The following is a 50073-nucleotide window of genomic DNA, read 5'->3' on the forward strand; positions in this document are numbered from 1 at the left end:
AGCTTTGCCGTCGCCCAATTCGACACGCTGCGTTTGCGCCTCATCAAGATCGCTGCGCGGGTGGTCGAGATGAAGACGCAAATCCGCCTGCACCTGCCGACATCCTGCCCCGACCAACGCATCCTGCGCATCGTCCTCGATCGCATTCCGCGGCTCGCGACATAACGATGGGGCGCAGACGCCCCGAAACGAACCCGCCGACCGCAACCTGCAAACCCCACCTGCCATCACGACGGATCACCGCCGGCGCCTGGACGCGGCGCGCGGAAAAGCGCCCAACAGCGGCCACATCGCCGCTTCAGGCCGCCAAAACCTCATCGCCGTGCATCAAGGCGGCTAGGTGACCGCCATCAGATCATGGTCGGATCTGTCAAATATTCATTCGCCGGCAAAACCCTGGTGCCAGACGCTTAGGGCCGTGCGAGAGCGTGAGGCCAAGGCCGCGCTTCGTGCCTGAAAACCGTGAGGACGATGTCACTCCGATGCTGTCGGGCAGACAAAACCGTCCGACCAAATGGAAGACCGGTGCGAGGTGCCGGTCTTGCCTATCGTGGCCAGCAGACGAGGTACTGACCTTCGGTCTCGGATTACCTGAAGCAATCAGGCGGCCTTGCGTTCCTTCAAAGCCTTCTCAAAGGCATCCTTGATCGGTTTGGACGCGTCCTCGGCAGCTCTCATCATCACGGCCTGCAAGGCCTTGGCCTGCTCGGCGGACTTTTCGATCTGTTTGTGCAGGAAAGCTGTCTGCAGTTCGAAGAACTCGGACGGCGACTTCACGGTAGCCAGCGCTTCGAGGTGCGTGAAGCCGGCTTCGGCGTTGGCTCGCAGAGCAGCAATCATCTTCAGGGATACCTCGTTGCTGGTCGTCTTGGCCATTTCAAAGGTCGACTCAAAGGCCTTTTGAGTCGTTTCGGCGTCCGAACTCAATTTGGAAAAAGCTTCCTTCGCCTGCTCAACGCCCTGTTCGGCGGCAGCGCGGACTTGCTCGGTGGCCTTGGACGGGTCGAAGGTAGGGAGTTCGACGTTTTCGATCGTTTCGGTCTTGCCGGGGATCTTGGACATTTTTCCATCCTTTTCCAGGGGGCGGCCTCAAAACAACGCCGTCTCCTTCATGTACGAAACCGTCGCAACGGATTTATGAAGCTGACATGAATTTGCGCGAGCGGGCTGCGCGAATAGAGGTCAGCGAGGGCATGGCGGCGCTTCAGACGCTCACGACGACATACAGGAAAAGCGCCCGCGACGGTGGTGACCCACTTGCGACGCGACGCGAGGTTCGAAGGGTTGTGCCGGGGCACCGAGTGACCGCCAACCGTGACACTGCAACTGCCGGTCGTACAGCACGCTGCAGCTTCACAAGTCGCACCCCACGGTCGGTTGTCGGCGTGTGCCGGATGGGTTAGGACTGCAACAAAACCGACACAAATCTGTCATGGGCGAAATCGAGCTGAAATTCATCCTCGACGAAGCGTCGCCGAGCGAGTTCTTGGCGCGCGTGAAGGCGTCGAAACTGGCCAAAGGCAGCCCAACGACGAAGACACTGAGAAGCATCTATCTGGACACCCCCGAACACGGGCTGAAGAAGGCAGGGATAGCGTTGAGGCTGAGGCGCGACGGGCGGCGCTGGGTCCAGACCGTCAAGACCGGGGCCGAACTGCACGGTGGCCTTTCGCAGGTCGGCGAGGTGGAAAACCCGGCGCCGGGCGGTCGGGCATGCCTCGAAGCGATTCCCGATGCCTCGGTCCGGGAAGAGGTCCTTCACCGCATCAACGGCGATCCGCTTCTGCCCGTCTGCGAGACGGTGATCAAGCGTTCCGCCAGCGAACTGTCCCTCGAGGACGGCACCCGCGCGGAGCTGGCCGTCGATGTCGGCCAAATTCACGCCGGGGAGCGCTCGGCCGACCTGCGCGAAGTGGAGATCGAACTCCTTGAAGGCAGTCCGGCCGGATTGTTCGAGATCGCGCATGTGCTGTTTCCCGACGGAGGCCTGAGGTTCTCGCGGCTTTCCAAGGCGGCGCGCGGCTATCTGCTTGCGGAAGAGGGGCGGATCGACCTACCGCTGGCGCCCCGAAATGCCGAGGACGTTGCGCTCGATGCGGCTGAGATCGCCGAGCACGCGGCGCGGAATATCCTGCGCGAGTGCCTGGATCAGATCGCCACGAATGTCGTGGTGGTCCGAAAGCTGGATGATTCCGAGGGGCCGCACCAGTTGCGGATCGGCCTGCGCCGCTTGCGCAGCGTGTTCTCCGTCTACGCTCCGGTGCTGGAGAGCCCGGAAATGGCACGGCTTAACGACGAAGCGCGCTGGCTTGGCCAGGAGGTCGGTAGCCTCAGGGATCTCGATGTGGTGGCGAACGACATCGTGCAGCGGGAGGCCGGAACCCATCCGGATGAACCCGGTCTCGCCGCGCTTTCCAGCACGCTCTCACGGCAGGCAGTGGAAGTGCGCCAGCGCCTTCGTAAACTGCTTGCCGGGGCGCGTGTGCAGGCGTTCCTCATCGATCTGGCGCGGTTCGTGGAGACACGCGGCTGGCTCGTTCCGCAGGATTTCGGCCAGACGGCGCGGCTTGCAACGCCGGTCACCGAGTTGGCCGGCCAGGCGCTTGGCAAGCGTTGGAAGAAGGTCGGCAAACGCGCACGCAAGCTCAACACTTTGACGGTAGAGCAGCGCCACAAACTGCGCAAGGAACTGAAGAAGCTGCGCTATGCGGTCGAGTTTTTCGCCTCTCTGTTCGCTTCAAAACGTGTCGATCCGTTCCTGAAGCGCTTGAAGAAACTTCAGACGGTCTTTGGTGACCTGAACGATGCCGCGACGGTAAAAGCCATGCTGACGGGAGCGGAAGCACCCGGCGCCGGCGATCCGGCCGCGCAACGTGCTACCGGGTGGGTGATCGGGGCCAGTCAGACACGCGCCGAACATGGCTGGGCCGGAGCAAAAGCGCTGTGGCGAGACCTTGAAGAGACCCGCCCGTTCTGGAAGTGAAGCAGGCCAAGCGGATCGACACCAGTCTTACGAGTGCGGCGCGAAGGTCGCCAATAGGATAGGAGGCGACCTTGCGGGTGCCGCCAGTTAAGGTCTCGAAATGGCGCGACTTGCTCGTCGTCCGTGAACATTGAGGCTTTTCAGCCTGGGATGGGTTTGGGCTGGCTTTGGAGGGCGGCGATGAGAAGCCACAAAAGCTGGCTGAACCAGTTGAGCAGGAGGGAGAAGTTGTAGCCTGCAGCGGCCAGGATGGCGTTGACGGCGTCGCCTTGGTGGCCGGCGAGGTAATTGCGGCCCATCCGGTGCTCGGCCTTGATGTGGCCGATCACGGGCTCGATCGCGGAGCGGCGGCGCATCTGGCGCTTGGTGGCTGGGGTGAGGCGGCGTTTTTGACCGCTGGTGAAGACCCTGAACTTGTGGCTCTGCGGTGCGTTGTGGCCGCGATAGCCGGCGTCGGCGAGGATGCGGCTGATCTCGTTGCCGATGGCTCTTTCCATGTCTGGGATGACGGCTGCGAGCGTGTGGCCATCATATGGATTGCCGGGCAGCGCTTTTGCATGCAGGGCGAACTGGCCGCCCTTCGAGCGGATCATAGGGGGCGTCATTCGATAGCCACCGCCGGGCGACAGAGTTCTTGGCGTGCCCGCCCGTGGCACCCAGCAGCAATCCAGTATAACAAAGGAAAGGCGCGCGAACGCGTGTAACAAGCGCGTATAGCAAAGCGCCGAAGCACGTTATCAGGCGCAATGGGATTTTGGAATCGGCAGTGTCGCAAGGTTCACGATGATCGAAATCCGATAGCGCGACAGGCCGGACGCGGCGGTTTCTTTGGCGGCCGCGCCCTTTGATCGATAGGCGCTGTACTGGACAAGCCTTGCATGAACATTGTGATGTTTACCAACACATTCAGCCCGCATGTCGGCGGCGTTGCACACAGCGTCGCGTGGTTGTCGGAGACGCTGCGTGAGTTGGGACATGCAGTCTTGATCGTTGCGCCGGACTATGCGGAAGCAGGTCGGTCAGAAAGCGACATTCTTCGCGTCCCTGCGATCCAGAATTTTAACGGGAGCGATTTTTCAGTGCCGATCCCGTTCACCCGCTCCCTCGAGAAGACGCTGAACGCCTTCGAGCCGGATATTATCCATTCGCACCACCCGTTTCTACTCGGCGACACCGCCCTTCGCACCGCCGCGTCGCGAGCGTTGCCGGCCATATTCACCTATCACACCCGCTACGAACTCTACGGCCACTACGTTGCCCAGGACGCTCCGGTCCTCCAACGGCTCGTGCTCAGCCTCGCGGTCGGCTACTGTGATCTGTGCGACCATATCATCGCTCCAACGCTCAGCATTGCCCACCTCTTGCGCCACCACGATGTCACCAAGCCGATCACCATAATCCCGACAGGGATTGATCTAGCCAGGTTCTCCAACGGAAATCGGCTGAGATTGCGGAGCCGCTTGGGAATAGCGGAAACCGATTTCATCGTCGGGCACGTAGGCCGGTTGGCGCCGGAGAAGAACCTGACTTACCTCACCGAAGCAGTCTGCCTGTTTCTTTCGCAAAATGAACGCACGCATTTTATCGTCGCCGGCGACGGTTCGTCAGCGTCCGAAATGCGCCGGATGCTGGACGAGGCTGGTCTTCAGGACAGATGTCATCTGCTGGGCGTGGTCGAAGGCGCCGATCTGGCCGACGTCTATGCCGCCATGGACGTCTTCGCCTTCTCGTCGCGTTCCGAAACCCAGGGTCTTGTGCTCGTCGAGGCGATGGCAGCCGGCGTTCCCGTGGTTGGGCTTGATGAACCTGGAGTCCGCGAAGTGGTATGCAACGGCAAGAACGGCTATCTCCTGTCGGCAGATGCGTCCCCAGATCAATTCTTCGAAGCTCTCGTCAAAGTCCGTGCGGTCACGCCACGGGGCCGAGCGATGTTGCAAGAAGAAGCCAGACTGACTGCGGCCTCCTATTCACGATCCTCGACCGGGCAGCAGACCATCGATCTCTACACGCGCGCTGTGGCGAGTCATGCCGGTATCCGAACTCTCGGCACTCGCTCCTTTGAGGCGACGCTCGAAGGCCTCAAGCAGGAATGGAGAATCCTCGCCAACATTGCGAATGCCGTCAAGGACGCGGTGGCGACGCGCGGTGACCCCGCAAAATAACGGCTGCTGGACCCTCAGGAGGTTCGCGACAGTCAGCGCCACGCGGTCAACCCCATTCAGAGCCGTTTAGTCGATCCACAATATGGATCACGTTCCAGCCCACAAGTCGCTTGATATTAAGCCAATCGCGTGCGAATAAATCCGTCGTGCAAAATGACAGGTCCATACTGTAGACCTATTATTCGAGGCCCGGAGGAGCGGGAGGAGATCGCTTCGTTTCGGTTTCGGCGTGAACGTTCAGGCCGGGCGCCGGTTCGGGCGGAGGAGCTTGAATCATGACAGCCGCCAGCAACAACACGATGACCGTCGATACGCCGGCCGAGGTGCTGGATGCACGGCCCGGTTCGCGGCTGATGTGGCCGGTCGAGGCGGCGGCTTCGATCCTGCTCGTCCTCGTCGTCGGTCTGCTGCTCGCCGGCGTCATCTCGCGCTACGTGCTGTCGCTGCCGATCGTCTGGATCGACGAGGCCGCCTCCATCTCCTTTCTCTGGCTCGCCATGCTCGGCTCGGCAATCGCCATCGACCGTAACGAGCACCTGCGTCTTACCATCTTCCTCGGCATGATCCCCGAGCGCGCCCGCGACTTCGTGAACGCGCTTGCTTTGCTCGTGGTGGCGACGGTGCTGCTCGCGTTGATTGTGCCGGCAAGCCAGTATGTACAGGATGAGTGGTACGTCACTTCGGCGGCGCTCAACATTCCAATGAGCTTCCGCGCCTCGGCAATTGTCGTCGGGCTGGCGCTGATGTCCGTCATTGCCGTGGGCCACGCGATCCGCGTGGCGACGCTCGCCAACCTGGCCGCCGCTATCGCCGTGATTGCTGCGCTGGCCGCGTTCGGCTGGCTGCTTTCGCCGTTGTTTCTCACGCTCGGCTACGCCAACATCCCCATCTTCCTCGTCGGCGTGGTGGCCGTCTGCCTTCTGCTCGGCGTGCCGATCGCTTTCTGTTTCGGCATCGGCACGATCGCCTTTATCTCCTTCAGCACCCATGTGCCGATGATCGTGCTTGTCGGGCGCATCGACGAGGGGATGTCGAGCCTCATCTTGCTGTCGGTGCCGATCTTCGTTCTGCTCGGCTGTGTGCTCGATGCGACAGGCATGGGCAAGGCGATCGTGGAGTTCATGGCGTCGTTGCTCGGCCATGTGAAGGCCGGCATGTCCTACGTGCTTTTAGGCTCGCTGTTCCTCGTCTCGGGCATTTCCGGTTCGAAGGTCTCCGACATGGCGACCGTCGCGCCGGCACTCTTCCCCGAAATGAAACGGCGCGGCCACAAGCCCAAGGAGATGATCGCGTTGCTCGCAACCGGCGCTGCGATGGCCGATACGGTGCCGCCGTCCATCGTGCTGATTGTGCTGGGCTCGGTCGCCGGCGTTTCGATCGCCGCGCTTTTCACCAGCGGCTTCGTCATCGCCATGGTTCTGTTGCTCGTCCTTGCGGTGCTGGCACGTTGGAAGGCCTCGGGCGAAAGCATGGAAGGCGTGCATCGCGCTCCGTTTTCGGTCGTGTGGAAGACGCTGCTCGTCTCGGCCCCGGCACTGGTGCTCCCCTTCCTTATCCGCGGCGCGGTCGGTGGCGGCGTCGCCACCGCCACCGAGGTTTCCACGATTGCCGTGCTCTACGCTCTGGTCATCGGCGCGTTGTTCTATGGCGGCATCGGCGCCAAGAAGTTCTACGCCATGCTGGTCGAGACGGCGGCGCTGTCTGGCGCCATCCTGCTCATCCTCGGTACCGCCTCGGCGATGGCCTGGGCGCTGACGCAAACCGGCTTCGCCAACCGTCTGGCCGTCTACATGACGGACCTGCCGGGAGGCTGGTTCTCCTTCATGATCGTCACGATCGCCGTCTTCATGGTTCTCGGCTGCGTCCTTGAAGGTCTGCCGGCGATCGTTCTGATGGCGCCGATCATGTTCCCGATCGCCGCTCGGCTGGGCATCAACGATGTGCACTATTCGATGGTCGTCGTGACAGCAATGAACATCGGGCTCATGGCCCCGCCTATCGGCATCGGCTTCTACATCGCCTGCAAGATCGGCGACGTCTCGCCCGACGAAGCCATGAGCGCCATCTGGCCTTATCTCGGCGCGTTGCTTGTCGGCCTGTTGCTGATCGCAGCCATCCCGGCGCTGTCGATAGCCTATCTCTAGGCACCCGGATTCAACCAGGAGGAAACACAATGAATATCACCCGCCGCACCTTGCTGATGGGCACAGCCGCATCCATCCCGCTTGTGAGCACCATCCGCTACGCCGGGGCTCAGGCAGCGGAGTTCAACTACAAATACGCCAACAACCTGCCGCTCACCCACCCGATGAACCTGCGTGCGCAGGAAGCCGTCGACAAGATCCGCGAGGAGACCGGCGGCCGCGTCGCCATCCAGATATTCCCTAGCAACCAGCTCGGCGCCGACACGGACATGCTGAGCCAGGTTCGCTCGGGCGGCGTCGAATTCTTCACGCTGTCGCCGCTGATCCTTTCCACGCTCGTCGCCAATGCCTCGATCAGTGGCATCGGCTTCGCCTTCCCGAATTACGACGCCGTTTGGGCGGCCATGGATGGCGACCTCGGCAAATACGTGCGCGGCGAAATCGAAAAATCGAACCTGGTCGTCATGGAGAAGATCTGGGACAACGGCTTCCGACAGATCACCAGTTCCGTCGGCCCGATCGAGACGCCCGCAAACCTCGAGGGCTTCAAGATACGCGTTCCGGTCAGTCCGCTCTGGACCTCCATGTTCACTGCCTTCAAGTCGGCGCCGGCCAGCATCAACTTCGCCGAGGTGTATTCGGCGCTGCAGACGAAGATCGTCGACGGGCAGGAAAACCCGCTCGCCATCATCTCGACGGCCAAGCTCTACGAAGTGCAACAGTTCTGCTCGGTCACCAACCACATGTGGGACGGCTTCTGGTTCCTCGCCAACAAGCGGGCTTGGGAAGCTATGCCGGAAGATGTGCGAGAGATCGTTGCCAGGAACCTTAACGAGGCTGGCGTAAAAGAGCGCGAGGACGTCGCCAAGCTCAATGCCACGCTTGAGGAGGAGCTCGCCGCCAAAGGCATGAAGATCAACAAGCCGGATGCTGTCCCGTTCCGGCAGACGCTGAAGGACGCCGGCTTCTACGCCGAGTGGAAAGGCAAGTACGGCGACGAAGCCTGGGCGATCCTGGAAAAGGCTGTTGGCGCCAGCCTGACCTGAACGCCGGGCCGCTTCCCACCGAAGGCAGCGCAGTAGAACTTCGCGGCTTTTCGGGCGGGATCGTACAGAAAGCGAAAGTCTGGCGGGCTGGCCACGTGGTTCGCCCGCCAGACAACAGGCGCGGTTCTAAGGAATTCGAAGGTGGCCGACCGACTCACAGGAAAATCCGCAATCGTCTTCGGCGCAGGGTCGTCCGGACCCGGCTGGGGCAACGGCAAGGCAGCGGCGGTTGCCTTCGCGCGCGAAGGGGCGCGTGTCGCCTGCGTCGATCTCGCCGCGGCGGCTGCCGCCGAAACCGCGGCGATCATCCATGATGAAGGCAACCAGGCGATCGCGTTATCGGCCGACGTGACCAATCTAGCCTCCGTCGAGGTGGCAGCAGCGGCTGCAATGGAGGCGTTCGGCGCCATTGACATCCTGCACAACAATGTCGGCGTGACCCATATGGGCGGCCCGGTCGAACTCGACGAGGACGAGTTCCAGGCCTCCCTCGACCTCAACATCGGACCGGTCTACCGCACCGCCAAGGCGGTGTTGCCGCATATGCTGAAGGGCGGCGGCGGTGCGATCGTCAATATCTCGTCGCTCGCCGCGATACGCTACGTCGGCTATCCCTATTTCGCCTATTATGCGACCAAGGCCGCGGTGAACCAGGCCACCGTGGCGCTGGCCATGCAATATGCGCGGCAAGGCATTCGTGCCAACTGCATCATGCCGGGCCTGATCGATACGCCGATGATCTACAAGCAGATTTCCGGTCAGTATGGCTCGGCCGACGAGATGGTGGCCGCCCGCAACGCCATGGTGCCCATGGGAAAGATGGGAACGGCGTGGGACGTCGCCGCGGCAGCCGTGTTTCTCGCCTCCGACGAGGCGCGCTTCATCACCGGCGTTTGCCTTCCCGTCGATGGCGGCCAAAGTTGCGCCGTTTCCGAGCTCCGCTGACCATGAACATCGCGCCGCCCCCAGAACGCGATCAGACCGGCTCGCAGAGCGTCGACCGAGCCCTGAGCCTTCTTTCGATGGTCGGCCGGCACGCCGACCGCGGTGTTTCGCTCTCCGACATCGTCGAAGAGAGCAGGCTGAACAAGCCCACGACGCGCCGCCTGCTCCTGGCGCTGATGCGCGCGGGAATGGTCGAGCAGGATGAGACGACACGGCGCTACTATCTCGGCGAGGAGGCCTACGTGCTGGGCAGCCTCGCCTCGCGCCGTTTCGGCCTGCTACAGGTCTCGATGGAAAGCCTGCTGCGCCTTTCGAAGAAGACCGAGGATTCGAGCTTCCTCTCGGTTCGCCGCGACACATTCTCAGTCTGCCTCTATCGCGAGGAAGGGACATACCCGGTCAGGACCCACGCGCTACAGGCCGGCTTCGAGCATCCTCTGGGCGTCGGCGCCGGCTCGCTAGCCATGCTCGCGGCGCTCCCCGACGAGGAAGTGGAAGGGGTGCTGGCCGCCAACGACGCGGTGCTGAAATCGGACTACCCAATGCTCCCGGCCGAACAGATCCGGCGCGACGTTGAAGCGACGCGCACCAACGGCTATTCGCTCAATCCTGGCCGGATCGTCGCCAATTCTTGGGGGGTAGGGGTTGTGCTTCGCAGCGCGGACGGCCGGCCGGTGGGCGCATTGTCGATCGCCGCGATCGACAGCCGAATGCAGCCGGCAAGACAGTTCGAACTCGCTGGATATCTCACGCAAGAGGCAAAGCGCGTCGAGGAGCGGCTCGCCCAGATGTTCACCTCGCGTGCACTCATGCGCGAGCACCAGCCCATAAAAACCCATGCGAGGAGAGCGCCTCGATGACAAAAGCTCAGATCGTCGGATGGGCGCATTCCCCGTTCGGGAAGTCGGAATTGGAAAACACCGAGCAGGCGGAGCGCGCGAAGTGATGGCATTGGCTCCAGGTGGCGTGACGCCTTCCTCCACGCGCGTCATGAACCTCTCGCATTTTTTGACCCAGACGGCACGACGCAATCCGGACGACATTGGCTTCGTCTGGCGCGAACGGCAGTGGACATGGCGCGAGATGGATGCGCGCGTCAACGCGATGGCCGCAGCACTGCGCGACGAGTTCGGCGTGGCAAAGGGCGATCGAATCCTGGTCCAGTCGGCCAATTGCAATCAGATGTTCGAATCAATGTTCGCCTGCTTCCGGCTCGGAGCCGTCTGGGTGCCGGCGAACTACCGCCAGTCGCCGGACGAGGTCGCCTACCTCGCCAAGGCGAGCGGCGCGCGCGGCCTGATCTGCGGCGCCGGCTTCCCGGCTCATGCTGCTGCTGCCTGCCGGCAAACAGCCCCCGGAATCCGCTTCGTCCTGTCGATCGGCGAGGCCGAATTCGGCGATGATTACGACACCGTCGCCGCCCGTTTTGCCGGCCGGACCATTCCCAGCGTCGCCGTCGATCGCGACGATCCGTGCTGGTTCTTCTTCACCTCCGGCACGACCGGCCGGCCGAAGGCCGCCGTGCTCACGCATGGTCAGATGGGCTTTGTCGTCACCAACCATCTGTGCGACCTGATGCCCGCCACGACGCGCGACGACGCCTCGATCGTGGTGGCTCCGCTTTCGCATGGGGCCGGCATCCACCAACTCGTACAGGTGGCGCACGGCGCCAAGTCTATCCTCCTGCCGACCGACAAGCTCGACGTGCCGACGGTCTGGGCGCTGGTCGAAAAATGGCGGGTGACCAACGCCTTCACCGTGCCGACCATCCTCAAGATGCTCGTGGAGGACGACAGCGTCGACCGGTTCGACCATTCCTCGTTGCGCTATGTCATCTATGCCGGTGCGCCGATGTACCGCGCCGACCAGAAGCGGGCGATGGAAAAGCTGGGGCCGGTTCTGGTCCAGTACTTTGGCTTGGGCGAAGTCACCGGCAACATCACCGTCCAGCCCCCGGCCTATCATTGTGTCGAGGACGGCCCGCATGCGCGCATCGGGACCTGCGGTTTCGAGCGCACGGCCATGCAGGTCGAAATCCAGGATGACGCCGGCAATCCGGTCTCGCCGGGCGAAACCGGCGAAATTTGCGTGATCGGGCCGGCAGTCTTTGCGGGCTATTGCGACAACCCGGAAGCCAACGCTGCGGCGTTCCGCAACGGCTGGTTCCGCACCGGCGATCTGGGCCACATGGCCGAGGACGGCTTCATCTACATCACCGGCCGCTCGTCCGACATGTATATCTCCGGCGGCTCCAACATCTATCCGCGTGAGATCGAGGAGAAGATCCTGCTCCATCCCGACATCAGCGAAGCCGCCGTTCTCGGCGTTCCCGATCCCGTCTGGGGCGAGGTCGGCGTCGCGGTTTGCGTTGCCCGCGCCGGCGCTGTGCCCGAAACGATTGAGCTTGAGCGCTGGCTGGAGGGCAAACTCGCCCGCTACAAGATGCCCAAGCGCTTCGTGTGGTGGGAGACGATGCCCAAATCGGCCTATGGCAAGATCGCCAAGAAGCTGATCCGCGAAGAACTGGAGCGCCGCGGCGAGTTGGGCCCGTCCGAGCGCGGGCTCTCGGCATGAGGAGCAGGCGATGAACAGCAGCAACCAAGTCCGCGCCGTGGCGATCACCGGCGGCGCATCCGGCATCGGCCTTGAGACCGCTCGCCTCCTGACAGAGCGCGGCTTCGAGGTCTTCCTCCTCGACCTCGCCGCGGCAACGCTGGGTTCGGCCTGCGCGGATCTCGGCCTGCCCGAGGAACGCGGCATCGTCTGCAACGTCGTCGACGAAGCGGCCGTCGAAGAGGCCATCGGCCGGATCACGGCCGCGCACATCCTCGCCGCGGTCGTGAATTCCGCCGGCATAGCGATGGACCTGCCGTCGGTCGAGACCACAGTCGAGGATTTCCGCCGCATCGTCGACGTGAACCTCACCGGAACGTTCATCGTCTCGCGGGCTGCGGCGCGCTACTGGCTCGAACGGCAACTGCCGGGCGCGATTGTCAACATCACTTCGGTTTCGGGTCTTTGCGGCAACAAGGGCCGCAGCGCCTACGGCGCGTCGAAAGGCGGACAGAATCTGCTCACACTCGTCATGGCCAATGAGCTCGGCGTCAATGGCATCCGCGTCAACGCCGTCGCACCTGGGCCGGTCGACACGCCGTTGACTCAAGCCGTCCACACCCAGGACGTCCGCCGGCAGTGGTTGGACCGCGTGCCGCAGCGCCGCTACGGCACGCCGCGCGAGATCGCAGGAGCGGTGGCTTTCCTGATTTCCGACGACGCCAGTTACGTCAACGGTCAGATTCTCGCCGTCGACGGCGGCTTCATCCATGCCGGCCTCGCGGCCTGAGATGGTTCCGTTGCGCGGCATCCGCCATCCCGGCCCGATTGCGGCGGAACGGTTTACAGCGATGCCCTGCGCGGCACAGCCGCTGACGTTGCGGCTCGAACCCGGCCGCTCCATCAACGAGGCCGTGGCCCAGGCCTTCGCGGACGCCGGGTTCAGCGGCGGCTATATCCGCCTGCGCAACGCGCGGGTTGACCCAATGCGCTACGTCATCCCCGCCGCGTCTCCCCACGGCACGCATGCTGCGTGGTACAGCGACACATTCGCACCGGAGGGCATAACGGTCATCGAGGATGCGGGCCTCGTCGCCGGCCGGCGCGACGACGGGCCCTTTCTTCATAGCCATGGCATCTGGCGTACCCCAGACGGCGTGCGCCGCATGGGGCATCTCCTGCCGCTCGATTCGAAATTGGCGGAGCCGGTCGAGGTTACCGCTTGGGGCATTGCGGGCGCGCTGTTCGACGTGCGCGACGATGCCGAGACGAATTTTCGTCTTTTCGTGCCGGTCAAAGCTCCGGTCCTGGGTGAGCGCCGCGGCCGCCGAGCAGCCATCTGCACGGTAAAGCCCAACCAGGATATCGGCCAGGCGATCGAAGCCGTTTGCCGACGGCACGGCTTTGACCATGCCTCGATCCAGGGCATCGGCAGCCTGGTCGGCGCGGATTTCGACAACGGCTCGACCGTCTCGTCTTACGCGACCGAAGTTTTCGTCACGGGCGGTGCTGTCCGCTCGCGACGTTGCACGCTCGACATCGCGCTGGTCGGCATGGACGGTACGATAAGCGCAGGCCGCCTTCGCCGCAGCGCCAACCCCGTCTGCGTGACGTTCGAACTGCTGGTTGTCGCATCCGATAGCTGAGGATGCCAACCACGCTGCGCGCCGGTTCCTGTCGAACCTTGACGTGACTGCCGATCACGGGTGCGCGTTTTTTAATGGACGCAATAGGCGGCTTCGTCGGCACTGCTGAAGTTCGACCTATCTTTGTGCTGCGGCAATCGAGGCGGCAATCGCGGCAATCGATCGGAACAAGACGAGCGGATCGTCCTTGGACGGAACGAAGCCACGCCGGTGCCAGAAGGCAGCGGCTTCGTCGTCAACGGCGTTGACCATCAGTGCGCGACCGCCCACGAGCCCAGCCGCAGCTACGCAGCGCTCAAGAGCGTGTTTGACCAGACCTGTTCCAATCCCGCGACCCACCCAACCGATGTCGGTTGCAAGTTGCCCGAGCAGCAGGCACGGCACCGGATCGGGCGGTTGACCGGTGCGGATAGAGCGAGGGAGCACGTTTGGAACGACGGCGGTCGGCGCGAGACCATAATAGCCAACGACGCGTCCGGCATCATGTACGACCAAGACGGCGGTGAAACCCTTCTCCTGATTGGTGAGCGCGCGGGTCTTGAGCCAATGGTCGAGAGTTGGCGTGCCGCAGGTAAACTCGGAAACATCATGGGCCGCGGTGAGAGGCTCGGGAGCCGAGAGGACCACGGCTCAGCGCTTTGCGATGTAGCCTGGCTCCCACGGGGAGGGGCGCTTTGCCAACTCCACCATCTCCGGCACCGGGCTTGCAGGCCCGGACAAAGCCGCCATGAACTCCGAGAAGCCATCTGGGCTCATGCGGATGAGCCGGTTTTCCATCAGGACATCCTCGGCGGCGCGAACGGCAGCCTCACGCACGAAGTCCGTGCGGGATCGGCCGCGCAGGCCCGCAGCGCGATCGATCATCGCGACGTCGGCCTCGGGAAGGCGCATTGAAATCGGGTGCTCTTTGCGTTCAGCCTTATTGGTCATCTTTTTCTCCTGTGCGGAAAAATAGATGAGTGTAGCGCAAATTACAATACACAAATGGACCAGGTAACGGGGTTGCGGCCGTCGAGAGGGCGGCGCGGCGAAAACCAGTCCCATTCATTCATGGTGATTGCCTTGTGGTCGAACTGGCGTTCTCCCGTGGGATTGCCGCACGACGTTCCAAGGCAATGCTCAGCGTTGACCGTCGATCAATCCGAAATTTCGGTCTCGTGGCCTGCTCAGAGCGGTTTCCGGATCCATTTTGCCAGGACGCCAACGACGCCTTCCCGGAACAACAGCACCGCGACGACGAAGATGATGCCCTGGCCGATCGTGACCCAGTCGCCAAATGTCGCGAGGTAGTTCTGCATCGTGACGATGACTGCCGCGCCGACAATCGGTCCGAACACCGTGCCCATGCCCCCCAGGAGCGTCATCAGCACGACCTCGCCGGACATGGTCCAGTAGACGTCGGTAAGCGACGCCAGCTGGAACACGATCGCCTTGGTTGCGCCGGCGACGCCGGCGAGCGCGGCCGACAGCACGAATACGGCGAGCTTGTAGCGGTTGACCCGATAGCCCAGCGAGATCGCGCGGGGCTCGTTCTCGCGGATCGCCTTCAACACCTGCCCAAACGGCGAATGGATGATCCGGTAGATCAGCAATATGCCGGCAAAGAAGATGGCGAGCACGAAGAAATAGAGCACTTCGCTTGAGCGCAGGTCGATCAGCCCGAACAGATAGCCGCGCGGCACGGCCTGGATGCCGTCCTCGCCGCCGGTAAACGCCGCCTGCAGCGAGAAGAAATAGACCATCTGCGCAAAAGCCAGCGTCACCATGGCAAAATAGATGCCGTGGCGGCGGATGGCGAGCGAGCCGATGGCGAGACCGAGCACGGCTGCCACCAGCGTGCCCGCGACAATGGCGAGTTCAGGCGTCAAACCCCACACCTTTGCCGCATGGGCCGAGACATAGCTCGCCATGCCGAAATAGGCAGCGTGGCCGAAGGACAGGAGCCCGCCAAAGCCGAGCAACAGGTTGAAGGCGCAGGCAAACAGCGCAAAGCACAGCACCTTCATGACAAATACCGGATAAAGCAGAAATGGCGCGGCAATGAGGAAGATGAGCAGCGCGGCGAAGATCGCAAGGTGATGGCGTGGCATGCCGGCGGTGCCAACGGACGTGATGGCGGCAATGGCGATTGGGCTGGTGTCGATTGCCATCACGCGCTCCGTCCAAACAGGCCGGCTGGCTTGACCAGCAGCACGAGCGCCATGATGACAAAGATCACCACGGCCGAGCCTTCCGGATAGAACACGCGGGTCAGCCCCTCGATCAGACCGAGCCCGAAGCCGGTGAGGATCGAGCCCAGGATCGAGCCCATGCCGCCGATGACGACGACGGCGAAGACGACAATGATCAGGTCTGCCCCCATGTTCGGATTGACTGCGTATATCGGCGCGGCGAGCACGCCGGCGAAACCCGCGAGAGCGACGCCGAAACCATATGTGAGCGTGACCAGCAGCGGCACGTTGATGCCGAACGCGCCGACCATGGTCGGGTTCTCGGTCGCTGCCCTGAGATAGGCGCCAAGCCGGGTCTTTTCGATGATGAACCAGGTCGCGAGGCACACGATCAGTGAAGCCAAAATCACCCAGGCGCGCGAATTGGGCAGGTACATGAAGCCAAGATTATGCCCGCCGGTCAGAAGCGGCGGCGGCGGGTAAGGCAGGCCGGATACGCCGAAAAACTGGCGGAAGAAGCCGACGATGATCAGCGCCAGGCCGAAAGTGAGAAGCAGCCCGTAAAGATGGTCGAGATGATAGAGCCGTCGGATCAGGACGCGCTCGAGGACGATGCCGGTGAGGCCGACGATCGGCGGGACGATGAGCACAGCCCACCAGTAACCGACGCCGAGATAGTTGAGCAGCATCCAAGCGCCGAAGGCGCCCAGCATGTACTGCGCGCCATGCGTGAAGTTGATGATGTTCAAGAGACCGAAGATGACCGCCAGCCCAAGGCTCAGAACCGCATAGAAGGATCCGTTGATCAGCCCGAGCAGCAATTGGCCGAACAGGACTTGCGGCGGAATTCCAAGGAGTTCGAACATGGTCGCTCCAGTTGACTTGTCGACGAAAGGACGCGCCGAGCGGCTCGGCGCGTCGTTGGCGAGGTTCGCTTATTTGACGAGCGGACAGTTGCCGTCGGCGAGCGGGCGGAACGCCTTGTCGGCCGGAATGGTAGCCACGGTCTCGAAATAATCCCACGCCCCTTTCGATTGGTCCGGCTTCTTGACGCGGAACAGATACATGTCGTGCAGCTTGCGCCCGTCCGCGCGGATCGTACCCTTGCCGAACAGTGGATCGTCCGTCGGCATTTCCTTCATCTTGGCCATCACCTTGGCCGCATCCTTGTCGCCGACGGCCTCGACTGCCTTAAGATAATGCAGGACCGAAGCGTAGACTCCGGCCTCGATCATCGAAGGCTTCTGTCCGGCATTCCGCTCCTGGAAACGGGCAGAGAATTCACGCGTTTGATCGTTCATGTCCCAGTAGAACGCGCCGGTGAGCACCAGGCCTTGCGCCACTTCGAGGCTAAGCGCATGCACGTCGTTGATGAACATCAGCAGGGCGGCGAGCGATTGGCCGCCCTGCGTGATGCCGAATTCCGACGCCTGCTTGACCGCGTTGATCGTGTCGCCGCCGGCATTGGCGAGGCCGACGACCTTGGCACCAGACCCTTGCGCCTGCAGCAGGAAGGACGAGAAATCCTGGCCGGGGAAAGGATGGCGAACGGCGCCGAGCACCTTGCCGCCCGATGCTTCCACGACCGCCGACGTATCGCGCTCGAGCGCGTGGCCGAAGGCATAGTCCGCTGTGACGAAGAACCAGCTATCGCCGCCCTGCGCGACCATGGCCGAGCCTGTGCCGTTGGCAAGTGCCCAGGTGTCGTAGGTCCAATGGACGGTGTTGGGTGAACAGGCTTTGCCGGTCAGGTCGGAGGAGGCCGGACCCGAAGCGAGGAAGATCTTGTTCTTTTCCTTGGTGATCTCGTTGACGGCGAGCGCAACCGACGAGGTGGGCACGTCGGCGATGACATCGACATTTTCGGTGTCGTACCACTGGCGGGCGATGTTCGAGCCGACGTCCGGCTTGTTCTGGTGGTCGGCGGAGACGACCGACACATTGATGCCCTTGTCCGCCGCCTTGAAGTCTTCAGCCGCCATCTGGGCCGCGATGACGGAGCCTTCGCCGGCGATGTCTGCATAGATGCCGGAACGGTCATTCAGAACGCCGATCTTGACGTCCGTGGCATAGGCCGCGCCGGCCATCAGCAGGCTCGCCGTTGAAGCCAGAATGAATCCCATTTTTTTCATCGCTACTTCCCTCCGATTTGCGGCGCGACGCGCCGTTGATGATTGCCTCAGACACCGAGATAGGCGTGCAGCTTGTCAATGTTGGCGTCGAGTTCGCCGTTGGGGATCGTGTCGATCACGCGCCCCTGTTCCACCACGTAGTGCCGGTCCGCGACCAACGCGGCGAAATGAAAATTCTGTTCGACGAGAACGATCGTGAATCCCTCGTCCTTGAGCCGGGCAATGGTGCGGCCGATCTGCTGCACGATGACGGGCGCAAGCCCTTCGGTCGGCTCGTCGAGCAGCAAGAGCTTCGCGCCCGTCCGCAAGATCCGGCCGATGGCGAGCATCTGCTGTTCGCCGCCCGAAAGCTTGGTGCCTTGGCTCGAAAGCCGCTCCTTCAGGTTCGGGAAGAGCTCGAAAATCTGCTCGACGCTGAGCCCGCCGGGGCGCACCTGCGGCGGCAGCATCAAATTCTCCTCGACCGAGAGGCTGGAGAAGATCGCGCGCTCCTCCGGGCAGTAGGCGATGCCCATCTGCGCGATCAACCGCGACGGCAGCTTGATCGTCTCGCGGCCGTCGTAGCTGACCGAGCCCGAGCGCCTGGAAAGGATGCCCATGATGGCCTTGAGCGTCGTCGTCTTGCCGGCGCCGTTGCGGCCGAGCAGCGTCACCACTTCGCCTTGGCCAACCTCGAAACTCACGCCGTGAAGCACATGGCTCTCCCCGTACCAGCCCTGCAGGCTATCGACGCGCAGCAGAGGTCTCGCCGAAGCGGCAGCAGCCGGCCTGCTCGCAAGTTCAACTTCAGTCATGTCCGGCCCCGATATAGGCTTCGATAACGCGCGGATCCTTGGAAACGGCGGCGTAGTCGCCCTCGGCGAGGACTTTGCCGCGTGCGAGCACGGTGATGCGGTTCGACAGCGAGGCGACGACCGACAGATTGTGCTCGACCATCAAAATGGTGCGGTTCTTGGAGATGCGCCGGATCAGCGCCGAGATGCGCTCGATGTCTTGTTGCGCCATGCCGGCCATGGGCTCATCGAGGAGCAGCATCTCGGGGTTCAGCGCCAGCGTCGTGGCGATCTCGAGCGCGCGCTTGCGGCCGTAGGACAGATCGCTGGCGCGGACATCCGAAAACTCGGTCAGGCCGACATCGGCGAGAAGGCCCGCGGCCTCGCTGTTGAATTTGGAGAGCACTTTCTCGGAGCGCCAGAAATCGAAACTGTCGCCGCGCCGGCGCTGCAGCGCGATGCGGACATTCTCGAGGGCTGTCATGTGCGGAAACACCGCCGATATCTGGAAGGAGCGCACAAGGCCGAGCCGCGCGATGTCGGCCGGCTGCATCCTGGTGATGTCCCGGCCTTGGTAACGGATCGCGCCGTGCGTGGGCTGGAGGAATTTGGTCAGCAGGTTGAAGAGAGTTGTCTTGCCTGCGCCGTTGGGGCCGATCAGCGCGTGGATCGATCCTCGCTCGACCGTCAAATTGACATTGTTGACGGCGACAAAACCCTTAAATTCCTTAGTCAATCCCGCTGCTTCGAGGATTGCTCCGGAATTCATGCGCAGGAGCCTTCGCACGCCATCGGCGTGAAAACGTGGAAACGCGCTGTGAGGCTGTCCGCCCCCAGGGTAACTTCCATGGTTTCCTCCCGTGGCTTCCCCGCCCGCAAACAAACGACCTAAACCACATCGCGTCAAGGCTGCAATTTTTCAGAAGCGTCGAACGTCGCGAAAGCTTGGGTCAACCGTGCTTGGCGCAGGGCTGACTGGAGAAGCTGGCGAGCGGTTGCAATCACATCCGATCAGGCGGCAATTGACGGCAGTCAGGCTTGATATCCTAATCTTATCCGCGACGCGCCCAGCGCGGGGTTGAGTCCGAAGATGCCGTTGACAGCCTTCTGGGGTTCGGACCTTTCGCCTACGGCGTTAGGTAGCAAACGCCGCCAGAGATGTTATAAATATTCGAAACATATCCATTTTTTCAGAAGCCAAACGAGTCTTCCGGCGAGGATCGCCCGCGTGATGTCCGTCTCAACCCGGATATGACTGCGCCAAGGATGATCCTTGGCGCGAAAGCTCGACCTGATCAGATTTCCATTTCCTTTTCTGCCCACTCCGCGAACCTTTCCAGCTTATCGAGCAAGCTCTCGGCATCGGGTAGCGATTTAGCCCTGATTCCGTATTGAGCTTCGACCTTCTCATCGAGGATGCTCCGCAACCTGCTAGCCTGCGCGGCAGGAAGACGATTTCCAAGCGCGTCGCGCATGGTTTTCACCACGGCCGCATGATCCGCGCGGTTGATCTTTCCTGCAAATCGGGCAGTTAGCGCATCGGCGTATGCGATTGCCGCATTCACGACTGGTCATGCCTATGCCTTCTGGCGCGTTTTTGTTGCGAGTTCGTCCGGGCGTGAACCGAAGACGGCAAGGGCATCAGCTTCGACCCCCTTCCACCACGGGTCTCCCACGCTCGACAGCCTTGCCACATCCTCCGCAGTGAGTCCCACCACCGAAGGATTGAAGCCAAGCTCTTCACCGTGGGTCACCAGCGTCTCGCGGATTTCCTGGAGCGCGCTTTCCAGCTTCTCGGACGATGAAACCACAGCGATGTCGAGATCGCTGTCTGGACGGTCCTCGCCCCTCGCCACGCTGCCGTAAATCCAGGCCGCGAGTACGTTCGGCCGAACTGCGGAGGCCGCGTCAGCGACTACGGCGCGAATGTTGGAATACCGAAGCGCCTCCTGCTCAAAGAGGGCTTCCAGTGATGTCGCCAGCGGATGGCTATCGTTGAACCGATAGAGGCGAACTCTGCCCATCCCCTCTGAAGATACGATGCCAATCCCTTCCAAGGTTCCGAGAGCAGACCACACGCTTGCCCTCGCAAGCCCGCTACGTTCCGCAAGCAGTGGAGAAGAAAGCAAGCCGCCATGCCGCGACAACTCCCGGAGCACCCTTACGTTTGCGTCGGTGCCGAGAATAATGGTCAGTGGATAGCGCAAGGCGCTTTGGGTGGCCGAGCGTGCCATGGCACGGGAACGGTCGCTACGTCGATTCAAGAAAATGATCGTGGTTCGAATGGCGCGAAAACGCAGCAAACGATTTTTCTTGCGGCCGATCCACCTCCGTCGCTGGCGATTGTGCGAAGTGGGCCTTGGACAGTGCGGCTGCGGCCACGCCCCTGTCAGCGCCAAGACCATTGGCTGTGCGCGCCATCATTGCGACATTGGCGGCAGGAAAAGGCTTGACGTTATCATATCCGGATGCGTTACTTGATCCGTAACTAAGATATAAATTCCATTAATATGGAATACAGCGAAGGGAACTAAGATGAAGCGCTACCTGCAAATCGTCGCTTCGCTCGCCGCGCTTATGCTGCCGGCGACGAGCGCTGCGTGGGCCGAGCCCGCGAAAGGTGGAGTGATCGATGTGGCGACCATCGGAGAACCGCCGACGCTCGATCCGATGGCCTCGACCGCCGATCTGGTTGGCATCGTCACGCAACACATCTACGAGACGCTCTATACCTTCGACAAGGATTGGGGCATCGCACCGCTGCTGGCCGCCGACATGCCGCAGATTTCGCCGGACGGCCTCGCCTACACCATCCCGCTCGGAACCGGCATAAAGTTCCATGACGGCAGCGACATGAATTCGGCTGACGTGATCGCCTCGTTGCAGCGGTGGATGAAAATTGCCACGCGCGGCAAGCAGGCAGCCGAAGTCATCGCCGCGATCGATGCCGTTGACGACCACGCCGTCAAGATCATTCTGAAAAAGCCGTTCGCGCCGCTTTTGTCGCTGCTGTCGCTGAACAATGCTGCCGCGATCATCATTCCGTCGGAAAACGCCGGGCAGGAGCCGCTGACCAGCTTCATCGGTACTGGTCCCTACATGTTGAAGGACCGCAAACCCGATCAATACATCCAGCTTGCCCGTTTCGACGGCTACAAATCGCGCGACGGCGAACCCAACGGCTATGGTGGCGCCAGAAAGCAGTATCTCGACGAAATCCGCTTCGTGCCGGTTCCCGATGCAAACACCCGCGTCGAAGGCGCGGTCGCCGGCCAGTTCGCCTATGTTGACTCGCTGCCGGTCGAGTCCTTTGACAAAATCTCGGGTGGCAAGACCCAGCCGATTATTCTGAAGCCGTTCGGCTGGCCGGTTTTCGTCCTGAACACCAAACAGGGACTGAATTCCGATATCCGCATCCGCAAGGCCATACAAGCGGCGCTGGCGCCGAACGACATGCTGCTCGCCGCCTTCGGCTCGAAAGACTTCTTCGCCGTCGATGGCGACATGTATCCGGAAGGTTTTGCCTGGCACACGGACGTCGGCACGGATGCTTACAAGCCGGATGGCGACACCGAAGCCGCCGCGGCGTTGCTAACGGAAGCCGGCTATGACGGCAAGCCTTTGCGCATTCTCACCAGCCGCCAGTACGAGTTCCACTACAAGATGGCGCAGGTCGCCGCCGAGTATCTCAAGGCTGCCGGCTTCCAGGTCCAGCTCGACGTGGTCGAATGGGCGACACTGACCAAGAACCGCACCGACCCGGCACTGTGGGACATCTATATCACCCATAGCCCGTTTCTGCCCGAGCCGTCGCTGACCGGCATCATGTCGGATTCCTCGCCGGGGTGGTGGGTTTCGGACCGCAAACACCAGGTGCTTGAGGCCTTCAACGCCGAATCCGATCCGGCCAAGCGCGTCGCGCTGTTCGCAGATGTCCAGAAGGCGATCTACGACGAGGTTCCGGCCTTCAAGGTCGGCGACTTCAACGCGCTAGCCGCCCAGGCGCCGACGCTGAAAGGCGTGAGGCCGGCCCCATGGCCATATTTCTGGAACGCCTATCTGGAAGGCAACTGAGACGGCCCCTCCCGCCTGTCGCCTCAACCGGGAACAGACGGCCGGGTGCCAGCCGACAAGCCGGCGCCCGGCAAACCGCTCGATGATTGCTCAGGGATGGTATGAACGCCGATGCTGCGCTCGATCCTCAACAGACTTCTCGGCATGATGGTCGTCATGGCACTGGTCGTGACGATTGTCTTCGTTATCGTGCGGGTGACCCCCGGCGATCCGGCGGCGGTCATGCTGGGGCCAGAGGCCACGGCCGCTGATATCGCCGCGCTGCGGTCCAAGCTCGGGCTCGACGGCTCGATCCTCGAACAGTTCGGGCGCTATGTTTTCGATATCTCCCAAGGCAATTTCGGCCAGTCGATCTTCCTCGGCGAGCCGGTCACCACCGCGCTTGCTCAGCGCGCCGAACCGACCTTCTTCCTCACCGTCTTCTCCTTGGTGATCGCGACGGTCATCGCGCTGCCTGTCGGAATACTTTCGGCCTACAGGCGCGGCTCGATCTTCGACCAGGCGGCGACGACCATCGCCATGTTCGCAGCCAGCGTGCCGAGCTTCTGGCTCGGCCTCTTGTTCATCCAGTTCTTCGCCGTGAAGCTCGGCTGGTTCGACACGTCTGGTTATGGCGGACCGGGAGCTTCGTTTGCCGACCGGCTTGACCATTTGGTGCTGCCGGCGCTGGCGCTCGGCCTTGTGAGCTCGGCACTGATCACCCGCTTTACCCGCGCCTCGATGCTTGATGTGCTCAATGACGACTACGTGCGGACCGCCCGGTCCAAAGGCATGAGCGAATGGCGCGTTGTCCTGAAGCACGCCTTCAAGAATGCGCTGATCCCTATCCTCACCGTCATCGGCCTGACCGCAGCACTGTTGATTTCCGGTGCGGTGGTGACTGAGACAGTGTTCGGCCTGCCCGGCGTCGGCAGCTTGGTCGTTTCGGCGGTGTTGCGGCGCGACTATCCGGTCATCCAGGGCGCGCTGCTGGTGATCGCTGGGCTGTACGTCTTGGTCAATTTCGCCATCGACATGCTCTATCTGGCTGTTGATCCAAGGGTGCGCTACTGATGGCCGCGATTTCCGTCCCACCCCAGGCCGAGCCCAATGTCCTTTCGCGGCTGATGACCCGGCCGACGGCAGCCGTGGGTGTCGCCGTGCTGGTGGTCATCGTGCTCGCCGCCATCCTCGCGCCCGCCATCGCCCCCTATGCGCCGACCAAGCTCTCCATCGCCAGCCGGCTGCATCCGCCGAGCCTCGACCATCTGTTTGGCACCGACGATCTTGGCCGTGACGTCTTCACGCGCATGCTCTACGCCGCGCGCACTTCGCTCAGCGTCGGCTTTGCCGTCGTCATTTTTTCGTCGATTATCGGCATCGTTTTGGGATTGACCTCCGGCTTCTTCAAAAAGCTCGACGCGCCGGTGTCGCGGCTGATCGATGCCATGATGGCTTTTCCCGACATATTGCTCGCAATCGCGCTCGTGGCGGCACTTGGCGCGACCGCGATCAATGTCGTCATCGCCCTCGGCATCGTCTACGCGCCGCGGCTCGCCCGCGTCGTGCGCGCTTCGACGCTGGTCATTCGCGAACTCCCTTATGTCGAGGCTGCCCGCGCACTGGGCGTGCCGACGCCGGTCATCCTGGTGCGGCACGTACTGCGCAACGTCACCTCGCCGCTGCTGGTGCAGGGCACCTTCATCTTTGCCAACGCCATCCTTGCCGAAGCCGGCCTCTCTTTCCTCGGCGTCGGCATCTCGCCCGATATCCCGACCTGGGGCACGATGATCGCCACCGGCCGTCAATACATGGATCAGGCCGGTTGGATCATGATGTTCCCGGGCGCGGCGATCGTCCTCACCGTGCTGTCGCTGCAGCTTGTCGGCGACGGCCTGCGCGATCTCCTCGACCCTCGTCTGGCAAAGGACATTTGATGTTCGGCAATCGCTTTTCCCAAACCGAAAGGTCGCTATTGATCAAGGGCGCACGACCGATCGGCTTCGGCGGCGGGGTTGGCAAGACCATCGACGTGCTGATCGGCAAGGATGGCCGCATCGCCGAAACCGGTTCGACGATCGCCGTCGGGGATGACGTGAAGGTGGTGGAGGCAAATGGCGCGTCCCTGTCGCCTGGCTGGACTGACCTCCACGTCCATGTCTGGTATGGCGGCACCGACATTTCGCTGCGGCCGCAGCAATGTGGCGCCGCGCGCGGAGTCACCACCATGGTCGATGCGGGCTCGGCCGGCGAAGCCAATTTTCACGGCTTTCGCGAGTTCATCATGGAGCCGGCGCGGGAGAATATATACGCGTTCCTGAATATTGGTTCGATTGGCCTCGTCGCCTGCAATCGCGTCAGTGAGCTGATCGACATGCGCTCGATCGACATCGACCGCACCATTGCCACCGTCGAGGCCAACCGCGACGTCATTGTCGGACTGAAGGTGCGCGCCAGTCACGTCATTACCGGCGGCTGGGACCTGACACCGGTCCGGCTGGCCAAAAAGCTCTGCCGCATCCTCAAGCTGCCGCTGATGGTGCATGTCGGTGAGCCGCCGCCACTTTATGACGACGTTCTCGGCCTGCTGACCGAAGGCGACATCGTCACGCATTGCTTCAACGGCAAGGCCGGCGGCTCGATCATCGAAGATGACGATCTTTACCGCCTCGCCGAGGATGCGGCGCAGCGCGGCATTGTGCTTGATGTCGGCCATGGCGGCGCCTCCTTCTCCTTCGATGTCGCCAAGGCGGCACTCGAGCGCGGTCTGCCACCGAAGACGATCTCGACCGATCTGCACAACCGCTCGCTCGACGGCGCGGTGTGGGATATGGCAACCACTATGTCGAAGCTGCTGTCACTCGGCATGGGATTCGAGGACGTGGTGGCGGCTTCTACCACGGCGCCGCGCCGCGCCATCCGGTTGCCCTCGGACGGGCTGCTGGAGAAGGGTAGGCCGGCGGAATTCACTGTGTTCGACCTCGTCGATGCCGACCTCACCGTGAAGGATTCGCAAGGGGCGACAAGCACGCTGCGCCGGCTGTTCGAACCGCGCCACGCCATCCTCGGCGCCGAGGCGATCGTTGCCCACCGCCACGTGCCGTCGGATGGTTCTGCGGGCAGTGTGCACGTCTGTCCGCATTGCGGGTGGAAATCATGACCGGCGAGATCGCCAGCGACGTCATCCTGTCGGTTCGGGATTTGCGAACCTGGTTTCAGACCCGCCGTCTCACGGCCAAGGCTGTCGATGGCGTGACCTTCGACTTGAGGCGCGGCGCAACGCTGGCCGTTGTCGGCGAATCCGGTTCCGGCAAGTCAGTGACCAGCCTGTCTATCATGGGCCTGCTGTCGCGGCCCGGAAGGATCGCCGGCGGCAAGATCTTGTTCCGCGACCGGCAGGAGTACATCCACGACCTCGCCGGGTTCACCCAGAAGGAATTCCGCAAGATACGCGGCCGGGAAATCGCCATGATCTTCCAGGAGCCGATGACCAGCCTCAACCCGCTATTCACGGTCGGCGACCAGATCGGTGAAATGATCGCGCTGCACGAGCCGGTCGACCGTCACGCCGCGCGCAAACGTGCGCTCGCTTTGCTGAAGCAGGTCGAGATTCCGGACGCCGTCTCGCGGCTCGACGACTATCCGCACCAGATGTCGGGCGGTATGCGCCAGCGCGTGATGATCGCCATGGCGCTCGCCTGCAATCCATTGCTACTGATTGCCGACGAGCCGACCACGGCGCTCGACGTCACCATCCAGGCGCAGATCCTCGATCTGCTGCGCCGACTGCAGGCCGAACTGGGCATGTCGATCCTGTTCATCACCCACAATCTCGGCGTGGTGGCCGAGATTGCTCACGATGTCGTCGTCATGTATGGCGGCCGCGTCGTCGAACAGGCGCCGGTCAACGACCTGTTCTCGCATCAGCGCCATCCCTATACGAGAGGGCTGCTGGCCTGCACGCCGAACGCCGCCCGCGACATCGACGACGATGGCGAGCGCCGCGCGCTCTATTCCATTCCCGGCAGCGTGCCGCCAATCACCGATCTGCCGCTTGGCTGTGCTTTCGAGCCGCGCTGCGACTTGGCCATTGCGCCCTGCCGGGCAGCACCGCCAGCGCTGGTGCCAGCCGGGCCGCATGGCGCTTCCCGTTGCATCAGGAGCGCGGAGCTGTGAGCGTCGCCGTGATACCTGATCAAGCACAGGCAACACCGCTGCTCAGCGTGCAGGGCCTCACCAAGCATTTTCCCGCTCGCAATGGCCGCATAGTCCATGCCGTTGAGGATGTCAGCTTCGACGTCAGACGCGGCTCGACCGTGGGGCTGGTCGGCGAGTCTGGCTCCGGCAAAACCACTGCCGGGCGCGCCATCCTCAGATTGGTCGAGCCGACCGCAGGCAAGGCGCTGTTCGACGGCGTCGACCTCTTTTCGCTGTCCGCGCGCGAAATGCGCACCTACCGGCAAAAGCTGCAGATCGTGTTCCAGGATCCGTTCTCCAGCCTCAACCCGCGCATGCGCATTGCCGCCATCATTGGCGAGGCACTCGACGCGCGCGGCTTTGCGCGAGGAAAACGTCGCGCCGACAGGGTCGCCGAACTGCTGGCGCTGGTCGGCCTGTCGCCGGATCACGCCTCGCGCTATCCGCACGAATTCTCCGGCGGCCAGCGGCAGCGCATCGGCATCGCGCGCGCTCTTGCCGTCGAGCCGGAATTCATCGTCGCCGACGAGCCGGTCTCGGCGCTCGACGTGTCGGTGCAGGCGCAGGTGCTCAACCTGCTCGGTGAGCTGCAAAAGCGGCTTGGCCTGACGCTCCTGTTCATCGCGCACGATCTCTCGGTGGTTGAATACCTCTGCGACGAAGTGGTGGTGATGTATCTCGGTCGCGTCATGGAGCGTGGCCCGCGCCGTCTCCTCTACGCCGCGCCGCGACATCCCTATACCAAGGCGTTGCTGGCGACTGCACCGGTGCCCGACCCGACCCGCCGACGCACCCGCGTCGCCTTGCATGGCGACATTCCAAGCCCGATAGACCCGCCTTCCGGCTGCGTCTTCCGCACCCGCTGTCCGGAGGCGATTGCCGCCTGCGCCGGGATGATCCCGCCCCTTGACCATGTCGGCGGCGGGCATCATGTGGCCTGCATCCGGCACAACGACAAAACGATCTGACTGGAGTTTGTATATGACTTTTTCCGAACTCAAGAAGCGTCCGGAAAGCACGCCCTACGACCGGCTTGCAGCGCTTGGAATAACGCTGCCCGAGGCACCGTCACCGATCGCAAATTTTGTCACGCATGTGCAGGAGGGCAAGCTGTTGTTTCTATCCGGGCAGGGGCCATACGAGGCCGACGGCCGCTGCTACACCGGCAAGGTCGGCGCCGACGTGACGGTCGATCAGGCCTATGCCCATGCGCGGCTGACTGGCATCAACCTCATTGCCGTCATGCACGCAGCGCTCGGCGATCTGCGCCGTGTGCGGCGCGTGGTGAAACTGTTCGGCATGGTCAACGCCACGCCGGATTTTGCCGATCACCCCGCGGTCATCAACGGCTGCTCGGACCTGCTCATCGATGTTTTTGGCGAGCGCGGCATCCACGCCCGCTCTGCGGTCGGCCATGGTTCGCTGCCGGGAAGGATCAGCGTCGAGATCGAAGCCGTCATTGCCATCGATCGATCAGACCACGAATAGCTGGAGCACAAGACCATGCCTGTCGACGATATCCGCAGCCACTTGGGCCTTCGGCCCGTAATCAATGTTTCGGGCACGATGACCTCGCTCGGTGCCTCCATTGTCGTTCCCGCGGCTGTCGAGGCGGTGTCCGGCATTCTCACCGAGTTTGTCGAAATCGCCGATCTGCATCGCAAGGCCAGCACGGTGATCGCCGAATTGACGGGCGCGGAGGCCGGTTTCATCACCGCTTCCTGTTCCGCCGCAATCAGCCTAGCTGTAGCGGCTAGCATGACCGGCCCCGACCTCGCCGCGATCGAACGGCTACCGGATGCTACCGGCCTGAAAGACGAGGTCGTCATCCAGTCCGGTCATATGGTCAGTTATGGCGCGCCGATCGAACAAGCGATCCGTCTCGCCGGCGCCAAGGTCGTGCCGGTCGGTCAGGCGACCAGCGCCTCGGCGTATCAGCTCGCCGGCGCCATCACGGAGCGCACTGCTGCCGCAGTCTATGTCGTATCGCACCATGTCGTGGAGTACGGGCAAATCCCGCTGAAGATCTTCGTTGAAGGCGCCCACGCACGGGGCGTCCCGGTCATCGTCGACGCGGCGTCCGAATATGATCTGACGGGCCTCCTCGCCAGCGGGGCCGATCTGGTGCTGCATTCGGGTCACAAATTCCTGGGTGGCCCGACATCCGGTATCGTGGCAGGCTCGAAGGCGCGGGTGCGCGACGTCTATTTGCAAAACCGCGGCATCGGCCGCGGCATGAAAGTTGGGAAGGAAGGCATCGTTGGCGCGCTCGCTGCTCTCCAGGCCTGGAAAACCCGCGACCATGACGGCATTCGCAAACGGGAACGCCGAGCGCTGGATTGCTGGGCGGAAGCACTCGAGGGGCGGCCCGGAGTCACCGTCGCCATCGTACCCGACCCGACCAGCAATCCGCTCGATCGCTTGAAGGTGTCGGTCGCTGCGGCCGATGCCCGTATCACGGCCTGGGATCTGGCCGACCGGCTGGCCACCGGCAGCCGGCCGGTGATCGTCCGCGATCACGAAGTCGAGCACGGTTATTTCTTCCTCGATCCGTGCAACTTGCATCCGGACGAAGAATTGGTCGTAGCGTTTCGGCTTGCCGAGGAACTTGATGCCGCAAGCATGTCGAATGCGATCATCGCCACACCGCTGACCGAGCGTCTCATGGCCCGCGAAGCCGCGATCCTCAACTGGCCGGATTGAGAGGGGCTGTGGTAAATGCCCCTGCTGCCCTACAGTGCACGCGATAATCGATGCTGGGAATGCCATGCCAACGACAGCGACCGACCTGGATCTGAATCCCGCCGAAGGCGCGCGAGAACCCCGCCGCTCGCGCACCAGCGGTATCGATCGCGCGCTGCAAATACTCGACTATCTGCAAAAGAAGGGGCGGCCAGCCACTGCATATGAGATTGCGCATGATATCGGCGCGCCGCTGTCGACCATCTACGTCATTGTCGATGATCTGGTCGAGAAGGAACTGCTGGACCGCAAGGATGGCGGCCTGCTTTGGCTCGGCCCGCGGCTTTACCAGTACGGTCTGACTTATGCTCGCACGCTGGACCTGCTCAACGTAGCGACGCAGGAGATGCACGAGTTGGCGCAGAGTTCGAAAGAGACAATCCAGCTATGCGGACGTGACGGTGACCATATGGTCGTGCTTGCTATGGAAGAAGGCAAAGATCACTTTCAGGTCACGTCTCGCGTCGGTACCCGCACACCCCTGAACTGGACAGCGTCTGGCCGGCTGCTCGTCGGCCACTTGCCGGAAGCCGAACGCCGCGCCATTTTCGCCCGATCTGCGATCGCCTCTCCGACCGGACGTGCCGAGACCGACAAGGATGTGCTCGCACGAGCGGCCGCGGCGGCGCTGGAGAAGGGTTTATCGATCCAGGCCGGCGAATCGGACTTCTCCGTTGCCTGCATCGCGGCTCCCATCCGTGACAACCAGGGGGCCTGTCGTGCGACGATCTCGATCGTCGTCCCTGACGTGAAGTTGAAGCAGGAAAATCCCGATCTGATAACGATGGTCAAGAAAAGTGCTCGCCGCATCGAGTCGCGACTCGGGTGGCGTGCCGACCGGCCATGACGGCCGTCCCTTCGATTGCTGCGAACGTTTCTGGAAAACCTTTGCCGATACAACGTTCGCTCAGCGCTCTCTATTGAGATGCGCCGCAGTGTTCGAGCCAGGCCTCTTCTCGCCTCCGTTTACCAACTTCAGATAATCATCTGGTGGATGTCCGTTGCGTTAACCGTTTGGTAACCCTCCGAACTCGAAAGTCAGAAAGCAGTGGCTCCTTTAGCCCCGATAAATGTTAGGGCTGATCGCAGCGAGACAAAGGAGAAAAGACCGGGATGGCCACGGTATTGAACGCCAAGGGCGTTCCACTCCCCTACAGCGGGTCCTCCGTAAAGTGGTACTCGGCGACGAATTCCGGCCCAACCCTTTATGGCAGCCTCTACAACGACTCGATCTACGGCGACGGCAACGTCACCGTCACAATGTATGGCCGCAAGGGCGACGACATTTATTATCTGTATTCCTCGAAAAACAAGGCGGTCGAGCTGCCTAACGAGGGTGTCGATACCATCTCGACCTGGATGAGCTATACGCTCCCAGCCAATTTCGAGAACCTGACGGTCACGGGCGACAAACGCTATGCTTTCGGAAACGAGCTAAACAACATCATTACCGGCGGCTCCGGCCAACAGACGATCGACGGCTTACAGGGCGATGACGTTCTCAAGGGCGGATCCGGGGCGGATATTTTCGTCGTCACCGAAGGTAACGGCAGTGACCTGATCCTTGACTTTCGCGCCGAAGATAGCGTGCGCGTCGGGAGCTACGGCTTCACCTCCTTCGAGGAGGTGCGTGCCAACATGGTCCAGTCGGGAGCCAACGTCCGACTTAATCTGTCCGATGACGAGTTTCTCGTCTTCGCCAACAAGACCATCGGCGAGTTCACCGCAAGTCAGTTCAAGCTGGCCGTGGACAGGTCGGAGTTGGAACTTACATTTTCGGATGAGTTCGACACGCTGAACCTGTGGAATGGCACGAGCGGCACCTGGGACTCGAACTTCCCGTGGGGAGCCGCCAACGGCAGCTCGATCACCACCGCCAACGAGCTTCAATGGTACATCGATACCGACTACGCCCCGACGAGCTCCGTCAACCCATTCAGCGTTGAGGACGGTGTTCTCACGATTACTGCCGCCCAGGCTCCCGCGGCGATCCGGCCCTACATAAACAATTACCAATACACGTCAGGTGTGCTGACGACCTACGAATCCTTCACGCAGACCTACGGCTATTTCGAGATTCGAGCCGATATGCCCGAAACAAAAGGTGTATGGCCGGCCTTCTGGCTTCTTCCGGCGGACGGCTCCTGGCCACCGGAACTGGATGTCATAGAGATGTTCGGCCAGGATCCGAACAAGCTCATTTTGACGGCTCACTCGAACGCGACGGGAACTCATACGAAAGTCGGCTCGACTGCCTATACCGCGGATACCGAAGGTTTCCACACATACGGGGTGCTGTGGACAGAAGACGAACTCGTCTGGTATTTCGACGACGTCGAAGTTGCACGTGCCGCAACGCCTGCCGACATGCACGATCCGATGTATATGGTGGTGAATATGGGGGTTGGTGGCCTCGCGGGAGCGCCCGCCGATGGGCTTGCGACGCCTGCAGAAATGCAGATCGACTACATCCATGCCTATGCGTTGAACGATTGGGTTATCTAAGCGAAATACCCGACGGTGGGTGCGGCACGGACACGTTCGGCATCAGGCCTGATTTCGGGCGCGATCGTTGCCGCCTGAGACTGAACTGGGACTGATGTGAGGGCGATGTCGCTTCCCCATCCATCCGAGCCGCAGCGAACAACCCTCGCGGCGGTTCTGGCTTCCTTCCGGCGAGCGTTGGCGGGAATTGCATTGATGAGCGGCGTCGTCAATGTTCTGGCACTGACCGGCTCGTTCTTCATGCTGCAGGTCTACGATCGCGTCATACCTGGCCGTAGTTTGCCGACGCTCGTCGGGCTTGCCGTGTTTGCCGGCACACTGTTTGTTTTTCAGGGCGTTCTCGAGCTCATCCGGTCGCGGTTGCTCGTGCGTATAGGAATGGCCCTGGACGCGCAATTGAGCGGACAGGCCTATACCGCCCTTATGCATTTGCCGTTGCGCACCAAGCTCGCGGGCGACGGCCTTCAGTCACTACGCGATCTGGACCAGGTGCGGTCGTTTCTGTCGAGCCCGGGCCCGATCGCGCTTTTCGACCTGCCGTGGATGCCGCTCTATCTGGCAATCTGCTTTCTGTTCCACTTCTGGATCGGGATGACGGCACTGGCCGGCGCAGTCATACTCTTCAGCCTGACGTTGTTTGCCGAAGCGCGCACAAGAGAGCCTGCGAGACGGGCCAACGGCCAGGCCGCAGCGCGCAACACGCTTGCCGAGGCCACGCGTCGCAATGCCGAGGTCCTGCAGGCGATGGGCTTTGGCACGCGCATCGCCGAGCGCTGGTCCAGCGTCAACGCCGATTATCTGAACACGAACGCGAAAGCCAGCGATCTGGCTGGGACCCTGGGAACGCTCTCGAAGGTCCTGCGCATGATGCTGCAGTCGGGCATCCTGGCGATTGGCGCTTACCTGGTCATTCATCAGGAAGCCACAGCCGGGATCATGATCGCCAGCTCGATCATGATGAGCCGGGCGCTCGCACCGATCGAACTGGCTATCGCCCACTGGAAGGGCTTCGTCACCGCGCGCCAGGCATGGGCCCGGCTGACGCAGCTTTTGGCACTGCTTCCCAAAACCACAACAAGTGTCTCGCTAGCGGCGCCTATATCTGCTCTTGCGGTCGAAGGCCTCAGCGTCACGCCGCCGGGCGAGCCCCGTGTGGTCGTGCAAGACGTCACCTTTGCATTGGAAAAAGGCGCCGGCCTCGGCATCGTCGGACCAAGCGCTTCGGGTAAATCATCGCTCGTGCGTGCGATTGCCGGCATATGGCTCCCAGTCCGCGGAACCGTCAGGCTGGATGGCGCAACGCTCGATCAATGGTCGCCGGAAGAACTGGGCAACCATCTCGGCTATCTGCCGCAGGACGTGCAACTGTTCGACGGCACCATTGCCGAAAACATCGCGCGCTTCGAACCGCAAGCGCCATCGGACAAGATACTCGAGGCTGCGCGAGCAGCCGGCGTTCATGATCTCGTCACCCATCTACCGGAGGGCTACGAGACGCGGGTTGGCGAGGCCGGGTCGGCGCTTTCGGCTGGCCAGAGGCAGCGGGTTGCGCTCGCCCGGGCGCTCTATGGCGACCCGTTCCTGGTCATCCTCGATGAGCCGAATTCCAACCTTGACGCGGAAGGCGAAGCCGCCTTGACGGAAGCAATCCAGGGTGTGCGTGCCCGCGGCGGCATTGCCGTCGTGGTGGCACATCGGCCGAGCGCGCTTGCAAGCCTGGATCAGATCCTGGTCATGGCAAATGGCCGGATCCAAGTGTTTGGCCCGAAGAATGATGTCTTGAACAAGGTAACCCGTCCGGGAGGCGTTCCTCTGAAGGTCGTCTCTGGTCCTGAAGGATCTGCATCCTGATGGCACAACGCACTGCATCCGCGATTGACCGGACCATTCGGCGCTATCTGCTTGCTGGGGTCGCAGTCTGCATCCTTCTGATTGGCGGCGTGGGAAGCTTGGCCGCCGTCACCGAGATCTCCGGGGCCGTGATTGCCTCGGGAAAGCTGGTCGTCGATTCCAGCGTCAAGAAGGTACAGCATCCGACGGGCGGCGTTGTCGGTGAAATCTTGATCCGAGAAGGCGATGCCGTAAAGGCGGGCCAAGTCTTGATCCGCCTTGATGAGACCGTCACTCGAGCCAATCTGGCGATCGTCACGAAGAGCCTGGACGAATTCGAGGCCCGTTTGGCGCGCCTCGAGGCCGAGCGTGGTGGCACCGACACCATCGTCTTTCCATCTTCGCTGACCTCGCGGCAGGACGATCCCGAGATCGGTGGTGCGATGGCCGGCGAACAGTCGTTGTTCGAATTTCGCCGGCAGGCGCGCGCTGGCCAGAAGGCTCAGTTGACAGAGCGTATCGCTCAGCTCGCCGAAGAAGTCTCCGGCTTGACCGAGCAAAGAGATGCCAAAAGCCGGGAAATCGAGTTGATCGGGTTTGAACTTGAGGGGATGCGCAAACTCTGGCAACGCAAGCTGGTTTCAATTGACCGCATAACTGCACTTGAGCGCGATGCCGTCCGGCTCGAAGGCGAACACGGGCAACTGACTGCGTCCATAGCGCAATCGAAGGGCCGTACATCCGAAATCCGTTTGCAGATCATTCAGATCGATCAGGATTTGCGAAGCGAAGTGGCGACCGAACTGCGTGAGGTCCAGGCAAAGATTTCTGAATTCGTCGAGCGCAAGGTTTCGGCCGAAGATCAGCTCAAGCGGATCGATATACGCAGTCCGCAGACCGGCGTCGTTCATCAGCTCGGTGTGCACACAGTCGGTGGTGTTATCTCTCCCGGAGAGCTCATCATGCTCATTGTGCCGGTCACCGACGACCTGACCGTTGAGGCGCGTGTGGACCCGCAAGATATCGATCAGCTGGCGCCAAGGCAGAACGCAACCTTGCGGCTTTCGGCCTTCAACCAGCGGATAACGCCAGAGCTGGATGGAGTGGTGCGTGAGATTTCCCCGGATCTCAGTATCGATGAGCAAAGCGGCGCCAGCTTCTATACTGTGCGTCTCAGCCTGCCACGCACCGAACTTACGCGGCTGAAAGGCCTGGTCCTGGCGCCAGGCATGCCTGTCGAAGTATTCTTTTCGACCGGCAGCCGCACGATGTTGTCCTATCTCGTAAAACCTCTGACCGATCAGATCCAGCGGGCATTCAGAGAAGAGTGAGTTGCGTCTCGATTTCGATCTGATGACGGTCCGCCTCTGCAGAGAGCGGACCTTCCTCATCAATGCGCCCTATGCTCCAGGCGTGACAGGAATACGGTTGTCGAACTCGGAAATTTTGAAGTTGAAGAGGGTTGGAAAGACGACTGAGCCCTCGACTGCCTTGCTGTCTCGCGTGCTGTTCGAATGCGTCGCCGAAAATCTCTTGGTTACCCGAGAGAGTAGCCCGAGTACGAACTGTGAAGGAGGGACAGTATTTGTCTGAACCGGACGCTTTGCACCCAATCGCGTTCGATCAGCACGGTCAGGTCATCCGTGGAAATCGGATAGGTGATTTCGCCGTGGCGGTCCTTTAGAAGCCGCCGATGATGGCCTCGCATTCCTTGTCGAGTTCCTTCGGTTCGTAGTGCGCACGCTGCGTGAAGCGCCCGATGCGATCGGCGACATAGCGGACCATTAGGAGGTTCCACCCTGGTCGAGTTTGCGGCGGAAGGCGACCATTGCCTCGGATACCTGTTTTTGCGAAAGGTTTTTATCTCGTACGTCGTCGGGAAACCGACCGGCGAGATAGTACAGCCAGTCGCGGTCGATGCCGAGGACGTCGGCGAATTGCTGGACAATGCGATCCGAAGACGGGCTGCGACGATCATGTTCGATGTCGTTGAGATATAGCGATGAGATCGGTTCCTTATCCTCGCGTAACACACGTGCATACGCGGAATCAGCGTAAAGGAGAACCGACCATTTTGGTCAAGAGGTTGCCTACTGTAAATCATTATGAAATATCCGCACTTACCGCGGATTCACTGAAACGATTTTCCATGTTCTCGCAAATCATGTTGAAAAATCCGTGCCAAGCGCGGATAATTAGACATGGTACACGATCAACGTTCAGCCCTGTCTTCCTATATGGCCGGCCTGCTAGCCGCCGGGCGGCTGGTCTTTACCGGTGGCGAGGCTGCGGAGGCCCTCGGCGTCGGACGGGGCGCGTTCCTGGACGCCGCTGAGCGCCTCCAACGACGCCGCCATCTCCTGAACCCGCGGCAGGACTTCTACGTCGTCGTGCCGCCGCAGTTCGCCTCGTGGGGTGCACCGCCGCCGCCTTGGTACATCGACGCGCTCATGCGCCATACCGGCGAGCCCTACTATGTCGGGCTCCTCAAGGCGGCAGAACTGCATGGCGCGACACACCAGGCGGTGATGGAATTCCAGGTCGTTACCGGCAAGCGCCTTTCCAAAATAAGGGCGGGCCGCAACCTGATCGCTTTCTACTACCGCAAAGACATGGCCGCGGTCGCCGACGGCATCGAAGACCGGAAGACGGACACTGGCACGATGCGCGTGTCCGGCGCCGCGCTGACCGCGCTCGATCTCCTGCGCTACCCTCGCGCGGCAGGCGGCCTCGACAATGTGGCGACTGTCCTCGCCGACCTCGCGGAGAAAATCGACGATCACCAACTGGGCGCATTGTCAGCCGCCGCCGAACGCCCCATCGTCCAGCGGCTTGGCTACTTGCTTGATCGACTCGGACATGGGGAGCGAGCCTCCGCGATGCACTCCGGGCTTATGGAGCGCGGCGCAGTCAGGTGGACGGAGCTCGACAGCAAGGAAACGGCCGATCCGGATTTCGCACCGCCGATACAGGAGCGCAACAAACGCTGGCGTGTCATCGTACGGCGCATACCGGAGTTGGATGAATGATCCCCGCGCAGAACATCGTCGCTTGGGGGGCGCTCGTCCCATGGGCCGACCAGCGCCAAGTCGAACAGGACCTCATAATCAGTCGGGCTATCGTCGCCATCTTCGATGATCCGTTCCTGCATGAAGCACTTCGTTTTCGGGGCGGCACCGCCCTCAACAAACTGCATTTCCCGTCACCTCTGCGTTACTCGGAGGATATTGATCTGGTGCGCACGCAGATCGGGCCGATGGGGCAGGTACTCGACGCCTTGCGCGCCGTGCTTCAGCCTTGGCTGGGTAAAGCAAACTATGATCCCAGCGTTGTCGCCCCAAAACTCCGCTTCCGCGTCGAGGCGGAAGATGGAAGCGGCGTGCCAATACGCCTCAAGGTGGAAACCAATACCAGCGAGACTGAAGCTTTCGACACTCCGCTTGCGTTGCCGTTCTCAGTCGACAGTCCGTGGTTTGCGGGCACGACGACAGTGCCGACCTTCTCGCGCGAGGAGATGCTGGCAACCAAACTGCGCGCCCTGCTTCAGCGCGACAAGGGCCGCGATCTGTACGACCTCGATCACGCGCTCGGCGCGTTTGACGAGGTAGATGTCGCCAAGGTGGTCGATTATTTCGGGCGGTATGTTGCCCTGTCGGGCCAGGCGATCTCCCGGGCCCAGGCGCAGGAACGCATGTTCGGCAAACTCGCCAAACCGCGACTCCTCCTCGACATGAGACCTCTCTTGCCGGCTGCACAGGCCGACGCCCTGACCGATGCCTCAACGCTCGTCTCCTTCCAAAATGTCTACGACAACTTCATCGAGCGGCTTCCCGGCCAGCCCTGGGCGCGCGCCGACGAAATGAAAGAACGCTTCGGGCTTGCGACTTGACCGCCTTTCAGCGTCCCTTTGGCTCGGGCTGGGCACAATCGATCAACACATCGAGAGCGGCGGGCCGGTCGGCGCTAGCGGAGCAATGGTGGCAGCTCGACTAGGAGGTCGCGCCGGTCGGCGCGCTTCCCTCACCGGCTTTGGTCCAGCGCCAACGACATTTTGAAGCTCGTCGCACCACGGAGAACGGCAAGGCAACATGGCATATCCGAATGCCCTGCCGCGCCTAGGGCATTCAATTCCCGTATGGGCTAATTGCTCTTCAATCGGCCGACGCGATTTTCGGCGATCCAGCGGGCGGCGAGCACCAGCGCGCCCATGCTGAAATCCTTGCCGTGCTTGGCCACCATTTCTTCCGACAGTCTGGCGAGCCGTTCGAAAAACTCGTCCTTGCTCTCGTCCTCGGGAGTGGGTGCGGTTTGCATTTCTTCCTCCTGTCTCTTGCGGGTCTGCTTGCGTTATTTGAACATCTGCGCGGGAAAGGTGACGATCGCGGCGGTGCCGTCGACGGCGCCCACCGCCAGATGCCGTCCGTCGCCGGACCAGGCAAGCGCGGTCACCGCGCCGCCCAAGGGCCTGACGAGGAGTTCGCCCGACGCGCCGATCTGGGCGATGCTGATTCGGCCGTTGGCGTAGCCGGCCGCGATGAGTTTCTTCTCTGGGTGCGCCGCCACTGTTTCGATCAAAACCAGCCCGGTGCGACCCGTCTCCAGCGCGCCAGACTTTTTGTCGCCAAGGGGAGGGGCGTTCATCGACCAGCCGGCGATCCGGAATGCGCCCGATGCGAACAGCGCATTGTCCGGCAGGCTCCAGCACACCGTGCGGACCGGCGATGGAAATCCTGCGACAATGTCAGTCCGGCCATCGGCCACGCTGACCAGGGCAAAACCCCCGGCTTCGAGCCCGCAGGCCAGCCATGTGCCGTCGCCACTCCAGCGGATCGATACCGGGCGCGCCGAAAAGGACACCTCGCGTATCGGGGTGGCGTCGCCGTCGATCGCCCAGATCGATAGTCCATTGTCCCGGCCGCCGGCCAGGCGCCGCCCATCTGGCGAAAAGGCGAGAGCCTCAGTAGGCTGTGTCGCTCCATGTCGCAATCTTACCGCATCGTCTCGGTTGCGCGACAGGAAGACGTCCTGGCCGTTGCTGACGGCCGTCGCCGCCGCCTTGGCACTATGGTCGATGGCGACGACCGGCCCATCGATCTTGACCAGCGTCTCCACAACATCTCCACCCGCAGTCAGATGCACGGCTTCGCCGCCCGCCGTTCCGACGAGGAAGTCGGACCGAAGATAGCTGGCGAGCGGGACGTCTCCATCCCCCAACGCAACGGTGGCGATCAATGGTGCTGGTGGCTTCTCCCGCGGGCGGATCGTCGTCTGGCCGAGATCGCCGCTCACCCTGATCCGCGACTCGGGCGGCTCCTGGTCGGCTACCGCAGCGATGGCGACCGTTCCGTCCACGCAGGTGAATGCAACAGCCGAGCCATCAATGCTGAAGCACAGATCGGCGATCGCCGAGGCGCGATGCCAGCTTCGCGCCAGAAGGTCGAACAAGGTCAGGTTCTGTATCGCGTGCTGGTTCATGACCATTCCCTTCGTCAGTTATCCTCGGTCGCCGCGAGGCTGCGGTCGACGTCCTCGACGTCGCTCTCTGCGGCGACGATGCGCTGCTCGCACGCCGCGCATGCCAGCATGGCCGCCGCGGCTCTCTCCTGCGCCTCACGCAAGTCCTGCACCAGTTGCGCGCTGGCGGCGCTCCTGCCGATTTCAAGCTCCAGGCGCAGCACATCCATCTCGACACCGGCACGTTTCTGATTGAGCCGCAGCGCCTCGGCAGTGAGCGTCGAAACATTGGCGACGAGCGCCAGCCGCCGGGCGAGCAGCGCGTCACGATCGGCAATCTGATGCATCGGATCCTCCGTCATTCTTCGCTTCCAGGTACCGATCCCGGCGGCTTTTCGAAAGCCGACAGCAATCCGGGCAACGTGCCGGACTGCGATTGGAATTGCTTTTCGGCCGTTTCGATGTGGCTTTTGAGCTGATCCCAGATGTCGACCCGGATCATCGATGTCGTGTCGCCGGTGAGGCGTTCGATCTCGTCGACGCGGAACTGGCGCGACAGCGAAACACCCGAAAACACGAATTCGCGCAGCAGGATCGCATGGTTCTCGATGAACAGATGGATCATCGGATGCGTCTCCGTGGTGATGCCGCTGGCGGCAAGCTCGGTCCGGATGAAGTCCTGGAAGTGGCTCTGCAGGCGGTACTGGCTCTCGCCCATGAAGCGCATGACGAAGACCAGGTCGCGGGGCATCAGCCTGACAAGATCGCCGGTGACGCCGTCGGCCTGGCTCGACATTGGCTCCGGTGGGCAACGGCTGTCCTTGTCGTTGGGCATCGTCTCTCTTCAGCGTTGGGCCCATTCATGGGCTGTTGCGCTCAAATAGTATAGGAAGATGGTGAATTGAATAGATGGAATGTATTTTTGAATATGCTGCGAGTGCTAAGCAATATGTTGCAACTGCGAAATAAATGTAAATATTACATGTGTAATTTACAACTGTAAAAGAACGTTACGGTTGGCTGTATTTTCAGATGTCGAAAATGGCTTCGTTTTTCCTTGAGTGCCGACGGCAGGCAGTATTTTCAATCTGGCACGGCGCTTGCTTTGTTCATTTTCACAAGAAGCCCATCGCGCTTTGACGCGGTGCCAAAAGAACGAAGGAACGGAGGAAGCAGGGACAAGTCACGTCCGCTTCGATACGCCCATCGCGAGTGCGGTTGGCGCCGCGGTCCCTGCCCTCGAAAACCTTTGCCACGATCCACTTGAATGGCCGGACCATGAGTCGCGCCTGAATGCGCAACCCTTTGTCATGCCGTTCGCACTCTCACTGGCGGTGCTGTGCGCCGCCTCATGCCGGGGTCAAGGGACCTGCGGCTCAAACCTGGTGGAGGCTTATGACCATGACGTCTCTGACGCTCAACAAGATTACCTCGCAACGCGGCATCTCTGTCGGCGAGGCAACCAAGAAGATTGCCGATCTCGGCTGGAATCCTTCCTACGTCCAGGAAGCGATGACCTTTCCGACGGACTACAAGATCAACAAGACGCCGCGCGACCCGATGAAGCAGGTCCTGCGGTCCTACTTTCCGATGCAGGAAGAGAAGGACAATCGTGTCTACGGCGCGCTGGATGCGGCGTTGCGTGGCGACATGTTCCGCAACGTGGAGCCGCGCTGGGTCGAGTGGATGAAACTCTTCCTCGCGATCATTCCGTTCCCGGAAATTTCCGCTGCCCGCTCGATGGCGATGGTCGCCCGGATCGCGCCGGGCGAGGAGCTCAGGACCGGCTTCACCATGCAGATGATCGACGAGTTCCGTCACTCGACGATCCAGATGAACCTGAAGAAATGGTACATGGAAAACTACATCGATCCGGCCGGCTTCGACATCACCGAGGAAGCCTTCGGAAAATGCTACGCCACGACCATCGGCCGGCAGTTCGCCGAAGGCTTCATCACCGGCGATACGATGACCGCCGCCTGCATGTACCTGACCGTGGTGGCCGAGACCGCCTTCACCAACACGCTGTTCGTCGCCATGCCCTCGGAGGCCGCCCGCAATGGCGACTACGCGCTGCCCACCGTCTTTTTGTCGGTGCAGTCCGACGAGAGCCGGCACATCGGCAATGGCCACTCGCTGCTGATGGCGGCGCTCAAGGAGCCGGAAAACCACCTCTTGCTCGAGCGCGACCTGCGCTACGCCTTCTGGCAGAACCACGCCATCGTCGATGCGGCCATCGGCACCTTCATCGAATACGGCACCACCAACCGCGACAAGAACAAGGAGTCTTACGCGGAAATGTGGCACCGCTGGATCTATGAGGACTACTATCGCACCTACATGCTGCCGCTTGAGAAATATGGCATCAAGGTCCATCACGACGACGTCCAGGCGGCCTGGGAACGCATCACCAAGAAGAACTACGTCCACAAGGTCGGACAGTTCTTCGCGGTCGGCTGGCCGGTCAATTTCTGGCGCATCGAAGCCCAGACCGACAAGGACTTCGAATGGTTCGAGCACAAGTATCCGGGCTGGTACGCCGAGTTCGGCGATTTCTGGAAATGGTACGCCAAGCTCAGCCACAAGGGCGAGAAGGTGCTGCTGTTCAACAGTGACGTCGGCTACGTCTATCCGCACCGCTGCTGGTCCTGCCTCGTTCCCTGCCTGATCCGCGAGGACATGGTTGTCGGCGAGATCGACGGCCAGCTGCACACCTTCGCCCACGAACTCGACAAGTGGACCGCGACCGTGGCCTTCGCCGACGAGTATCAAGGACGTCCGACGCCCGCGATGGGCCGCTTCAGCGGCAAGCGCGAGTGGGAGACGCTCTATGACGGCTGGGATCTGGCCGATGCCATCAAGGACCTGAACTTCGTCCGCTCCGACGGCAAGACGCTGGTCCCGCAGCCGCATATGCGCTTCGACGACAAGGAGATGTGGACGCTGGACGACGTTCGCGGCAACACGCTCGGATCGCCGCTCAACGCGCTGCGTGCCATGTCGCCCGCGGACCGTGAGAAGCATCTGGCGGAATACCGGGCCGGTTTCACGATCAATCCCTGCAACTGATCAGCCAAGGGGGGCGGGTTCGTCCCGCCCCTTCCTTTCACTGGAGGCCCGTATGTCGGAAACCCACACGGTCAGGCTCAGCCCGGTCGGCGTCGAATTCGACGTCGAGCATGGCGAAACGGTGCTCAACGCTGCTTTCCGCCAGGGCATCGCCCTGCCGCACGGTTGCAAGGAAGGGCAATGCTCGGCCTGCAAAAGCGTGTTGCTCGAAGGCGAAGTCGACATGCTCAAATACTCGACCTTCGCGCTGAACGACATGGAGAAGGAGAGCGGCCACGTCCTTTTGTGCCGCTGCATCGCCTACTCCGACCTGGAAGTCGAGCTTCTCAACTACGACGAGGAGATTCTGGCGAAAGCGATCGCCGTGAAGACGTTCAAGGGCCGGATTGCTCGGATCGAGCACCTGACCCACGACATTCGCGGCATCGAGATCGAACTCGGCTCGCCGATAAAGTTCTGGGCGGGGCAATATGTCGACATCACGGTTACCACGCAAAAAGGGGAGACGATTACGCGCTCGTTCTCCATGGCAAATACGCCGGACCAAACCCAAAAACTCTGCTTCATCATCAAAAAATACCCTGAGGGAAAATTCTCCGGAGAACTCGATTCCGGAGGAATCAAGGTCGGAGCCGAAGTCACCGTCGTCGGACCCTATGGAACCTGTTTCCGCCGGGAAGAACGGCAAGGACCCCTAGTCCTGGTCGGCGCCGGCTCGGGCATGTCGCCGATCTGGTCGATCCTCAACGACCATCTCAACAGCGGCGAGAAACGTCCGGTCTACTTCTTCTACGGTGCCAGGACGCGCAACGACCTGTTCTATCTCGACAGGATCGCCGAGCTGATCGGCCAGCATTCGGATGTCACTTTCATTCCCGTGCTTTCGCACGCGGCTGATGACGCCGAATGGCAAGGCGAGCGCGGCTTCGTACACCAGAGTGTCGACGCCAAGCTCAAGCAATTGGCGGTCGACGGGCAGGGCGATGTCCATGCCTGTGGCCCGCCACCGATGATCGATGCGCTTCAGCCGGTTCTGTTCATGAACGGCTTCGAGACGGAGCGGATCTTCTTCGACAAGTTCACCACATCGGCAGGTGCTACGCCGACCCACTAGGGGGGGCCGCGCAACTGCAACCACAAATGCAACAAGGGAGTGAAGACTATGCCAGCTACCTCGAGTTCAGTCGGTTCCGGAGCCGCCGGCGCGGCGACCTTTGCCGACTCCGACAGCCGGAAGTACCGGTATTTCGACCCGAAGGGCCAGCGCGCCACGCACTACGAAGACATGACGGTCGACGTACAGCCTGACCCGGAGCGTTACCTGATCCAGGACTGGATCATCTCCTTTGCCGACGGCAAGGGCGCTTATGTCAAGCAGAACACCGCCGCGCAGAGCTCCAACTGGCATGCCTTCCGCGCCCCCGATCAGGAGTGGGAACGCACGCACTACCAGCGCCAGTCGAAAATCGAGACGATGGTGCAGAGCGTCATCAACAATGCCCGCAAGTCGGGGGCGCCGAAGACCTTCGACAAGGCCTGGGTCAAGATCCTGCAGACGCAGCTCGGCGCCTGGAAACACGCCGAATTCGGGCTCGGCACCTCGCTGATGCAGGCGCAGCGTTACGGCTACACCCAGATGATCAACAACGCGACGCTGACCAACTCGTCCTACAAGCTGCGGCTTGCCCAGGACATCACGCTCTACCTTGCCGAAATCGGCATGGACTTGCCCGGCTGGGACGACGAACTTGGCAAGAAGGCATGGCTCGAGGACACGAACTGGCAAGGTACCCGCGAAGCGGTCGAGACCATCATGGGCGCGACCGACTATCTCGAACAGTATTTTGCCATCAACATCATCTTCGAGCCGCTGGTTGGAGAAGTATTCCGCTCAGGTTTCCTGATGCAGATCGCCGCCGCCAATCATGACTTCATCACGCCTGCAGTAATCTCGGCCGCCGAAGCCGACTATGAGCGCAACCTCGCCAACACGATCGACCTCATGTACTTGCTCGCCAACGACGAGAAACACGGCGTGGCGAACAAGAAGCTTTTCCAGGGCTGGGTCAAGAAGCACAGCGCGCTCGCCGACAAGGCAGCCATCGGCCTTCAGCCGATCTGGTCGATGCCGCATTCCAAGCCGGTAGCGTTCGCGGATGTCCGCGCCAAATCCGAAGAACGGATTGGCCAGATACTCGGCGAACTCGGCCTCAAGCGCTGACAAAGGGAGAAATCGTCATGTCAACTGCAGCACGCGACGCATCGCAATCCAACATCTTCAGGTCGATGAAGGACATCACCTTCGAACAGACGATTTCGCATCAGTGCGGCGTCACCATGAACGACTCGGTGGAAGCCAGGGCCATTGCTGAATTCATGGGCCAGAAGCCGGGGGTGACCATCACCTACCAGCCGGCACTGATCCGTATCGACGGTGACGGCAAGCTGATCTTCAAGATGGACGCGATCGGTGAATATCTCGGCCGCGAGATTTCGGCCGAGACCTTCGAGGTCAACACCTCCACCCACTACGGCCGCATGGTTCGCGTCGACGACAACACCGTGATCCTGTTCGGCAACATGGACGAGATGTTCGAATACATCGAATAGACGCCAAAAAATCAGGCGCGCCGCCTGGTTGCGGCGCGCAGCCCGATCAACGCAATCAGTGCTGAGGGAACCATGTTTATCACACCGGAAGGCAAGGAAATCTTCGTGGTCGACGGCCACACCCATTTCTGGGACGGCAGCCCCGAGAACCAGAAGAATATCCATGGCAAGCAGTTCATCGAGTGCTTCTACGCCTATCACACGGGGCTGAGCCCCAAGGAACAGCTGTGGGAGAAGAGCAAGTTCGAAAAGTACAGCGCCGACGATCTCTATCGCGACCTGTTCGTCAATGGCCCTGATGATGTGGCGATCGTGCAGTCGACCTATCTCAAGGATTTCTACAAAAACGGCTTCAACACGATCGAGCGCAATGCCGAGGTGGCCAAGCGCTATCCGGAGCGTTTCATCGTCAACGGCGCCTTCGATCCGCGCGACGGTGAGAAGGCGCTCGAGTACATCCACTTCCTCAAGGAGACCTACGACGTCAAGGGCGTGAAGATGTACACGGCCGAATGGAACGGCGCTTCCAAGGGCTGGAAGCTCACCGACCCCGATGCCTACAAATGCTTCGAACTCTGCGACAAGCTCGGCATCAGGAATATCCACGTCCACAAGGGGCCGACCATCATCCCGCTCAGCAAGGACGCCTTCGACGTGCATGACGTCGACCATGCAGCGACCGATTTCCAGAACCTCAACTGGATTGTCGAGCATTGCGGCCTGCCGCGCCTCGACGATTTCTGCTGGATCGCGACGCAGGAGACCAACGTCTATGGCGGGCTGGCGGTGGCGCTGCCGTTCATCCATTCGCGCCCGCGCTATTTCGGCGAGGTCATCGCCGAACTGCTGTTCTGGATCGGGCCGGAGAAAATCCTGTTCGGTTCCGACTACGCGATCTGGACGCCGCGCTGGCTGGTCGAGAAGTTCTGGGCCTACCAGATTCCCGAGGATATCGCGGCAGAACGCGGCGTGCAGCTGACCGACGAGATCAAGGAGAAGATCCTCGGCCTCAATGCCGCGCGTCTCTACAACATCGACATCGAAGCCAAGAAGGCGGCGCTCGCCAGTTCGCCCTTCAGCATCGCGGCGGAGTAGGAGCCATGGCAACCGCCAGCGTTTCCGGCAGCCGCGAGAACGAACTCTGGCGGCGCCTTGGTGAAGTCAACGACCCGGAACTCGACGAACCGATTACCGAGATGGGCTTCGTCGAGCGGGCCGAGATGGCGAGCAATGGCAGTGTGGACATCGACTTCCGCCTGCCGACCTACTGGTGCTCGCCCAACTTCGCTTTCCTTATGCTGGACGGCGTCCGCAAGGCGCTCGACCAGCTCTCATGGTCGCCGGCCTATCGCGTCAAGCTGCACGACCATATGTTCGCCGAAGAGGTCAATCGCGGCATGGAGGCCGGCAAGACTTTCGTCGACATATTCGCCGAGCTTGCCGAGGATCAGGATCTCGGCGCTTTGCGCGAAACCTTCAGGCTGAAGGCATTCAAGCGGCGCCAGGAGGCCGTGCTGCGCGGCTTCCGGCAGCACGGCCTGACCGACCGGGAAATCCTCGGCATGGACCTGCCGGCATACGACGTCGCGCGGTTCGAAACGGGCGAAGCGGCCAACCAGAAGCCGAGGTACCGGGCGGCTCTGCTTGAGCGCTTTCCCGACCGCAGGGCGGATGCCCCTGTCTTCGTGACATGGGAAGGGCAGCGCATACCAACCGGCGCGCTCAGCGCACATCTCGCCGAGTTGCGCAGTGTGCGTATCAACATGGAGTTCAACGGCGCGCTTTGTCGTGGGCTCAAACAGACCAGATACAAGGAACTGGGTGTGGTCGACGGCGAACCGACGCTGGTCGATTTCATCATGGATCGCGTGCCGCCAAGAGCCGCGCCAACCGTCTGAAGCAGAGCTGACAGCAACGGCCTCCCTCGCACGAGGCCCCTAACCAACAACCCGCCCGTAAGGCGGAAGGAGGAATCATGCCCAAGATAATGCTCCACAATTCCGACGCGCGTCGTGCTCTTGCTCGCGGCGTCTTTCGGTTGGCCGCCGCCGTCGAGCCGACGCTCGGCCCCAAAGGCATGAACGCCATGATCGACCGGCCAATCGGCACCCCGATGGTGACCCGCGACGGCGTCAGCATCGCTTCCGAGATCGAGTTGCACGACCGTTTCGAGAACATGGGCGCGCAGGTCGTGCGCGAAGTGTCGATGCAGACCAACGAGGTCGCCGGCGACGGCACCACGACTGCCATCGTGCTCGCGAACGCGCTCATCCAGGGCGGCATCGAAGCCAATGAGCGCGGCGCGAAATCCGTTGATTTGTGCAAGGGTATCGACCTTGCCGTGACGGCGGTGGTGGCGGCGCTCAAGGCTTCGGCCAAGCCGGCCAAGGGCAACGGCATTCTCGCTTCGGTCGCCAACATCGCGGCGACCGATGCCAAGCTTGGCGCGCTGGTGGCGGAAGCCCATCAGCGGGTAGGGGCCGAAGGCGTCATCACCACCGACTTCAGTGTGACCACCCAGACCACGCTTGATGTGGTCGAGGGCATGTCCTTCGAACGCGGCTATCTCTCGCACCATATGGTCACCGATCAGGAGAAGATGGAGGCGGTTCTCGAACGACCCTACATCCTGATGACCGATCTCAAGATCAAGGAGCCCGAGGCGCTGGATGCGGCTCGCCGCATTGCCGACGAGGATGGTCGGCCGCTGCTGATCGTGTCGGAGGAAATGTCGCCGGAAGTGGTGGTGACGCTGCTCGGCAAGCAGGGGCCTGGAAAATACCTCGTCGTCCATCCGCCCGAATACGGCCATTGGCGCAAGGCGATGATGGAGGATCTGGCGATCATCACCGGCGGCAAGGTGATCGCCCGCGATCTCGGGGGCCGGCTGGAGGACATCACCGCCGACGATCTTGGAACGGCTGACCGGGTGAAGACCAGTTCGTCCTACACCTCGATCATTCGCGGCGGCGGCGACCATGCGGCAATCGCATCGCGCCGCGCCCAGGTGCAGCGGCAGTATGAAGCCTCGCCGCCGAACATCGATCAGGACAAGTTGCGCGAACGCCTGGCCAAGCTTTCTGGCGGCACCGCGATACTCTATGCCGGCGGTGTCACGCCGGTCGAGCAGAAGCGAACCATACAGCTCATCGAGGATTCGCTGAATGCGGTGCGCGCCGCTTCAGAAGAGGGCGTGGTCGCCGGCGGCGGCTCCGCACTCGCCCAGATCGCACCGCTGCTCGACAAGGTGGCGGCGGGCGTCGAGGGAGATGTCGCAGAAGGCGTGCGCCTGGTGCGGTCGGTGCTGTCGAGGCCGCTCTGGCGTATCGCCGCCAATGCCGGCGCCGATCCTGAAGCAGTCGTGGCGGAAGTCACGCGCATCAATGGCGGCTACGGCTACAACGCATCTGCCGGCAGCTACCAGAACATGTTCGAGGCTGGGATCATCGATCCGGTCCGCGTCACCTATACGGCACTCGCCAACGCCGCTTCGGTGGCAACGCTGATCCTGACCACCGAAACGCTGATTGGCCATCTCGCCGAGGACGAGGACCCGACGGCCGGACCGGCGCGCGGCGGCGGCTCTGAAAAGCTCGGCCGCGCCTGAAATTTGAACAATCTCGACGTTGAAAGGATACGACGATGAAAGCTGCCAGACTTTACGAATACGACCCGCGCATGAACGTCCAGCTCAAGATCGAGGAAGTCGCGGCGCCGACGATCACGGCCCCCGACGAGGTAATCGTGCGGGTCGGTGCCGCCGGCCTCTGCCGCACCGACCTGCACATCATCGAGGGGGTTTGGAAGCCGACCATGGATCCGGAAGGTACGCTCCTGCCTTACATCATGGGCCACGAGAATGCGGGTTGGGTGGAGGAGGTCGGCAGCGGCGTCAGATCGGTCAAACGCGGCGACGCCGTGATCTGTCATCCCTTCCGCTCATGCGGTATCTGCCTCAACTGCCGACACGGCGAGGATATGTACTGCGACAACGGCCAGTTTCCCGGGCTTGGCATGAATGGCGGCTTCGCCGAATATTTCATCACCAGCGAGCGCTCGCTGATCAAGCTGAATGCCAATGTCACCCCAATCGAAGTGGCGCCGCTGGCCGACGCCGGCATCACTGCCTACCGCGCCGCCAAGCGGGCGGCGAAGCTCTTGAGGCCAGGGAGTTACTGCGTCCTACTCGGCATAGGCGGGCTCGGCCATATCGCGCTGCAGTCCCTGCATGCGATTTCGGGCTGCCGTATCATCGCCGTCGATCGCGAGCCGGCGGCGCGGCTGCTCGCCAAGGATCTCGGCGCCGACTTCGTCCTCGATGGCGGGCCGAATGTCGTCGAGGAGGTCAGCCAGATCACCGGCGGCGGCGCCCATGTGGTCATCGATTTCGTCGGCGAACTCGGTGTCGAGAACATCTGCTGGAAGATGGTGCGCAAGGGCGGCCAACTGTTCGTCGTCGGCTATGGCGGCACCGTCACCGTGCCGACCGCTCATCTGGTCATCGAGGAGATCAACATCGGCGGCAGCCTGGTCGGCAATTTCACCGAACTTGTCGAACTGATGGAGCTGAACGCCGACGGCAAGGTGAAGATGCACTACACCGAATACAATCTCGCCAACATCAATACCGCGCTCGACGACTTCAAGAACCGGCGGTTCACCGGCCGTGGCGTCATCGTACCATAAAATTGCCCTGACCCGCTGCGGGCGAGCTCGCGCCGAACGCCAGAATTCCTCCCACCCATGGCGCAAATGCCATGGGTTTCGTTGTGTGTGCCGAGCATGATCGACAGCTTGGAGGTGTAAGTCCTCTACCCAGCCTGATGGCGGCGAAGGGTTAGCGAAGCGCAAGGGCGTCGTCGCAAGGCGGGGTCTGAAGGAAGCGTGGAGCAAACCCGCGACCCGATGGACAAGAACCGGATACGAGGCCTACCCGGCCGGACGAGCGGGCACATGACCGCGAAGTCCATGGTCATCAAGGACCGGGGTGGTAAATCCGGCGGGTGTGCGGGGAAGGCGGTCGATCTTACCTCGGGAGATCTGTGCCGTGTCCGGAAT

Annotated in this window: 47 protein-coding genes and 1 pseudogene; 32 read left to right on the plus strand and 16 right to left on the minus strand. The window is 61.9% G+C overall.

The features are described from left to right. Positions 1-165 (plus strand): transposase (locus IQ26_RS30275; protein WP_208760247.1); only part of this gene is annotated, 165 nt, incomplete at its 5' end. Positions 166-600: 435 nt separating this feature from the next. On the opposite strand, the gene IQ26_RS30280 is transcribed toward IQ26_RS30275, so the two are convergent. Continuing rightward, positions 601-1062 (minus strand): phasin, encoded by a 462-nt coding sequence (locus tag IQ26_RS30280; protein WP_145722048.1) that lies wholly within the window; start codon positions 1060-1062, stop codon positions 601-603. Positions 1063-1432: 370 nt separating this feature from the next. On the opposite strand from IQ26_RS30280, the gene IQ26_RS30285 reads away from it, so the two are divergent. Then, positions 1433-2983, plus strand: a complete 1551-nt coding sequence (locus IQ26_RS30285) for a CYTH and CHAD domain-containing protein (protein ID WP_145722049.1) — start codon at positions 1433-1435, stop codon at positions 2981-2983. Between the two features lie 140 nt (positions 2984-3123). Here IQ26_RS30285 and IQ26_RS30290 read toward each other — a convergent pair. Further along, positions 3124-3570 (minus strand): annotated as a pseudogene (locus IQ26_RS30290) (transposase); the annotation flags it as partial. A 291-nt stretch (positions 3571-3861) separates the two neighbouring features. Between IQ26_RS30290 and IQ26_RS30295 the strand changes: the two are divergent. From IQ26_RS30295 to IQ26_RS30330, 8 genes are all read left to right on the plus strand, one after another. Beyond that, a complete protein-coding gene (locus tag IQ26_RS30295) occupies positions 3862-5145 on the plus strand; it encodes a glycosyltransferase (RefSeq protein WP_145722052.1) in 1284 nt (427 codons plus the stop codon). Between the two features lie 275 nt (positions 5146-5420). After that, positions 5421-7289: a TRAP transporter large permease gene (locus tag IQ26_RS30300; protein WP_145722054.1), complete on the plus strand. Its 1869-nt coding sequence runs from the start codon at positions 5421-5423 to the stop codon at positions 7287-7289. A gap of 29 nt (positions 7290-7318) precedes the next feature. Further along, positions 7319-8335 (plus strand): TRAP transporter substrate-binding protein, encoded by a 1017-nt coding sequence (locus IQ26_RS30305; protein ID WP_145722055.1) that lies wholly within the window; start codon positions 7319-7321, stop codon positions 8333-8335. A gap of 141 nt (positions 8336-8476) precedes the next feature. Then, positions 8477-9280, plus strand: coding sequence for an SDR family NAD(P)-dependent oxidoreductase (locus tag IQ26_RS30310; RefSeq protein ID WP_145722058.1), 804 nt, complete (start codon positions 8477-8479; stop codon positions 9278-9280). A 2-nt stretch (positions 9281-9282) separates the two neighbouring features. Then, the gene (locus tag IQ26_RS30315) at positions 9283-10140 is read left to right on the plus strand and encodes an IclR family transcriptional regulator (protein WP_145722060.1); all 858 of its coding nucleotides are present in this window, start codon (positions 9283-9285) and stop codon (positions 10138-10140) included. An 85-nt stretch (positions 10141-10225) separates the two neighbouring features. Continuing rightward, entirely contained in the window at positions 10226-11854 is a 1629-nt protein-coding gene (locus IQ26_RS30320) for an acyl-CoA synthetase (protein WP_145722061.1), read from the plus strand. 10 nt (positions 11855-11864) lie between these two features. After that, on the plus strand, positions 11865-12623 hold the full coding sequence (locus tag IQ26_RS30325) for an SDR family NAD(P)-dependent oxidoreductase (protein ID WP_145722063.1): 759 nt from the start codon (positions 11865-11867) through the stop codon (positions 12621-12623). Beyond that, complete coding sequence (locus IQ26_RS30330; RefSeq protein WP_167522716.1) at positions 12604-13479, plus strand: PCC domain-containing protein; 876 nt, start codon at positions 12604-12606, stop codon at positions 13477-13479. The genes IQ26_RS30325 and IQ26_RS30330 overlap by 20 nt, the downstream gene beginning before the upstream one ends. A gap of 117 nt (positions 13480-13596) precedes the next feature. On the opposite strand, the gene IQ26_RS30335 is transcribed toward IQ26_RS30330, so the two are convergent. The 9 genes from IQ26_RS30335 to IQ26_RS30375 form a co-directional block, all read right to left on the minus strand. Next, the gene (locus IQ26_RS30335; protein WP_145722065.1) at positions 13597-14106 is read right to left on the minus strand and encodes a GNAT family N-acetyltransferase; all 510 of its coding nucleotides are present in this window, start codon (positions 14104-14106) and stop codon (positions 13597-13599) included. Between the two features lie 3 nt (positions 14107-14109). Further along, complete coding sequence (locus IQ26_RS30340; RefSeq protein WP_145722067.1) at positions 14110-14409, minus strand: type II toxin-antitoxin system TacA family antitoxin; 300 nt, start codon at positions 14407-14409, stop codon at positions 14110-14112. A 236-nt stretch (positions 14410-14645) separates the two neighbouring features. Continuing rightward, complete coding sequence (locus IQ26_RS30345) at positions 14646-15569, minus strand: branched-chain amino acid ABC transporter permease (RefSeq protein ID WP_240547304.1); 924 nt, start codon at positions 15567-15569, stop codon at positions 14646-14648. Positions 15570-15628: 59 nt separating this feature from the next. After that, on the minus strand, positions 15629-16516 hold the full coding sequence (locus IQ26_RS30350; protein WP_145722071.1) for a branched-chain amino acid ABC transporter permease: 888 nt from the start codon (positions 16514-16516) through the stop codon (positions 15629-15631). Positions 16517-16585: 69 nt separating this feature from the next. Further along, on the minus strand, positions 16586-17782 hold the full coding sequence (locus tag IQ26_RS30355) for an ABC transporter substrate-binding protein (protein WP_145722073.1): 1197 nt from the start codon (positions 17780-17782) through the stop codon (positions 16586-16588). Positions 17783-17829: 47 nt separating this feature from the next. After that, on the minus strand, positions 17830-18576 hold the full coding sequence (locus IQ26_RS30360) for an ABC transporter ATP-binding protein (RefSeq protein ID WP_145722075.1): 747 nt from the start codon (positions 18574-18576) through the stop codon (positions 17830-17832). Further along, a complete protein-coding gene (locus IQ26_RS30365; protein WP_145722076.1) occupies positions 18569-19324 on the minus strand; it encodes an ABC transporter ATP-binding protein in 756 nt (251 codons plus the stop codon). Before IQ26_RS30365 ends, IQ26_RS30360 begins: the two co-directional genes overlap by 8 nt. A 526-nt stretch (positions 19325-19850) precedes the next feature. After that, positions 19851-20120 (minus strand): hypothetical protein, encoded by a 270-nt coding sequence (locus tag IQ26_RS30370; protein ID WP_145722078.1) that lies wholly within the window; start codon positions 20118-20120, stop codon positions 19851-19853. Between the two features lie 12 nt (positions 20121-20132). Beyond that, positions 20133-20858, minus strand: a complete 726-nt coding sequence (locus tag IQ26_RS30375; RefSeq protein ID WP_145722079.1) for a nucleotidyltransferase domain-containing protein — start codon at positions 20856-20858, stop codon at positions 20133-20135. Between the two features lie 232 nt (positions 20859-21090). Between IQ26_RS30375 and IQ26_RS30380 the strand changes: the two genes are divergently transcribed. From IQ26_RS30380 to IQ26_RS30435, 12 genes are all read left to right on the plus strand, one after another. Further along, complete coding sequence (locus IQ26_RS30380; RefSeq protein ID WP_145722081.1) at positions 21091-22629, plus strand: ABC transporter substrate-binding protein; 1539 nt, start codon at positions 21091-21093, stop codon at positions 22627-22629. A 111-nt stretch (positions 22630-22740) separates the two neighbouring features. Further along, a complete protein-coding gene (locus IQ26_RS30385; protein WP_145722082.1) occupies positions 22741-23682 on the plus strand; it encodes an ABC transporter permease in 942 nt (313 codons plus the stop codon). Next, positions 23682-24545 carry an ABC transporter permease gene (locus IQ26_RS30390; RefSeq protein WP_145722085.1) on the plus strand — a complete coding sequence of 288 codons (864 nt, stop codon included), beginning with the start codon at positions 23682-23684 and terminating at the stop codon, positions 24543-24545. Before IQ26_RS30385 ends, IQ26_RS30390 begins: the two co-directional genes overlap by 1 nt. Continuing rightward, positions 24545-25768 carry an amidohydrolase/deacetylase family metallohydrolase gene (locus IQ26_RS30395; RefSeq protein WP_145722087.1) on the plus strand — a complete coding sequence of 408 codons (1224 nt, stop codon included), beginning with the start codon at positions 24545-24547 and terminating at the stop codon, positions 25766-25768. Before IQ26_RS30390 ends, IQ26_RS30395 begins: the two co-directional genes overlap by 1 nt. Beyond that, positions 25765-26784 carry an ABC transporter ATP-binding protein gene (locus IQ26_RS30400; protein ID WP_145722089.1) on the plus strand — a complete coding sequence of 340 codons (1020 nt, stop codon included), beginning with the start codon at positions 25765-25767 and terminating at the stop codon, positions 26782-26784. Before IQ26_RS30395 ends, IQ26_RS30400 begins: the two co-directional genes overlap by 4 nt. A gap of 8 nt (positions 26785-26792) precedes the next feature. Continuing rightward, positions 26793-27773: an ABC transporter ATP-binding protein gene (locus IQ26_RS30405; protein ID WP_240547303.1), complete on the plus strand. Its 981-nt coding sequence runs from the start codon at positions 26793-26795 to the stop codon at positions 27771-27773. 13 nt (positions 27774-27786) lie between these two features. Next, positions 27787-28293, plus strand: a complete 507-nt coding sequence (locus IQ26_RS30410; RefSeq protein ID WP_145722093.1) for a RidA family protein — start codon at positions 27787-27789, stop codon at positions 28291-28293. Between the two features lie 15 nt (positions 28294-28308). After that, positions 28309-29508, plus strand: coding sequence for an aminotransferase class V-fold PLP-dependent enzyme (locus IQ26_RS30415; protein ID WP_145722094.1), 1200 nt, complete (start codon positions 28309-28311; stop codon positions 29506-29508). A 64-nt stretch (positions 29509-29572) separates the two neighbouring features. Next, positions 29573-30394, plus strand: coding sequence for an IclR family transcriptional regulator (locus IQ26_RS30420; RefSeq protein ID WP_145722095.1), 822 nt, complete (start codon positions 29573-29575; stop codon positions 30392-30394). A gap of 266 nt (positions 30395-30660) precedes the next feature. After that, the gene (gene eglC / locus IQ26_RS30425) at positions 30661-32052 is read left to right on the plus strand and encodes an endo-1,3-1,4-beta-glycanase EglC (protein WP_145722097.1); all 1392 of its coding nucleotides are present in this window, start codon (positions 30661-30663) and stop codon (positions 32050-32052) included. Positions 32053-32157: 105 nt separating this feature from the next. Next, positions 32158-33903, plus strand: a complete 1746-nt coding sequence (locus tag IQ26_RS30430) for a type I secretion system permease/ATPase (protein ID WP_145722098.1) — start codon at positions 32158-32160, stop codon at positions 33901-33903. Continuing rightward, the gene (locus tag IQ26_RS30435) at positions 33903-35213 is read left to right on the plus strand and encodes an HlyD family type I secretion periplasmic adaptor subunit (RefSeq protein WP_145722099.1); all 1311 of its coding nucleotides are present in this window, start codon (positions 33903-33905) and stop codon (positions 35211-35213) included. Before IQ26_RS30430 ends, IQ26_RS30435 begins: the two co-directional genes overlap by 1 nt. A gap of 453 nt (positions 35214-35666) precedes the next feature. Here IQ26_RS30435 and IQ26_RS30440 read toward each other — a convergent pair whose 3' ends face one another. Further along, a complete protein-coding gene (locus IQ26_RS30440) occupies positions 35667-35915 on the minus strand; it encodes a helix-turn-helix domain-containing protein (protein ID WP_145722100.1) in 249 nt (82 codons plus the stop codon). Positions 35916-36083: 168 nt separating this feature from the next. Between IQ26_RS30440 and IQ26_RS30445 the strand changes: the two genes are divergently transcribed. After that, positions 36084-36911, plus strand: coding sequence for a type IV toxin-antitoxin system AbiEi family antitoxin domain-containing protein (locus IQ26_RS30445; protein WP_145722101.1), 828 nt, complete (start codon positions 36084-36086; stop codon positions 36909-36911). Further along, positions 36908-37771 carry a nucleotidyl transferase AbiEii/AbiGii toxin family protein gene (locus tag IQ26_RS30450; RefSeq protein ID WP_145722102.1) on the plus strand — a complete coding sequence of 288 codons (864 nt, stop codon included), beginning with the start codon at positions 36908-36910 and terminating at the stop codon, positions 37769-37771. Before IQ26_RS30445 ends, IQ26_RS30450 begins: the two co-directional genes overlap by 4 nt. A gap of 251 nt (positions 37772-38022) precedes the next feature. Here IQ26_RS30450 and IQ26_RS39830 read toward each other — a convergent pair whose 3' ends face one another. The 4 genes from IQ26_RS39830 to IQ26_RS30465 are packed head-to-tail and all read right to left on the minus strand — an operon-like array spanning position 38023 to position 40171. Continuing rightward, on the minus strand, positions 38023-38196 hold the full coding sequence (locus tag IQ26_RS39830) for a hypothetical protein (RefSeq protein WP_167522717.1): 174 nt from the start codon (positions 38194-38196) through the stop codon (positions 38023-38025). 33 nt (positions 38197-38229) lie between these two features. After that, the gene (locus IQ26_RS30455) at positions 38230-39357 is read right to left on the minus strand and encodes a WD40 repeat domain-containing protein (protein ID WP_145722103.1); all 1128 of its coding nucleotides are present in this window, start codon (positions 39355-39357) and stop codon (positions 38230-38232) included. Between the two features lie 14 nt (positions 39358-39371). Further along, complete coding sequence (locus tag IQ26_RS30460) at positions 39372-39683, minus strand: hypothetical protein (RefSeq protein ID WP_208760246.1); 312 nt, start codon at positions 39681-39683, stop codon at positions 39372-39374. Between the two features lie 11 nt (positions 39684-39694). Next, complete coding sequence (locus IQ26_RS30465; protein ID WP_145722105.1) at positions 39695-40171, minus strand: hypothetical protein; 477 nt, start codon at positions 40169-40171, stop codon at positions 39695-39697. A gap of 560 nt (positions 40172-40731) precedes the next feature. On the opposite strand from IQ26_RS30465, the gene IQ26_RS30470 reads away from it, so the two are divergent. The 8 genes from IQ26_RS30470 (at position 40732) to IQ26_RS30505 (ending at position 49701) form a co-directional block, all read left to right on the plus strand. Then, positions 40732-42405 (plus strand): aromatic/alkene/methane monooxygenase hydroxylase/oxygenase subunit alpha, encoded by a 1674-nt coding sequence (locus IQ26_RS30470; RefSeq protein ID WP_006206784.1) that lies wholly within the window; start codon positions 40732-40734, stop codon positions 42403-42405. Positions 42406-42457: 52 nt separating this feature from the next. Next, on the plus strand, positions 42458-43519 hold the full coding sequence (locus IQ26_RS30475; RefSeq protein ID WP_145722106.1) for an NADH:ubiquinone reductase (Na(+)-transporting) subunit F: 1062 nt from the start codon (positions 42458-42460) through the stop codon (positions 43517-43519). A gap of 48 nt (positions 43520-43567) precedes the next feature. Further along, on the plus strand, positions 43568-44626 hold the full coding sequence (locus IQ26_RS30480; RefSeq protein ID WP_145722107.1) for an aromatic/alkene monooxygenase hydroxylase subunit beta: 1059 nt from the start codon (positions 43568-43570) through the stop codon (positions 44624-44626). A gap of 17 nt (positions 44627-44643) precedes the next feature. Next, the gene (locus tag IQ26_RS30485; RefSeq protein ID WP_126039946.1) at positions 44644-45015 is read left to right on the plus strand and encodes an MmoB/DmpM family protein; all 372 of its coding nucleotides are present in this window, start codon (positions 44644-44646) and stop codon (positions 45013-45015) included. A gap of 72 nt (positions 45016-45087) precedes the next feature. Further along, positions 45088-46110, plus strand: a complete 1023-nt coding sequence (locus IQ26_RS30490; RefSeq protein WP_126039948.1) for an amidohydrolase family protein — start codon at positions 45088-45090, stop codon at positions 46108-46110. Between the two features lie 5 nt (positions 46111-46115). Beyond that, a complete protein-coding gene (locus tag IQ26_RS30495) occupies positions 46116-46913 on the plus strand; it encodes an iron-sulfur cluster assembly protein (protein WP_145722108.1) in 798 nt (265 codons plus the stop codon). A 77-nt stretch (positions 46914-46990) separates the two neighbouring features. After that, positions 46991-48622 carry a molecular chaperone GroEL gene (gene groEL, locus IQ26_RS30500; RefSeq protein WP_145722109.1) on the plus strand — a complete coding sequence of 544 codons (1632 nt, stop codon included), beginning with the start codon at positions 46991-46993 and terminating at the stop codon, positions 48620-48622. A 35-nt stretch (positions 48623-48657) separates the two neighbouring features. Beyond that, positions 48658-49701, plus strand: coding sequence for an NAD(P)-dependent alcohol dehydrogenase (locus tag IQ26_RS30505; RefSeq protein ID WP_145722110.1), 1044 nt, complete (start codon positions 48658-48660; stop codon positions 49699-49701). Positions 49702-50073: the final 372 nt, after the last annotated feature.

The organism is Mesorhizobium tianshanense, assembly GCF_007830515.1.
In the GTDB taxonomy this organism is placed as follows: Bacteria; Pseudomonadota; Alphaproteobacteria; order Rhizobiales; family Rhizobiaceae; genus Mesorhizobium; species Mesorhizobium tianshanense.

Bases quoted from the DNA above. Each gene is read 5' to 3' on its own strand.
- IQ26_RS30280 (WP_145722048.1), bottom strand. From the start codon at position 1,062: ATGTCCAAGATCCCCGGCAAGACCGAAACGATCGAAAACGTCGAACTC.
- IQ26_RS30285 (WP_145722049.1), top strand. From the start codon at position 1,433: ATGGGCGAAATCGAGCTGAAATTCATCCTCGACGAAGCGTCGCCGAGC.
- IQ26_RS30295 (WP_145722052.1), top strand. From the start codon at position 3,862: ATGAACATTGTGATGTTTACCAACACATTCAGCCCGCATGTCGGCGGC.
- IQ26_RS30300 (WP_145722054.1), top strand. From the start codon at position 5,421: ATGACAGCCGCCAGCAACAACACGATGACCGTCGATACGCCGGCCGAG.
- IQ26_RS30305 (WP_145722055.1), top strand. From the start codon at position 7,319: ATGAATATCACCCGCCGCACCTTGCTGATGGGCACAGCCGCATCCATC.
- IQ26_RS30315 (WP_145722060.1), top strand. From the start codon at position 9,283: ATGAACATCGCGCCGCCCCCAGAACGCGATCAGACCGGCTCGCAGAGC.
- IQ26_RS30320 (WP_145722061.1), top strand. From the start codon at position 10,226: ATGGCATTGGCTCCAGGTGGCGTGACGCCTTCCTCCACGCGCGTCATG.
- IQ26_RS30325 (WP_145722063.1), top strand. From the start codon at position 11,865: ATGAACAGCAGCAACCAAGTCCGCGCCGTGGCGATCACCGGCGGCGCA.
- IQ26_RS30330 (WP_167522716.1), top strand. From the start codon at position 12,604: ATGCCGGCCTCGCGGCCTGAGATGGTTCCGTTGCGCGGCATCCGCCAT.
- IQ26_RS30340 (WP_145722067.1), bottom strand. From the start codon at position 14,409: ATGACCAATAAGGCTGAACGCAAAGAGCACCCGATTTCAATGCGCCTT.
- IQ26_RS30345 (WP_240547304.1), bottom strand. From the start codon at position 15,569: ATGCCACGCCATCACCTTGCGATCTTCGCCGCGCTGCTCATCTTCCTC.
- IQ26_RS30350 (WP_145722071.1), bottom strand. From the start codon at position 16,516: ATGTTCGAACTCCTTGGAATTCCGCCGCAAGTCCTGTTCGGCCAATTG.
- IQ26_RS30355 (WP_145722073.1), bottom strand. From the start codon at position 17,782: ATGAAAAAAATGGGATTCATTCTGGCTTCAACGGCGAGCCTGCTGATG.
- IQ26_RS30360 (WP_145722075.1), bottom strand. From the start codon at position 18,576: ATGACTGAAGTTGAACTTGCGAGCAGGCCGGCTGCTGCCGCTTCGGCG.
- IQ26_RS30365 (WP_145722076.1), bottom strand. From the start codon at position 19,324: ATGAATTCCGGAGCAATCCTCGAAGCAGCGGGATTGACTAAGGAATTT.
- IQ26_RS30380 (WP_145722081.1), top strand. From the start codon at position 21,091: ATGAAGCGCTACCTGCAAATCGTCGCTTCGCTCGCCGCGCTTATGCTG.
- IQ26_RS30385 (WP_145722082.1), top strand. From the start codon at position 22,741: ATGCTGCGCTCGATCCTCAACAGACTTCTCGGCATGATGGTCGTCATG.
- IQ26_RS30390 (WP_145722085.1), top strand. From the start codon at position 23,682: ATGGCCGCGATTTCCGTCCCACCCCAGGCCGAGCCCAATGTCCTTTCG.
- IQ26_RS30395 (WP_145722087.1), top strand. From the start codon at position 24,545: ATGTTCGGCAATCGCTTTTCCCAAACCGAAAGGTCGCTATTGATCAAG.
- IQ26_RS30400 (WP_145722089.1), top strand. From the start codon at position 25,765: ATGACCGGCGAGATCGCCAGCGACGTCATCCTGTCGGTTCGGGATTTG.
- IQ26_RS30410 (WP_145722093.1), top strand. From the start codon at position 27,787: ATGACTTTTTCCGAACTCAAGAAGCGTCCGGAAAGCACGCCCTACGAC.
- IQ26_RS30415 (WP_145722094.1), top strand. From the start codon at position 28,309: ATGCCTGTCGACGATATCCGCAGCCACTTGGGCCTTCGGCCCGTAATC.
- IQ26_RS30420 (WP_145722095.1), top strand. From the start codon at position 29,573: ATGCCAACGACAGCGACCGACCTGGATCTGAATCCCGCCGAAGGCGCG.
- eglC (WP_145722097.1), top strand. From the start codon at position 30,661: ATGGCCACGGTATTGAACGCCAAGGGCGTTCCACTCCCCTACAGCGGG.
- IQ26_RS30430 (WP_145722098.1), top strand. From the start codon at position 32,158: ATGTCGCTTCCCCATCCATCCGAGCCGCAGCGAACAACCCTCGCGGCG.
- IQ26_RS30435 (WP_145722099.1), top strand. From the start codon at position 33,903: ATGGCACAACGCACTGCATCCGCGATTGACCGGACCATTCGGCGCTAT.
- IQ26_RS30445 (WP_145722101.1), top strand. From the start codon at position 36,084: ATGGTACACGATCAACGTTCAGCCCTGTCTTCCTATATGGCCGGCCTG.
- IQ26_RS30450 (WP_145722102.1), top strand. From the start codon at position 36,908: ATGATCCCCGCGCAGAACATCGTCGCTTGGGGGGCGCTCGTCCCATGG.
- IQ26_RS39830 (WP_167522717.1), bottom strand. From the start codon at position 38,196: ATGCAAACCGCACCCACTCCCGAGGACGAGAGCAAGGACGAGTTTTTC.
- IQ26_RS30455 (WP_145722103.1), bottom strand. From the start codon at position 39,357: ATGAACCAGCACGCGATACAGAACCTGACCTTGTTCGACCTTCTGGCG.
- IQ26_RS30460 (WP_208760246.1), bottom strand. From the start codon at position 39,683: ATGCATCAGATTGCCGATCGTGACGCGCTGCTCGCCCGGCGGCTGGCG.
- IQ26_RS30465 (WP_145722105.1), bottom strand. From the start codon at position 40,171: ATGCCCAACGACAAGGACAGCCGTTGCCCACCGGAGCCAATGTCGAGC.
- IQ26_RS30470 (WP_006206784.1), top strand. From the start codon at position 40,732: ATGACCATGACGTCTCTGACGCTCAACAAGATTACCTCGCAACGCGGC.
- IQ26_RS30475 (WP_145722106.1), top strand. From the start codon at position 42,458: ATGTCGGAAACCCACACGGTCAGGCTCAGCCCGGTCGGCGTCGAATTC.
- IQ26_RS30480 (WP_145722107.1), top strand. From the start codon at position 43,568: ATGCCAGCTACCTCGAGTTCAGTCGGTTCCGGAGCCGCCGGCGCGGCG.
- IQ26_RS30485 (WP_126039946.1), top strand. From the start codon at position 44,644: ATGTCAACTGCAGCACGCGACGCATCGCAATCCAACATCTTCAGGTCG.
- IQ26_RS30490 (WP_126039948.1), top strand. From the start codon at position 45,088: ATGTTTATCACACCGGAAGGCAAGGAAATCTTCGTGGTCGACGGCCAC.
- IQ26_RS30495 (WP_145722108.1), top strand. From the start codon at position 46,116: ATGGCAACCGCCAGCGTTTCCGGCAGCCGCGAGAACGAACTCTGGCGG.
- groEL (WP_145722109.1), top strand. From the start codon at position 46,991: ATGCCCAAGATAATGCTCCACAATTCCGACGCGCGTCGTGCTCTTGCT.
- IQ26_RS30505 (WP_145722110.1), top strand. From the start codon at position 48,658: ATGAAAGCTGCCAGACTTTACGAATACGACCCGCGCATGAACGTCCAG.